Source organism: Streptomyces sp. NPDC053560, from assembly GCF_044544605.1.
Taxonomy (GTDB): domain Bacteria; phylum Actinomycetota; class Actinomycetes; order Streptomycetales; family Streptomycetaceae; genus Streptomyces.
In genome coordinates this window covers 115,343-171,717 of the sequence record NZ_JBITXI010000002.1, presented here as the reverse complement: position 1 = coordinate 171,717, position 56,375 = coordinate 115,343, and the positions used below count along the sequence as shown (strand labels likewise).

The 56,375-nt window shown below is 71.3% G+C and carries 51 protein-coding genes and 1 pseudogene; 23 read left to right on the top strand and 29 right to left on the bottom strand.

The window, feature by feature from the left end; genetic code table 11:
- Positions 1–120: 120 nt before the first annotated feature.
- The 6 genes from ACIGQF_RS03945 (at position 121) to ACIGQF_RS03920 (ending at position 8,306) form a co-directional block, all read left to right on the top strand.
- A complete protein-coding gene (locus ACIGQF_RS03945; RefSeq protein ID WP_399705162.1) occupies positions 121–507 on the top strand; it encodes a DUF6907 domain-containing protein in 387 nt (128 codons plus the stop codon).
- Positions 508–988: 481 nt separating this feature from the next.
- Positions 989–1,207 (top strand): type A2 lantipeptide, encoded by a 219-nt coding sequence (locus ACIGQF_RS03940; protein WP_399705159.1) that lies wholly within the window; start codon positions 989–991, stop codon positions 1,205–1,207.
- Between the two features lie 322 nt (positions 1,208–1,529).
- Positions 1,530–2,333, top strand: coding sequence for an HlyD family efflux transporter periplasmic adaptor subunit (locus ACIGQF_RS03935; RefSeq protein WP_399705156.1), 804 nt, complete (start codon positions 1,530–1,532; stop codon positions 2,331–2,333).
- Positions 2,330–4,609 (top strand): NHLP family bacteriocin export ABC transporter peptidase/permease/ATPase subunit, encoded by a 2,280-nt coding sequence (locus tag ACIGQF_RS03930; RefSeq protein ID WP_399705153.1) that lies wholly within the window; start codon positions 2,330–2,332, stop codon positions 4,607–4,609. The genes ACIGQF_RS03935 and ACIGQF_RS03930 overlap by 4 nt, the downstream gene beginning before the upstream one ends.
- A gap of 1 nt (position 4,610) precedes the next feature.
- Entirely contained in the window at positions 4,611–7,523 is a 2,913-nt protein-coding gene (locus tag ACIGQF_RS03925; protein ID WP_399705151.1) for an NHLP bacteriocin export ABC transporter permease/ATPase subunit, read from the top strand.
- A gap of 87 nt (positions 7,524–7,610) precedes the next feature.
- Positions 7,611–8,306, top strand: coding sequence for a trimeric intracellular cation channel family protein (locus ACIGQF_RS03920; protein ID WP_399705148.1), 696 nt, complete (start codon positions 7,611–7,613; stop codon positions 8,304–8,306).
- 561 nt (positions 8,307–8,867) lie between these two features.
- On the opposite strand, the gene ACIGQF_RS03915 is transcribed toward ACIGQF_RS03920, so the two are convergent.
- Positions 8,868–9,041 (bottom strand): hypothetical protein, encoded by a 174-nt coding sequence (locus ACIGQF_RS03915; protein ID WP_399705146.1) that lies wholly within the window; start codon positions 9,039–9,041, stop codon positions 8,868–8,870.
- A 365-nt stretch (positions 9,042–9,406) separates the two neighbouring features.
- Positions 9,407–10,174, bottom strand: a complete 768-nt coding sequence (locus ACIGQF_RS03910; protein WP_399705143.1) for a hypothetical protein — start codon at positions 10,172–10,174, stop codon at positions 9,407–9,409.
- Between the two features lie 125 nt (positions 10,175–10,299).
- Between ACIGQF_RS03910 and ACIGQF_RS03905 the strand changes: the two genes are divergently transcribed.
- A complete protein-coding gene (locus tag ACIGQF_RS03905; protein WP_399705140.1) occupies positions 10,300–11,700 on the top strand; it encodes an aspartate aminotransferase family protein in 1,401 nt (466 codons plus the stop codon).
- Between the two features lie 3 nt (positions 11,701–11,703).
- Here ACIGQF_RS03905 and ACIGQF_RS03900 read toward each other — a convergent pair whose 3' ends face one another.
- The 4 genes from ACIGQF_RS03900 to ACIGQF_RS03885 all read right to left on the bottom strand — a co-directional run bounded on the left by ACIGQF_RS03900 (position 11,704) and on the right by ACIGQF_RS03885 (position 16,683).
- A complete protein-coding gene (locus ACIGQF_RS03900) occupies positions 11,704–13,512 on the bottom strand; it encodes a bifunctional sugar phosphate isomerase/epimerase/4-hydroxyphenylpyruvate dioxygenase family protein (protein WP_399705137.1) in 1,809 nt (602 codons plus the stop codon).
- 10 nt (positions 13,513–13,522) lie between these two features.
- Positions 13,523–14,392 (bottom strand): shikimate dehydrogenase, encoded by an 870-nt coding sequence (locus ACIGQF_RS03895; protein WP_399705134.1) that lies wholly within the window; start codon positions 14,390–14,392, stop codon positions 13,523–13,525.
- Between the two features lie 103 nt (positions 14,393–14,495).
- Positions 14,496–15,860 (bottom strand): MFS transporter, encoded by a 1,365-nt coding sequence (locus tag ACIGQF_RS03890; RefSeq protein WP_399705131.1) that lies wholly within the window; start codon positions 15,858–15,860, stop codon positions 14,496–14,498.
- A 160-nt stretch (positions 15,861–16,020) separates the two neighbouring features.
- Positions 16,021–16,683, bottom strand: a complete 663-nt coding sequence (locus tag ACIGQF_RS03885) for a TetR/AcrR family transcriptional regulator (RefSeq protein ID WP_399705129.1) — start codon at positions 16,681–16,683, stop codon at positions 16,021–16,023.
- Between the two features lie 156 nt (positions 16,684–16,839).
- On the opposite strand from ACIGQF_RS03885, the gene ACIGQF_RS03880 reads away from it, so the two are divergent.
- Positions 16,840–18,195 (top strand): acyltransferase family protein, encoded by a 1,356-nt coding sequence (locus ACIGQF_RS03880; protein WP_399705126.1) that lies wholly within the window; start codon positions 16,840–16,842, stop codon positions 18,193–18,195.
- A 31-nt stretch (positions 18,196–18,226) separates the two neighbouring features.
- Here ACIGQF_RS03880 and ACIGQF_RS03875 read toward each other — a convergent pair whose 3' ends face one another.
- The 7 genes from ACIGQF_RS03875 to ACIGQF_RS03845 all read right to left on the bottom strand — a co-directional run bounded on the left by ACIGQF_RS03875 (position 18,227) and on the right by ACIGQF_RS03845 (position 23,957).
- Positions 18,227–19,033, bottom strand: coding sequence for an alpha/beta fold hydrolase (locus tag ACIGQF_RS03875; RefSeq protein ID WP_399705123.1), 807 nt, complete (start codon positions 19,031–19,033; stop codon positions 18,227–18,229).
- 252 nt (positions 19,034–19,285) lie between these two features.
- A complete protein-coding gene (locus ACIGQF_RS03870; protein WP_399705120.1) occupies positions 19,286–19,930 on the bottom strand; it encodes a CoA transferase subunit B in 645 nt (214 codons plus the stop codon).
- Positions 19,930–20,718, bottom strand: a complete 789-nt coding sequence (locus ACIGQF_RS03865; RefSeq protein ID WP_399705116.1) for a CoA transferase subunit A — start codon at positions 20,716–20,718, stop codon at positions 19,930–19,932. The genes ACIGQF_RS03870 and ACIGQF_RS03865 overlap by 1 nt, the downstream gene beginning before the upstream one ends.
- Before the next feature lie 11 nt (positions 20,719–20,729).
- A complete protein-coding gene (gene catC, locus ACIGQF_RS03860; protein WP_399705113.1) occupies positions 20,730–21,011 on the bottom strand; it encodes a muconolactone Delta-isomerase in 282 nt (93 codons plus the stop codon).
- Positions 21,012–21,013: 2 nt separating this feature from the next.
- Positions 21,014–21,871 carry a catechol 1,2-dioxygenase gene (gene catA / locus ACIGQF_RS03855; protein ID WP_399705110.1) on the bottom strand — a complete coding sequence of 286 codons (858 nt, stop codon included), beginning with the start codon at positions 21,869–21,871 and terminating at the stop codon, positions 21,014–21,016.
- Positions 21,872–21,919: 48 nt separating this feature from the next.
- Positions 21,920–23,023, bottom strand: a complete 1,104-nt coding sequence (locus tag ACIGQF_RS03850; RefSeq protein ID WP_399705107.1) for a mandelate racemase/muconate lactonizing enzyme family protein — start codon at positions 23,021–23,023, stop codon at positions 21,920–21,922.
- Between the two features lie 22 nt (positions 23,024–23,045).
- The gene (locus ACIGQF_RS03845) at positions 23,046–23,957 is read right to left on the bottom strand and encodes a LysR substrate-binding domain-containing protein (RefSeq protein ID WP_399705104.1); all 912 of its coding nucleotides are present in this window, start codon (positions 23,955–23,957) and stop codon (positions 23,046–23,048) included.
- A 233-nt stretch (positions 23,958–24,190) separates the two neighbouring features.
- Here ACIGQF_RS03845 and benA point away from each other — a divergent pair, with 233 nt between their 5' ends.
- The 8 genes from benA to ACIGQF_RS03805 all read left to right on the top strand — a co-directional run bounded on the left by benA (position 24,191) and on the right by ACIGQF_RS03805 (position 34,497).
- Entirely contained in the window at positions 24,191–25,561 is a 1,371-nt protein-coding gene (gene benA / locus ACIGQF_RS03840; protein ID WP_399705101.1) for a benzoate 1,2-dioxygenase large subunit, read from the top strand.
- Between the two features lie 14 nt (positions 25,562–25,575).
- On the top strand, positions 25,576–26,094 hold the full coding sequence (gene benB / locus ACIGQF_RS03835) for a benzoate 1,2-dioxygenase small subunit (RefSeq protein ID WP_399705098.1): 519 nt from the start codon (positions 25,576–25,578) through the stop codon (positions 26,092–26,094).
- A 65-nt stretch (positions 26,095–26,159) separates the two neighbouring features.
- A complete protein-coding gene (benC, locus tag ACIGQF_RS03830; protein ID WP_399705095.1) occupies positions 26,160–27,167 on the top strand; it encodes a benzoate 1,2-dioxygenase electron transfer component BenC in 1,008 nt (335 codons plus the stop codon).
- A complete protein-coding gene (locus ACIGQF_RS03825; protein WP_399705092.1) occupies positions 27,164–27,961 on the top strand; it encodes a 1,6-dihydroxycyclohexa-2,4-diene-1-carboxylate dehydrogenase in 798 nt (265 codons plus the stop codon). Before benC ends, ACIGQF_RS03825 begins: the two co-directional genes overlap by 4 nt.
- Positions 27,962–28,007: 46 nt before the next feature.
- Positions 28,008–30,854, top strand: coding sequence for an AAA family ATPase (locus ACIGQF_RS03820; RefSeq protein WP_399705089.1), 2,847 nt, complete (start codon positions 28,008–28,010; stop codon positions 30,852–30,854).
- A 48-nt stretch (positions 30,855–30,902) separates the two neighbouring features.
- Complete coding sequence (locus ACIGQF_RS03815) at positions 30,903–31,535, top strand: alpha-ketoglutarate-dependent dioxygenase AlkB (RefSeq protein WP_399705086.1); 633 nt, start codon at positions 30,903–30,905, stop codon at positions 31,533–31,535.
- Between the two features lie 119 nt (positions 31,536–31,654).
- A complete protein-coding gene (locus ACIGQF_RS03810; RefSeq protein WP_399705083.1) occupies positions 31,655–32,449 on the top strand; it encodes a 3-hydroxybutyrate dehydrogenase in 795 nt (264 codons plus the stop codon).
- A 98-nt stretch (positions 32,450–32,547) separates the two neighbouring features.
- Positions 32,548–34,497, top strand: coding sequence for a helix-turn-helix domain-containing protein (locus ACIGQF_RS03805; protein WP_399705080.1), 1,950 nt, complete (start codon positions 32,548–32,550; stop codon positions 34,495–34,497).
- 217 nt (positions 34,498–34,714) lie between these two features.
- On the opposite strand, the gene ACIGQF_RS03800 is transcribed toward ACIGQF_RS03805, so the two are convergent.
- Positions 34,715–36,097, bottom strand: coding sequence for an MFS transporter (locus ACIGQF_RS03800; protein WP_399705077.1), 1,383 nt, complete (start codon positions 36,095–36,097; stop codon positions 34,715–34,717).
- A gap of 315 nt (positions 36,098–36,412) precedes the next feature.
- On the opposite strand from ACIGQF_RS03800, the gene ACIGQF_RS03795 reads away from it, so the two are divergent.
- A complete protein-coding gene (locus ACIGQF_RS03795) occupies positions 36,413–36,796 on the top strand; it encodes a hypothetical protein (RefSeq protein WP_399705074.1) in 384 nt (127 codons plus the stop codon).
- 49 nt (positions 36,797–36,845) lie between these two features.
- On the opposite strand, the gene ACIGQF_RS03790 is transcribed toward ACIGQF_RS03795, so the two are convergent.
- A complete protein-coding gene (locus ACIGQF_RS03790; protein ID WP_399705071.1) occupies positions 36,846–37,358 on the bottom strand; it encodes a MaoC family dehydratase in 513 nt (170 codons plus the stop codon).
- Between the two features lie 28 nt (positions 37,359–37,386).
- On the opposite strand from ACIGQF_RS03790, the gene ACIGQF_RS03785 reads away from it, so the two are divergent.
- The gene (locus ACIGQF_RS03785; protein WP_399705068.1) at positions 37,387–38,565 is read left to right on the top strand and encodes a cytochrome P450; all 1,179 of its coding nucleotides are present in this window, start codon (positions 37,387–37,389) and stop codon (positions 38,563–38,565) included.
- Positions 38,566–38,618: 53 nt separating this feature from the next.
- A complete protein-coding gene (locus tag ACIGQF_RS03780) occupies positions 38,619–39,059 on the top strand; it encodes an ester cyclase (RefSeq protein ID WP_399705065.1) in 441 nt (146 codons plus the stop codon).
- 145 nt (positions 39,060–39,204) lie between these two features.
- Here the strand turns inward: ACIGQF_RS03780 and dhaM are convergent, their stop codons facing one another.
- The 7 genes from dhaM to ACIGQF_RS03745 all read right to left on the bottom strand — a co-directional run bounded on the left by dhaM (position 39,205) and on the right by ACIGQF_RS03745 (position 44,007).
- Positions 39,205–39,615 (bottom strand): dihydroxyacetone kinase phosphoryl donor subunit DhaM, encoded by a 411-nt coding sequence (gene dhaM / locus ACIGQF_RS03775; RefSeq protein ID WP_399705062.1) that lies wholly within the window; start codon positions 39,613–39,615, stop codon positions 39,205–39,207.
- Positions 39,612–40,178, bottom strand: a complete 567-nt coding sequence (gene dhaL, locus ACIGQF_RS03770; protein WP_361567448.1) for a dihydroxyacetone kinase subunit DhaL — start codon at positions 40,176–40,178, stop codon at positions 39,612–39,614. Before dhaL ends, dhaM begins: the two co-directional genes overlap by 4 nt.
- Before the next feature lie 198 nt (positions 40,179–40,376).
- Positions 40,377–41,369, bottom strand: a complete 993-nt coding sequence (gene dhaK, locus ACIGQF_RS03765) for a dihydroxyacetone kinase subunit DhaK (RefSeq protein ID WP_399705059.1) — start codon at positions 41,367–41,369, stop codon at positions 40,377–40,379.
- Positions 41,370–42,117: 748 nt separating this feature from the next.
- On the bottom strand, positions 42,118–42,642 hold the full coding sequence (locus ACIGQF_RS03760) for a hypothetical protein (RefSeq protein ID WP_399705056.1): 525 nt from the start codon (positions 42,640–42,642) through the stop codon (positions 42,118–42,120).
- Positions 42,642–42,908: a hypothetical protein gene (locus ACIGQF_RS03755; protein ID WP_399705053.1), complete on the bottom strand. Its 267-nt coding sequence runs from the start codon at positions 42,906–42,908 to the stop codon at positions 42,642–42,644. The genes ACIGQF_RS03760 and ACIGQF_RS03755 overlap by 1 nt, the downstream gene beginning before the upstream one ends.
- Before the next feature lie 144 nt (positions 42,909–43,052).
- Positions 43,053–43,184, bottom strand: coding sequence for a hypothetical protein (locus tag ACIGQF_RS03750; RefSeq protein ID WP_399705050.1), 132 nt, complete (start codon positions 43,182–43,184; stop codon positions 43,053–43,055).
- Between the two features lie 199 nt (positions 43,185–43,383).
- A complete protein-coding gene (locus ACIGQF_RS03745) occupies positions 43,384–44,007 on the bottom strand; it encodes an ANTAR domain-containing protein (protein WP_399705047.1) in 624 nt (207 codons plus the stop codon).
- 600 nt (positions 44,008–44,607) lie between these two features.
- Between ACIGQF_RS03745 and ACIGQF_RS03740 the strand changes: the two genes are divergently transcribed.
- On the top strand, positions 44,608–45,348 hold the full coding sequence (locus tag ACIGQF_RS03740; RefSeq protein WP_399705044.1) for an ANTAR domain-containing protein: 741 nt from the start codon (positions 44,608–44,610) through the stop codon (positions 45,346–45,348).
- A gap of 793 nt (positions 45,349–46,141) precedes the next feature.
- Entirely contained in the window at positions 46,142–46,855 is a 714-nt protein-coding gene (locus ACIGQF_RS03735) for a hypothetical protein (RefSeq protein WP_399705042.1), read from the top strand.
- A gap of 195 nt (positions 46,856–47,050) precedes the next feature.
- Here ACIGQF_RS03735 and ACIGQF_RS03730 read toward each other — a convergent pair whose 3' ends face one another.
- From ACIGQF_RS03730 to ACIGQF_RS03705, 6 genes and pseudogenes are all read right to left on the bottom strand, one after another.
- Positions 47,051–47,296 (bottom strand): hypothetical protein, encoded by a 246-nt coding sequence (locus tag ACIGQF_RS03730; RefSeq protein ID WP_399705039.1) that lies wholly within the window; start codon positions 47,294–47,296, stop codon positions 47,051–47,053.
- Between the two features lie 411 nt (positions 47,297–47,707).
- A complete protein-coding gene (locus tag ACIGQF_RS03725; protein ID WP_399705036.1) occupies positions 47,708–48,460 on the bottom strand; it encodes a GAF and ANTAR domain-containing protein in 753 nt (250 codons plus the stop codon).
- Positions 48,461–49,041: 581 nt separating this feature from the next.
- Positions 49,042–49,782: an ANTAR domain-containing protein gene (locus ACIGQF_RS03720; protein ID WP_399705034.1), complete on the bottom strand. Its 741-nt coding sequence runs from the start codon at positions 49,780–49,782 to the stop codon at positions 49,042–49,044.
- Complete coding sequence (locus tag ACIGQF_RS03715) at positions 49,779–50,504, bottom strand: GAF and ANTAR domain-containing protein (protein WP_399705031.1); 726 nt, start codon at positions 50,502–50,504, stop codon at positions 49,779–49,781. Before ACIGQF_RS03715 ends, ACIGQF_RS03720 begins: the two co-directional genes overlap by 4 nt.
- 1,840 nt (positions 50,505–52,344) lie before the next feature.
- Positions 52,345–52,710, bottom strand: a pseudogene (locus ACIGQF_RS03710) (transposase family protein); the annotation flags it as partial.
- 306 nt (positions 52,711–53,016) lie between these two features.
- Complete coding sequence (locus ACIGQF_RS03705) at positions 53,017–53,352, bottom strand: helix-turn-helix transcriptional regulator (protein ID WP_009719372.1); 336 nt, start codon at positions 53,350–53,352, stop codon at positions 53,017–53,019.
- A 171-nt stretch (positions 53,353–53,523) separates the two neighbouring features.
- Between ACIGQF_RS03705 and ACIGQF_RS03700 the strand changes: the two genes are divergently transcribed.
- Complete coding sequence (locus ACIGQF_RS03700) at positions 53,524–54,666, top strand: FAD-dependent monooxygenase (RefSeq protein WP_399705027.1); 1,143 nt, start codon at positions 53,524–53,526, stop codon at positions 54,664–54,666.
- A 725-nt stretch (positions 54,667–55,391) separates the two neighbouring features.
- Here the strand turns inward: ACIGQF_RS03700 and ACIGQF_RS03695 are convergent.
- Positions 55,392–55,652 carry a hypothetical protein gene (locus tag ACIGQF_RS03695; RefSeq protein WP_399705024.1) on the bottom strand — a complete coding sequence of 87 codons (261 nt, stop codon included), beginning with the start codon at positions 55,650–55,652 and terminating at the stop codon, positions 55,392–55,394.
- A gap of 248 nt (positions 55,653–55,900) precedes the next feature.
- Here ACIGQF_RS03695 and ACIGQF_RS03690 point away from each other — a divergent pair, with 248 nt between their 5' ends.
- The gene (locus ACIGQF_RS03690) at positions 55,901–56,362 is read left to right on the top strand and encodes a hypothetical protein (protein WP_399706422.1); all 462 of its coding nucleotides are present in this window, start codon (positions 55,901–55,903) and stop codon (positions 56,360–56,362) included.
- Positions 56,363–56,375 lie beyond the last annotated feature (13 nt).

The following is a 56,375-nucleotide window of genomic DNA, read 5'->3' as shown; positions in this document are numbered from 1 at the left end:
TTATTCAATCGCTGAGAATTTCGCTCCTGGGATGTTTGGCGGGCGAGCAGATACCGCACAAGACAGCCGACCGGATGCCGTGCAGGGGCGGCTTCGGGACACCGGCCGGATAATGTGCACATGACGGACGACATGCTGGATGCCGTGACATTGGCGGTACGGCCCGTGGTGTGCCCGACGTGGTGCCACCGTGTGCACACCGCGGCCGAGGCCGGCGGCCACGACGGGATCATGCATCTGGCCGAAGCGGTCAGCTGGAATCTCTCGGCGCAGCCGGAGCGGGGCTTCCCGCAGCTGCTCTTCCACATCATGTGTGAAGAAGGTGCGTCGGGCCGGACGTCGCCGGTGGTCGAGGTGGGCGTCATCGAGGCGGAGGGCCGGCTGCCCTACTCCTTCGACGCGCGGACCGCCGCCGATCTGGACCGGGTCATCGGTGAGCTGCGGCGGGTGCTGGACACGCTCGGGGGCTGGCGCGCGGCGCTGCCCGGCGGGGTCTCGGTGACCTGAGGCGCGGGCCGCGGCCCTGTGCGCGCACTCACGCGGACGCTCCTGGCGGCGCGAGGTTGAGCCGCTCAGGCGGATTTCAAGGAATCTGCACATCGCCCTCGCATCGGTGGCACAGCATGTGCCGCCCGGTGCGGGTCTTCGAGCGCGCGGCCGGGGCTTGACGCGGGTATGTCCGGATGGGACCGGCGTGTGCGCACGGCCGCCGTACCGCGGGTAATCGATCTTGTGAAGGACTCGTCACCAACGCGTGGACGAAACTGCACGCGATCGTTGTGCGACGCGGGAATGTGCCGACTACCCCCTGCAAGCGGGTTGGCCCGGCCGCCAGTTGGCGTGCTTGGATCATTTCGGCGCGGAGGTCGGCCAAATGCCTTCCGGCTTCCGGTCGGTAAATGACCGATTTGGCGGCCGGGTTATGTTCTGCCGCCGACTCCCGTGTTATTCGAGTTTGACCCACAGCAATTGAAGGGAACCGCAAGTCATGGACTTCACCCCCCAGGTCGAGACCGCTGAGATCGCCGACGCCGAGCTCGACAACATCGCCGGTGGCCTCGGCGTCGTCGGCCCCGTCGCCGACCAGGTCGTCGGCACCGTCGACGGCGTGACCGGCGGCACCGTCGGCAACGTGCTCGGCACCGTCACCGGCACCGTGCAGCAGGCCACCGGCGTCAACGTGAACGGCGTCGTCGCCGGTCTCTGAGACCCACGGTCACTGTCGGCAGTATTGCCGCAGGCGTGACTCGACCTATGCGTACATGTCCGTATCCATAGGTTTGCCGTGAGCCCCGGAGCATTTGTTCCGGGGCTCACGGACGTCGGCGACCGATTTACCCTTCTCCCGTCAAGTGCGGGCTTTTCCGCCTGTGTTACGGTCATGCATCGGCGTGCCCGAGCGGCGGGTATTTTCATGCCTCATAGGTGCGCCATGTCGCGCGTGTCCCATTGGGTCGCCTTTTTCTTCGCCGCCCTCTGGCAAGTGCGCCGGCGTCGATCGAGGCAAAAGCAGTCGAGGGAAAAGTTCCGTGCAGTTCCGGCAAAAGGCGCTGGCCAAGCTCCAGTCGCCTGAAGAGCTCGACCTGCCCGTGCGCTACGCCCGGCCGCAGGGCGGCCTCGTCCTCGCCGTCACCGTCGTCGTGATGGCCGTCGCCGCCTTCTGGGCGTTCACCGGGTCCGTGTCCTCCAAGTTGAGCGCGCCCGGCATCCTCACCCACCCGCAGGGCAGCTACGTCCTGCAGAGTCCGGTCGCCGGACAGGTCACCCAGGTCTACGCCAAGGAGGGCGCGACGCTCCGCGCCGGAGCGCCGGTCCTCAAGGTCCGCACCGCACAGGGCGACCGCGCCGTCCGCGCCGTCGCCGCCGGGCGCGTCACCAGCCTGGTCGGCAAGATCGGCTCGGTGGTCACCGTCGGCGCCGACGTCGCGAGCGTCGAGCGCGTCAGCAGCGCGCGCGAACCCGTGGTGGCCATGGCGTACGTCCCCAGCCGCAGCGCCGCCACCGTCCCCGTCGGCGCCACCGTCGACCTCACCGTCCAGTCGGTGCCCACACAGCAGTACGGCGTACTGCGCGGCAAGGTCAAGGCGGTCGGCCGGGCTCCGCAGAGCAGCCGGCAGATCGCCTCCTTCCTCGGCGACCGCGAGCTGGGCGAGCAGTTCAGCGCGCACGGCCAGCCCGTCGCCGTCCTCGTCGAGCTGGACCGCGCGGACACCGAGTCCGGCTACAAGTGGTCCACCGCCGACGGGCCGCCGAACGCGATCGGCTCCATGACGCCCGTCACCGGTGCGATCCACCTCACCGCGCAGCGCCCGATCGATTGGCTCCTCCCGTGACCGCGCAGCCCGAAGCACCGGCGACGCCCCCGCTGCCGCCCGGCGGCCGCGGCCGGCACCGCCCCGAAGCCAAGCCCACCCGGCGCCGCACCGGCCGGAGCGGGCCCGGACCCGCCAAGGGCGCCGGCCGGTCCGTCCGCACCCCCACCGTCCTCCAGATGGAGGCCGTGGAGTGCGGCGCCGCCTCGCTCGCCATGGTCCTCGGCCACTACGGCCGGCACGTCCCGCTGGAGGAACTGCGCATCGCCTGCGGCGTCTCCCGCGACGGCTCCCGCGCCTCCAACCTCCTCAAGGCCGCCCGCTCCTACGGGCTGAAGGCCAAGGGCATGCAGATGGAGCCGGCCGCGCTCGCCGAGGTGCGGGCCCCGGCCATCCTCTTCTGGGAGTTCAACCACTACGTCGTCTTCGACGGCATGGGCCGCCGCTTCGGCCGCAAGGGCGCGTTCATCAACGACCCCGACCGGGGCCGCCGCTTCGTGCCCGCCGAGGACTTCGACACCAGCTTCACCGGCGTCGTGCTGACCTTCGAGCCCGGCGAGGACTTCCGCAAGGGCGGCCGCAAGCCGGGCGTCCTCGGCGCGCTGCCGCCCCGGCTGCGCGGCACCTCCGGCACCATGCTCGCCGCCGTCCTCGCCAGCTTCCTGCTGGTCGTGGTCGGCGCGACCGTGCCCGCACTCAGCCGTACGTACATCGACATGTTCCTGATCGGCGACCAGACGTCGCTGCTCGGGGTGCTCTTCGCGTCGATGGGCACCACCCTCCTCCTCACCGCCGCGCTCACCGCGCTGCAACAGGCGAACCTGCTGCGCGGCCGCATCATCTCCTCCACCCTGAGCAGCGCCCGCTTCCTGCGCCACCTGCTCCGGCTGCCGGTCACCTTCTTCGCCCAGCGCAACCCCGCCGACCTCGTCCAGCGCCTGCAGTCCAACGACACCGTCGCCGAGACCCTGGCCAGGGACATCGCGGCAGCCGCCGTGGACGCGGTCGTCGTCATCCTCTACGCGTTCCTGCTGTGGTCCTACGACCCGCAGCTCACCCTCATCGGCGTGGCCGTCGCGCTGCTCAACGTCGCCGCGATGCGCATCGTCGTACGGATGCGTGCCACGGGTACGCAGAAGCTGCGCGCCGACACCGCGCGGCTGACCAACACCTCCTACAGCGGCCTGCAGCTCATCGAGACGATGAAGGCCACCGGCGGCGAGAACGGCTACTTCCGGCGCTGGGCCGGACAGCACGCCACCACCCTGGACGGGCAGCAGCGGCTCGGCGTCCCCACCTCCTGGCTCGCCGTCGTCGCACCCACCCTCGCCGCCCTCAACAGCGCGCTGATCCTCTACATCGGCGGGCTGCGCGCCGTCGAGGGCCATATGTCGGTGGGCCTGCTCGTCGCCTTCCAGGCGCTGGTCACCAACTTCACCCAGCCCATCACCCGGCTCAACGGCATGGCGGGCCGGATCCAGGACTTCGCGGCCGACGTGGCCCGCCTGAAGGACGTCGAATCCTTCCCCGTCGACTCCCTCTACACCCGCCCCGAGCCGGTCGCGAGCACCCGCCGCCTCAAGGGCCACGTGACGCTCACGGAGATCACCTTCGGCTACAGCCCGCTGGACAAGCCGCTGCTCACCGGCTTCTCGCTGACCGTCGGCCCCGGCCAGCAGGTCGCCCTCGTCGGCGGCTCCGGCAGCGGCAAGTCCACCGTCTCCCGGCTGATCTCCGGCCTGTACCGCCCGTGGGAGGGCACCATCCACATCGACGGGCAGCGGCTGGAGGACATCTCCCGCGGCGCCCTCGCCTCCTCGGTCTCCTTCGTCGACCAGGACGTCTTCCTCTTCGAGGGCACCGTCCGGGACAACGTCGCGCTCTGGGACCCCTCGATCCCCGACGAGGCCGTCATCGAGGCGCTGAAGAACGCCGCCGCCTACGACGTGGTCTCCCGCCGGCCCGGCGGCATCCACAGCCGGGTCGAGCAGGACGGCCGCAACTTCTCCGGCGGCCAGCGGCAGCGCCTGGAGATCGCCCGCGCCCTGGTCCGGCGGCCCTCCATCCTCGTCCTGGACGAGGTCACCTCCGCCCTGGACGCGGAGACCGAACAGATCATCATGGACAACCTGCGGCGCCTGGGCTGCGCCTGCGTCGTCATCGCGCACCGCCTGAGCACCGTGCGCGACAGCGACGAGATCGTGGTCCTGGACCACGGCAAGGTCGTCGAGCGCGGGCGGCACGAGGAACTGGTCGCCGCCCAGGGCGCGTACGCAGAGCTGGTCAAGGAGTCCTGAGGTGACGACCCCTCATCCCGCGGCCGCCGGTACGGCCGCCGACGACAGCGTGCTGCACGCCCTCGGCGGGCTCGGCACCGAGGCCGACCTCACGGGCCTGCGCAACCTCCCGCTCGAAGGCCCGCACGTCCTGTGGCTGGTCACCGCCGGTGCCATGGACCTCTTCGCGGTCGACGCCGCCCAGCAGGGCCACTGGTACTTCCTCGGCCGGCTCGCCCCCGGCACCCTCCTCCTCGGCCCCGTCGAGGGCCCGCAGCACACCCTCGTCGGCCGGCCGCTCCAGGGCTGCGCGGTGCGCCGCATCCCGCTGCGCGAGCTGTTCCGGCCCGAGTACGGCGGCTACGCGGAGTACGACGCGTACGGCCGGTACGTCGGCCAGTCCCCTGCGGCGGACCCGTGGGACACCGGCGAGCTGGGCTACGACGGCGCGCTCAGCCCGCTGGAGGACGCGTTCGCGCGCGGCGTCGGCCGCAGCCAGCGGGTGCTCTTCGAGGCGCCGCTCGACGGTGAGTACGAGACCGCAGAGGCGGACGGGGTCCTCGATCCGCAGGGCACGGCCGACGAGAACATCCTGTGGATGCCGGTCGAGCCCGGCAGCCTCCAGTACGGCGCCCACTACAGCGCCGAGGCCGCCGCCGACCTGCTCATCGACGGCACGATGTGGCAGCGGATGGTCGACCAGCAGTACCGGCTGCTGTCGTCCCTGGACCGCTGGATCGAGCGGCTGGAGCGCGCCCACGAGGACCGCACGGCCGCCGGTATCGAGGCGGGCGAGGCCGCCCGCTCCCAGGCCGACCGGACCCTGCTGTCCTCCATCGGCGCGCCCGGCCGCGGCGGCGCGCGCACGGGCGCCACCGACGACGCCACGCTCGCCGTCTGCCGCAAGGTCGCCGACGCCGCCGGCATCACCCTCTCCTCGCCCAAGGAGGGCGGCACGACCGACGACCGGCTGAGCCCGGTCGAGCGGATCGCCGTCAGCTCCCGCATCCGCACCCGCGTCGTCAAGCTCGACGGCCGGTGGTGGCGAGAGAACAGCGGCCCGCTGATCGGCCACCGCACCGAGACCGGCGAACCGGTCGCGCTGCTGTGGCGCCGCCGCCGCTACGAAGCGGTCGGCGCGAACGGCACGCGTACCCGCCTCGACGCCGAGACCGCCGAGGCGATCGAGCCGCGCGGCGTCATGCTCTACGCGCCGCTGCCGGACCGCCCGATGGGTCCCCTGCGGCTGGCCCGCTTCGCCATGCGCGGCACCCGGCTGGACCTGCGCAACCTCGCCATCGGCGGGCTGGTCGCCGTGGTGCTGGGCGCGCTGGTGCCCATCGCCACCGGCAAGGTGCTGGGCGAGTACGTGCCCAACGCCGAGCGCGGCCTCATCGTCCAGACGACCATCGCGCTGATCGCCACCAGCCTGGTCGCCGCGGTCTTCATGCTGCTGGAGAACACCTCCATCCTGCGTATCGAAGGACGCATCGAGTCCACCCTCCAGCCGGCCGTCTGGGACCGGCTGCTGCGGCTGCCCACCAAATTCTTCAGCGAGCGCTCCACCGGCGAGCTGGCCAGTGCCGCGATGGGCATCAGCGGCATCCGCCGCATCCTGTCCGGCATCGGCTCGATCGCGGTGCAGGCCAGCACGGTCGGCACGATGAACCTCGTCCTGCTGCTGGTCTACAGCCCGAAGCTGGCCGTCGTCGCCATCGCCATGCTGCTCTGCATCGCCGCGGTCTTCCTGCTGCTCGGGCTGTGGCAGCTGCGCTACCAGCGCCGCCTCATCGAGCTGACCAACAAGCTCAACAACCAGGCGTTCCAGACGCTGCGCGGACTGCCGAAGCTGCGCGTCGCCGCCGCCGAGACCTTCGCGTACAGCGCATGGGCCGGGGAGTTCGCGCGCAGCCGGGAACTTCAGCAGAAGGTCGGCCGGATCAAGAACCTCACCACCGTGCTCAACGCGATCTATCTGCCGCTGTGCACCCTCGTGATGTTCATGCTGCTCGCGGGCCCGGCCCGCGGTGTGCTGTCGGCCGGCGCGTTCCTCACCTTCAACACCGCCGTGACCATGATGCTGTCCGCGGTGACCCAGCTGACCGGCGCGTTCCTCCAGGCCGCCGCCGTGCTGCCGATGTTCGAGCAGATCAAGCCGGTGCTCGACGAGCGGCCCGAGGTCCGTGGCGGCTCCACCCGGCCCGGCACCCTCACCGGAGGCCTGGAGGCCCGCGGCCTGTCCTTCCGCTACTCCGACGACGGGCCGCTGGTCCTGGACGACGTGTCCTTCCAGGTACGGCCCGGCGAGTTCGTCGCCGTCGTCGGCGCGAGCGGCTGCGGCAAGTCCACCCTGCTGCGCCTCCTCATCGGCTTCGACCGGCCGGCCGCCGGCAGCGTCCTGTACGACGGCCAGGACCTGGCGGCGTTGGACCAGGCCGCGGTGCGCCGCCAGTGCGGCGTCGTCCTCCAGAACGCGCAGCCCTTCAATGGCTCGATCCTGGACTGCATCTGCGGCGCCGAGATGTTCACGCAGGAGGAGGCGTGGGCGGCAGCGGAGATGGCGGGGCTGGCCGAGGACATCAAGCGGATGCCGATGGGCATGCACACCATGCTCTCCGACGGCGGCGGCTCGATCTCCGGCGGCCAGCGGCAGCGGCTGATGATCGCCCAGGCGCTGATCCGGCGGCCGCGCATCCTCTTCTTCGACGAGGCCACCAGCGCGCTGGACAACGAGACGCAGCGGGTGGTGACCGAGAGTACCCGGCAGCTGAACGCGACCCGCGTCGTCATCGCCCACCGGCTCTCCACGATCATGGATGCCGACCGGGTGATCGTCATGGCGGACGGCCGGGTGGCCCAGCAGGGTGCCCCCGCCGACCTGCTCGCCGACACCGGCGGCCTCTTCCACGAACTGGTCCGCCGCCAGATCAGCTGACCGCCCGGCGGCCGCTTCCGGGAGGCGCGGCCGCCCGCAGTGTGGAACGTCACGCTCCACGACGCCGTCCACACGTAAGAATGCCGTGTGCTCCAGCAACTGTTCACGCCCACCGTCCAGCACACGCTCGAACTCATCGGGATCTTCGTCTTCGCGATCTCCGGTGCGCTGCTCGCCGTACGCAAAAACTTCGACATCTTCGGCATCGCCGTGCTCGCCGAGGTGACCGCGCTGGGCGGTGGACTGTTCCGCGACCTGATCATCGGGGCCGTGCCGCCGGCCGCCTTCACCGACCTCGGCTACTTCCTCACCCCGCTGATCGCCGCGGTCCTCGTCTTCTTTTTGCACCCCCAGGTCCAGCGGATCCAGACCGGGGTGAACGTCTTCGACGCGGCCGGCCTCGGCCTCTTCTGCGTCGCCGGCACCACCAAGGCGTACGAGTACGGGCTCGGCCTCACCGCCTCCGCCACCCTCGGCATGGCCACCGCGGTCGGCGGCGGCGTGCTGCGCGACATCATCGCCAACGAGGTGCCGTCGCTGGTCCGCTGGGACCGCGACCTGTACGCCGTGCCCGCCATCGTCGGCGCTGCCATCGTCGTGCTGTGCATCCGCTTCCAGGCCCTGAACCCCGGCACCAGCGCGCTCGCCGCCGTCGTGGCCTTCGCCGTCCGGCTGCTCGCCCTGCACTACCACTGGCGCGCGCCCCGCGCCTGGAACCGCCGCTCCGACGCGGTGGACGTGGACGAGACGCAGGGACAGCGGCAGGCGATCGGCGGCGGTTGACCTCAAACCGCGGTCGACGTCCGAGCATGGGCGCACCGCGTCACCGGACGCGGCAGTCCCAGGGGAGGCGTGCCGTGAAGGCAGCAGCGATCCGTTCCTTCGGCGGCCCCGAGGTCGTCGACCGGGTGGGGGAGGGCGCGGCGGACTTCCCCGTCGGCAGCGAGGTACTGGGCTGGGCCCTGCTGGTGGCGCACGCCGAGTCCCTGGTCGTCTCCACCGATCAATCGTGCCGAAGCCCGCGGCGATGCCGTGGCCGGTCGCCGGGGCGCTCTCGGCGTCCGGACAGACCGCGCTGGAGCGGCTGGAGGTGGGGGCCGGTGACACGCTGCTGGTGCACGCGGCGGCCGGTGGCGTGGGGACCGTCGCCGTCCAGCTCGCGAGGGCGTACGGCGCCACCGTCCTCGGCACGGCCGGGCCGCGTGACCATGACCTCGCGGAGGCTGCGGAAGCGCATCGCGCGGTCGAGCCCAGCACGTCAGGGGGGGAAGATCGCCCTCGTGGCCGGCTGATCTGGTGGGGTGGTGCCGCTCCGCTCGCCGAGGGCGCGGCACCACTGTGGGGTCAGCTGCCGGCCGAGGGGGAGGAGGCCGGGGCGGGGAAACCGTCCTGGCCGTCGTTGACGGCGTCCGGATCGACGCCGAGGGTGATCGCCGCGCGCACGCCGCGTCCCAGGTGCCGCGGGTCGTACCGCAGCGCGAGCATCCCGTCGGCGGCGGTGTCGCCGGTGTACAGCATGTCCTCGGCGTTGGTGGTGCGCCCGGTGGTGTTGGTGGCGTACGGCTGCTGCCGCGCGACGTCAGCGGGACGCCCGGCTTCCCCTCGGTGACGTCGGAGCGGTACTTGTCGTAGTCGAGGTAGTACGGGCCCTCGATGGACTCCTTCGTGAGGCGGAGGCAGTCCGTGGTGACGGGCTGCTCGGCGGACGCGTTGCCGGACAGGACGGCCCCGCCGAGACCCGCGGTGGCGATGCCGGCGCCGCCCGCGGCCAGGATCCGGCGGCGGCTGAAAAGAGGTGCGCTCTCTTCTGTCATGTGCCGCACGGTACCGAAGGTTTCTAGGAGGAACCTGTGAACTGCCTTAGAAAACACGGCAGTTGAGCGTCATGAGGCCGTCGGGTCCGGTTCCGTGAAGGAGTTCCAGAGGGCGACCAGGGTCGCGCCGAGCAGTTCGGGCAGCGGCGCCCGGGGCGCCGGGCCGTCGGGCAAGGGAGCGCCGGGGTCCACCCGGGCGCGCAGGCAGAAGCCCTCCAGGACGGCGAGCAGGGCGACGACGAAGTCGGTGACGGTGCGTCCGGGGGCCGGCCGACGCCCCTCGCGGGCCAGCAGCCGTTCCAGCGCGGCGGCGTAGCCGAGGCCCAGCTGCCGGTAGCCGTCGCGGGCGGCGGCGCGCACTTCGGGGTGCTCGCCGAGTACGTAGAAGGTCAGGTAGACGTAGGTGAGCGGGTTGGCGCGGGCGCGTTCGAGGTAGCCGGCGGCGACCGTGGCGAGGACGGTCTCGACCGGCGCCGTGGTGTCCGCGAGCGCAAGCAGCTCGGCCACCGCTTCCCGGTCCTCCGCATACGCGTCCGGGCCCAGCAGGTGGAACATCAGGTCCACCTGGTAGTCGGCCTGGGTGGGCCACAAGGGGTAGATGGCGCCGGTGGTGATCGGCTGGGCCGGGCCGACGCCCGGCTGCCGGCCCGCGGCGATCTCGGTGGCGAGCCGCGCCACATCGGTGAGCCTGATGTGCGCCAGGGGGCCGGCGAGCGCCCGGTCGGAGGTGTCGGCGGCGTGCCGGCGCACCAGCTCCACGCCCGCCTCCAGCATCAGGGCCCGGGTCTCGGCCGGTGAACGGCGGCTCCGCCGCGTCTTCCTGGTGACTCCCGGCATCGCGCTGCCGCCCCTCCGTCGGTGCCGCCACTTTCGTAGAAAAGCTACCGTAACTTTTCTCTCTACCGTAACTTCGCTACGGAGCTTGGTCGTTGCACGCCCTTGAGCGCAAGGAGACCGGCACGATGACGCAGCAGTTCCCGCTGGACGCGGCCCGCGCCCACGCCCTGGACCAGCTGATCGAGGAGCAGGAGAAGATCCTCACCGACCGCACCGCAGGCTCCGTCCGCCTGCGCGAAGAGGCGCAGGAGACGCTGGCCGGCGGGGTCGCCTCCGCCTGGCAGGACTCCCGGCCGTGCGCCGTCTGGATCGAGGACGGGCATGGCGCGCACGTCCGTGACGTGGACGGCACCGACTACGTCGACCTGCACGGCGGCTTCGGCGTCGGCCTCGCGGGCCACGCCCACCCGGCGATCGTCGCCGCGGTCGGCGAACAGGTCCGGCACGGCACGCACTTCGCGCAGCCCACTCGCGGCCTGATCCCGGTGACCCGGCTGCTCGTCGAGCGCTTCGGGCAGCCGTGCTGGCGCTTCACCAACTCCGGTACGGAAGCGACGATGGCCGCCGTCCATCTGATGCGGGCCGCGACCGGGCGCAAGAAGATCCTCAAGGTCGAGGGCAGCTACCACGGCCACCACGACGCGGTGCAGGTCTCCGGCTACGCCCGCGTCGCCGACGACATCGGCCCCGACGACCGGCCGCGCTCCGTGCCGTACGGCCCCGCCTATCCCACGGAGATCACCGATCTCACCCTCGTCGTGCCGTTCGGCGACCTCGGCGCGGTGGAACGGACGCTGGCCGAACACCCGGGGGAGATCGCCGGGATGATCATTGAGCCGATCATGATGAACATCGGCCTGATCATCCCGCCGGACGGCTACCACGCCGGACTGAAGGCCCTGCTCCACCGGCACGGCGCCCACCTCGCGTACGACGAGGTCAAGACCGGCTTCGCGGTCGCACCCGGCGGCGCCACCGAACTCTTCGGCACCACCCCCGACATCGTGTGCCTCGCCAAGTCCATGGCCGGCGGCATCCCGTGCGGCGCGATCGGCGCCACCCGGGAGCTGATGGACCGCATCGCCGACCACACCTACGAGCAGGTCGGCACCTTCAACGGCAACCCGCTGATGCTCGCGGCCGTCCGCGCGATGCTCACGGAGGTGCTGACCGAGGACGCCTACCGCGGCTTCGCCGCGCTGCGGGGGACGATGACCGGCGGTGTGGAGGCCGCGCTGCGCCGGCACGGCCTGCCGGGGTACGTGGCCGCGCGCGGCGCCAAGGGCTCGGTGATCTTCACCGAACGGCTGCGCCACTTCCGGGACTTCCTCGCCTACGACGACCGCTGGGGCCATCTGCACTGGCTGTACCAGCACAACGGCGGCGTCTTCCTGCCGCCCTGGGGCAAGACCGAACAGTGGACGCTGTCCGTGCAGCACACCGCCGAGGACGCCGGCCGGTTCGTCGCCAACTTCGAACGGTTCGCCGCGGCGGCGGACACCGCCCTCACCGCCGCGGCCGCCTGACCCCTAGCGCACCGGCCGGCTGCCCGCGTCGGCCGTGTGCTGCGCCGCCAGCCGCACCGTGGCGTTGGCCGCGCCGTACCCCTGGTAGCCGCCCCTCCGTTCCACCAACTCGAAGAAGACCCGGCCGACGGTGACGGTGTAGCAGTGCAGGAACTCCCCGCCCTCCGCGTCCTGTTCGTAGAGGATGCCCAGTTCGCGGAAGGCCGCCAGGGTCTCGGGATCGAGTTGGTACCGCGCGTCGAGGTCGTCGTAGTAGTTCTCCGGGACGGGCAGCAGCCCGGCGCCGTTCTCCCGCACCCGGCGCACGGTGGCGAGGAGGTCGTCGGTGGCCAGCGCGATGTGCTGCGGCCTGCTCCCCTGCTCGCCCGGTACGGGCGCGACGTTCAGGGCGACCCGCAGCGAGCCGGCGGCGTTGGCGACGGCACGGCTGCGGAAGAGGCCGTAGGGGTCGGCGAGGTCCAGGCTCTCGTTCGGACGCAGACCCAGCACGCTCGCGTAGAAGAGGGCCGCCTCGTCGAAGTGGTGCCAGGGCTGGGTGAGCGCGACATGGTCGATACGGGTGACCCCGGCCGCGCTGCCCGGCGCAGCGGGGGACCCGAAGTCCGCCGTCCAGCTGGGGTGGTCGTCCCGGTCGGTGCGGCAGAAGAACAGCTCCGTGTCGTCCGGTGCGGCCACCGCGTCCAGCGGTACGTCCCCGGGCCCGCGGCGGCGGGGCACGACCGGCGCCCGCAGCGACTCGGCACGGCGCACCGCCGCGGCCGGCTCCGGGCTCTCCAGCCCGAGCGCGACCAGGCCCGGACCCTCCCGGCGGGCGCCGCTCACGGTGTTGAGCAGCACCCGGGCGTCGCCCTGCTGCCACAGCTCCACCGGCTTGCCGCCGGTGTGCCGGCCGGTGCGGGCGAAGCCGAGCGCGCCGAGCAGGGAGCGCAGCGGTTCGGTGTCGGCGGCGGCCAGCTCGGCGAAGGCGAACCCGTCCGGGACGACCGGCGCGGGCAGGCTGCTGAGCCCGGTCGCCTCCTCCAGGGCGATCAGCGAGCGCATCGCGTCGACCGCCGTGCGGCCCGCGTCCGCCTGCCGGAAGACATCGTTGAAGATCTCCAGCGAGAGCGGTCCGGAGTAGCCGGCGCGCAGCACGTGGCCGAGCAGCCCGGCGAGGTCGAAGCCGCCCTGGCCGGGGAAGCAGCGGTAGTGCCGACTCCACTGCAGGACGTCCATCGCCAGCTTGGGCGCGTCGGCCAGCTGGAGAAAGAAGATCTTCTCGCCGGGGATGTCCTCGATGCCCTTGGGATCGGAGCCGCGGGAGAGGATGTGGAAGCTGTCCAGGCAGGTGCCGAGCGCCGGATGGCCGGCCTGCTCGACGATGCGCCAGGCGTGGTCGTAGGTGTTGACGTGCCGGCCCCAGGCCAGTGCCTCGTACGCGAGCCGGATGCCGTGGTCGGCGGCGCGTTCGGCGAGGGCACGCAGCTGGCGCGCCGCGAGCGCGTCGTCGTCGACCGCGTCCGGCGAGACGCTGGAGCACACCAGCATCATGTCGGCGCCCAGCCGTTCCATGACGGCGAACTTCCGCTCCGCGCGCCGCAGGTTGCGCGCGAAGACCTCGTCCGGCACCGCCTCGGCGTCCCGGAACGGCTGGTAGAGGTCGATGGACAGGCCGAGGTCGGCGGCGCGCAGCCGGACCTCCTCGGGGCTGAGCGGACCGGCCACCAGGTCGTTCTCGAAGATCTCGACGCCGTCGAACCCGGCTGCTGCGACGGCGCTGAGCTTCTCCGAGAGCGAGCCGCTCAGCGACACCGTGGCGATGGATTTGCGCATGGGGGCCTCCTCAGACCGCGGCGGCGCCGACCAGGTCGGCGAGGTCGGCGAGCATCTCTTCGGCGTGCGGTTCCCGGCCGGTGAAGAGCCGGAAGGCGTCGGCGGCCTGGAAGACGGCCATGCCGCCGCCGTCCAGCGTCCGGCAGCCCAGCTCCCGCGCGGTACGCAGCAGTTCGGTGTCCAGTGGGCGGTACACCACCTCGGCGACCCACAGGTCGGCGCGGAGCAGCTCGGCGGGGAGCGGCAGGCCCGGGTGGGCGGCCATGCCGGTGGGTGTGGCGTGCACCAGCCCGTCGGCGCCGGACAGGACGGCGGGCAGCCGGTCGGGGGTGGTGGCGGCGGCGCGCCCGGTCCCGAAGCGGGCGTTGAGCGCGTCGGCGAGCGCTCCGGCCCGTACCGCGTCGGTGTCCACGAGGGTGAGCAGGTCGGTGCCGAGCGAGAGCATGGCGTGCGCGACGGCGGCGCCCGCGCCGCCCGCGCCGATCTGGACGACCCGCCGGGTCGCGGCGCCGGGCAGGCCGCGCGCGAAGGACTGGGTGAAGCCGGTGACGTCGGTGTTGTGGCCGGTCGCCCGGCCGCCCCGGAAGACGACGGTGTTGACCGCGCCCAGCTCGGCGGCGCCCGGCGACAGCTCGTCCAGGTGCGGGATCACCAGCTGCTTGCAGGGGTGGGTGATGTTGAGTCCATCGAAGCCGAGCGTACGGGCGGCGGCGATCAGATCGCCGACGGACTCGGCGGGCACGCCCAGGGTGTCCAGGTCGAGTGTCCGGTAGAGCAGTCGCAGGCCGTGCCGGTCGGCCTCCCGCTCGTGCAGGGCCGGGCTCAGCGAGGGACCGATGCCGGAGCCGATGAGGCCGGTGAGATACGAGGGCGTGGACAACGCGACTCCCTGGTGGTGCGCAATGTACGAACTGGTTAGTTAATTATGGCGGCAGAGGTCCGCGGACGGAAGGGAGACCCGGGACCTCCGCCGCCGGCGGCGCTCAGGCGGAGGTCGCGCCCGCCAGGTCGCCGCGGTCGCGGGCCGCGCCCGGCTTCTCGCCGAGCAGCAGCGTCGGTACCCGGTACGTCTCCCGGCCGGTCAGCACGGCGAGCGAGCAGATCACGCAGGTGCCGGCGGTGAAGGCGGCGACGCCCAGCCAGTTGTCGCCGCCCGGGCCCGCGATCCGCTCGGCGATGCTCACGGCGAAGCCCGCCACCGCGAAGCCGATCTGGGTGCCGATCGCCATGCCGGACAGTCGGACCCGGGTCGGGAACATCTCGCCGTAGAAGGACGGCCAGATGCCGTTGGCGGCGCTGTAGACGACGCCGAAGAAGAGGATGCCCGTGGCGAAGACCAGCGGGTAGCTGCCGGTCGTGATCGCCCACAGGTAGACGAAGATCAGCACGGCGGAGCCCAGTGAGCCGATCAGGAAGACCGGCTTGCGGCCGATGCGGTCCGAGAGCTTCGCCCACAGCGGGATGGCGGCCAGCGCCACCACATTGGCCAGCGCGCCCACCCAGAGCATCGCCGACTTGTCCAGGCCGACCGCGTCGCCGGTGGCGAACGCAAGTGCCCAGACCGAGAAGATCGTGGAGACCGTGGCGATCAGGGCCGCCGCGATCACCCGCAGCACGTCAGCCCAGTGGTGCCGCAGCAGGTCGGCCAGCGGCAGCCGGGCCACCGCGTCCTCCGCCGCGGCCTGCTCGAAGACGGGGGTCTCCGACAGTTTTCGGCGGATGACGTAGCCGGCGACCGTGACGGCCACGCTGAGCAGGAACGGCACCCGCCAGCCCCAGGTGTAGAGCTGCTCGTCGGGGAGCGCGGCCACCGGGATGAAGATCAGGGTGGCGAGGATCTGGCCGGCCTGGGTGCCGTTCAGCGCGAAGCTCGTGTAGTACCCGCGCCGGTCCGCGGGCGCGTGCTCCAGCGTCATCGAATTGGCGCTGGCCTGCTCGCCGGCGGCGGAGAGGCCCTGCAGGATGCGCATCAGCACCAGCAGGACCGGTGCGGCCGTGCCGACCTGCGCGTACGTGGGCAGACAGCCGATCAGGAAGGTCGACAGACCCATCAGCATCAGGGTGAAGACCATGATCTTGCGGCGGCCGAGCCGGTCGCCGTAGTGGCCGAGGAAGAGCGCGCCGATCGGGCGCGCCGCGTAGGCGACACCGAACGTCGCCAGCGAGATCAGCGTCGCGGTCGCCGGGTCGGACGGGTCGAAGAAGACCTTGGGGAAGACCAGCGCGGCGGCGCTGCCGTAGATGAAGAAGTCGTAGTACTCCAGCGCGCTGCCGATCCAGGCGGCGACAGCGGCCTTGCGGGGCCGGGCGGGGGGCGGGGCCCCGGCCTCGGACGAGAGAGCGGACATGCCTGCTCCACGGGGGGAGGGCCACCGGCGTGAGGGGCGGGTGGCGGCGAGTTAACGTACTAGATAGTTAGTTGTGGGGGGTGCAGCGATCGTGAACCGCCCGCAGGTCACTGTCAAGACATCTCGGGGAAACAATTCCGCCCGTGGGCGGCCGCGCGGCTCAGCTCGCCGAGGACCCCGTCAGATAGCCGAGGACCATGTCGCCGAGCATCGTGCGGTAGTGGTCCCGGCGGTCCGCCGCCGTCAGGTCCCGCGCGAAGAGCGCGCCGAAGGTGTGCCGGTTGGAGACCCGGAAAAAGCAGAACGAACTGATCATCGCGTGCAGGTCGACCGCGTCCACGTCCGCCGTGAACACGCCCTGTGCGCGGCCCTCTTCGAGGATCCGGCCGATCACCTCGATGGCCGGGGAGTTGAGCCGGCCGATCGTCTCCGAAGCGGCGATGTGCTCCGCCTCGTGAATGTTCTCGATGCTCACCAGACGGACGAAGTCCGGGTGCGCCTCGTGGTGGTCGAAGGTCAGCTCGGCCAGCCGCCGGATGGCCGCCGCGGGATCCAGGTGCTCGACGTCCAGCCGCTGTTCCTGCTGCCTGATGCCCGCGTACGCGTGCTCCAGCACGGCCGTGAACAGCTGCTCCTTGCTGCCGAAGTAGTAATAGATCATCCGCTTGGTGGTGTGGATGCGGGCCGCGATCTCGTCCACCCGGGCGCCCGTGTACCCCTGCCGCGCGAACTCCTCCGTCGCGACCTTCAGGATCTCCGCCCGGGTCCGCGCCGCGTCGCGCTGCCGGCCCGCGGTACGGGCCGACGGGTGAACGGCGGTCATACGGCTGACTCCTCGGCTGCGGTCCACTGGTCGGCCCAGTGTAGGCAGGCTCGTCCGGCGCGCGACGAGTGGCCCGGACGGCCGCCGGTGACCCGTACGACTGATGCGACGTCAGTCCGACATGCGGCAACTACGCCACGTACGTACGGTGTGACGATGAGTGATGCGGTGTGGTTGATGTCGACCCGGGCGTCACGCCCGGCGCACGTGCCCGACCTGCCGGGCGCCGGCGACGGGCCGGGGCCCGACCGCCGGCTGGCCTGGCTGGACGCGCTGCGGGGGATCGGGGCGCTGATGGTCGCCCTGCACCATGCGGGACCGCGCTACCTCCCGGAGCTGTCCGCCACCGTGCTGCGCTGGTTCAACCCCGGCACGTACGGCGTCATCGTTTTTTTCCTGGTCAGCGGCTACATCATCCCGGCCTCGCTGGAGCGGCGCGGCTCGCTGCGCCGGTTCTGGGTCGGCCGGGTCTGCCGCCTCTACCCGCTGCTGATCGTGGCGCTCGCGGCCACGGCGCTGCTCGCCCGGTGGGGTCCGGGACAGCTGCGCGAAGGGCTGGGGGAGCACGACCCGCTGAGCGCCCTGCTCGCGCACGGGACGATGCTGCAGGACCTCCTCGGCGTGCCCAACGCCCTCAACGTGCTGTGGACCCTCTCCTACGAGATGGTCTTCTACTTCCTCGTCGCGGCGCTCTTCGCACTGCGGCAGCACCGCCGCTCCGCGCCCGCGGCCCTCGGCGTGGCCGCGCTCGGCGTCGCGGCCGGCGGACTGCTGCCGGCCGCCGCGCTGACCCGGGGCCTGGGCGGCGCGCCGGTGATCGCGGCGACCGCGCTCGGGGCGGCCGTCGCGCTGTGCGCCGTGGCCTCGGGCCGGGCCTCGTGGTGCCGGGCCGGGGCGCTGATCGGCGGCGGGCTGGCGGCCGTCCTCGTCCTCTGCAACGGCCGCATCCCGCCCTGGCAGGGGCTCGCGCTGCTGTCCCTGATGTTCACCGGGACCGTGCTGTACCGCATGGAGCGCGGGCAGCTGAGCAGGGCAGCGGGGACGACCGTCGCGGGCATGGTGCTCGCCGCCTGCGTCCTGTCGGCGGCGCTGCACATCGGCACCCGCGGCGACGCGGTCACCGGCGGCGCCGCACCGCAGGCCGCCGTGCGGATCTGGGCGCTCACGGTCGGGCTCGCGCTGCTCACGTTCGGCGTGGCGATGGCCCTGCGGCGGCACCGCGTACCGCGCTGGCTCGCCTTCTGCGGCGTGATCAGCTACTCGCTCTACCTCCTGCACCCGCTCGTCCTGGAGGTCTGCGACCTGGCCGTGCCCTGGCAGCAGCACGACACACCGCTGCTGGTGGCCGCCTACCTCGCGCTGCTGCTGCCGCTGAGCATGCTCGCGCACCGGCTGGTCGAGCTGCCGGGACAGCGCCTGGGGAAGGTCCTGGCGGGCCCGCCCGGCGGCCTTCCGGTACCCCGGCAGGAACCGGCGCGGCCGCCCGCGCCGGCCCGCGGCGAAACCGTCTGACGGCAGCACGCCGCGCCGGCGTACGGCGGGTTCAGCGGCCCGCCGTCGCCGCGTCCAGATGCACCCGCAGCGCCGCGTTCACCGCGTCCGGCCGCTCCACGCCCGCCAGATGGGCGGCGCCCGTGACCTCCACGAGGGCCGCGCCCGGCACCCCGTCGGCGATCTCCCGGGCGAGCGCGGGCGGCGTCGCCGGGTCCTGGCGCCCGGCGATCACGAGCGTGCGGGCCGTGACCGACCACAGCGCGGACCGCACGTCGTAGCCGGCCAGCGCATCGCAGCAGGCCGCGTACCCGGCCGGGGCGGCGGCGGAGAGATCACCGAGCAGTGCCGTACCGCGCGGGCCGGCGGCGGTCCCGGGATCGGCGAACCAGCGGCCCGGCGTCGCCTGCAGCACCGCCGCCGTGCCGTGCGCGCGCACCGCGGCGGCCCGCTCCCGCCAGCCGGCCGGTTCGCCGAAGCGGGCGGCGGAACAGACCATCGCGAGCGAGGCGAGCCGGTCGGCGTGGTCCACCGCCAGCCGGGCACCGATCGCCCCGCCGAGCGAGATCCCGGCGTAGTGGAAGGTGCTCCAGCCGTGGTGATCGGCCAGATCCAGGACGAGCCGGGCGAGGTCCGCGACGGTGGTGGCGCCGGGCGTGGGGCCGGGGAGTACGCCGACGGGGGTGGAGCCGTGGCCGGGCAGGTCGAACCGGAGCACCCGGTGGGTGCGGGCCAGTTCGGCCAGCTGCGGTTCCCACACGGCGAGCGAGGTGCCCAGCGACGGGCCGAGCACGAGAGGCGGCGCGTCCTCGGGGCCGTCGAGGCGGTGGTGGAGCAGCGGGGGAGCGGTGCGGGTCACGGGGTCTCCTGCGGAACGTACGGGGGTGGCGGCGGGGCGCGGGCAGGACGGAGCGGCCTGCCCGCGCTCCGCCGCCGGGCGTCCGACGGATCCGGACGCCCACGGCCGGCGCGGGGCCCCGGACGCGCGCCGCATGAGTCGGGCACCTGGCGGAGCGCGTACGGGACCGGGTGCCCGCACCGGCCGGGTTCGGCCCCCGCCGGCCGGACGGCTGTCCGGGAGTCCGGCCGGCGGGGCGGCGGAGGCGGCGGGTCAGCCGTGCGCGGCGGGGACCCGCACGGGCGCTGCGGTGCGCGCGAGAAGGTCCTCGGCGGACACGCCGGGCGCGGTCTCCACCAGGACGAGCCCGTCCTCGGTGACGTCCAGGACGCCGAGGTCGGTGATGATCCGGTGGACGCAGGCCCGGCCGGTCAGCGGCAGCGAGCAGCTCTCGACGATCTTCGGGCTGCCGTCCTTGGCGGTGTGGTCCATCACCACGACCACCCGGCGGGCGCCGTGCACGAGGTCCATCGCGCCGCCCATGCCCTTGACCATCTTCCCCGGGATCATCCAGTTCGCCAGGTCACCGCCCGCGGAGACCTGCATGGCGCCGAGGATCGCGGTGTCGATGTGCCCGCCGCGGATCATGCCGAACGAGAGCGCGGAGTCGAAGAAGGCCGCGCCCGGCAGCACCGTGACGGTCTCCTTGCCCGCATTGATCAGGTCGGGGTCGACCTCGTCCTCCGCGGGGTACGGGCCGACGCCCAGCAGCCCGTTCTCGGACTGCAGCACCACGTCCACGCCCTCGGGCAGATAGCTGGGCACGAGCGTGGGGAGCCCGATGCCGAGGTTCACGTAGTCGCCGTCGCGCAGCTCGCCCGCGGCACGCGCGGCCATCTCTTCCCTGGTCCAGGCCATCAGGCGCGCACCGTCCCTTCGCCGTCCGGCGGCGCGGCGACCGTGCGCCGCTCCACCTTCTTGTCCGCGGCCTGCTCCGGCGTCAGCGCCAGCACCCGCTGGACGAACACGCCGGGCAGATGCACCTCGTCGGGGTCCAGCTCGCCCGGCTCGACCAGCTCCTCCACCTCGGCGACGGTGATCCGGCCGGCCATCGCCGCGAGCGGATTGAAGTTGCGCGCCGCCCTGTTGAAGACGAGGTTGCCGTGCCGGTCGCCCTTCGCCGCCCGGACCAGCGCGAAGTCGGTGGTGATGCCGCGCTCCATGACGTAACTCTCGCCGTCGAACTCGCGCACTTCCTTGGGCGGCGACGCCTTGGCGACCTCGCCTCCCCCAGCCCCGTACCGGAGCACCATGCCGCCGTCGGCGACGTCCGTGCCGACCCCGGCCGGGGTGTAGAACGCCGGGATGCCGCAGCCGCCGGCCCGCAGCCGCTCGGCGAGCGTGCCCTGCGGGGTCAGCTCCAGCTCCAGTTCGCCGGCGAGGTACTGCCGCGCGAACTCCTTGTTGGCGCCGACGTAGGAGCCGGTGACATGGGCGATCCGGCCCGCGCCGAGCCAGATGCCCAGGCCGCCGCCGTCCACGCCGCAGTTGTTGGAGACCACGCGCAGGCTGCTCGCGCCGGTCTCGTACACGGCCTGGATCAGCACGTCGGGGACGCCGCTGAGCCCGAAGCCGCCCACGGCGAACGAGGCGCCGTCCGTTACGTCCGCCACCGCTTCGGCGGCGGACGCCACGACCTTGTCCATGCTCCCCTCCGTCAGGCGTTGATGTCGGAGGGATGCACCGCCAGCGGCGTCACCTCGATGGACATGTACGGGAAGAGCGGCAGGCCCCACAGGATGTCGTGCAGCTCGTCGTTGGACTCCACGTCGAAGACGCTGAGGTTGGAGTACTGGCCGACGCACCGCCAGATGTGCGGCCACTTCCCGGCCTTCTGCAGCTCCTGGGAGTACGCCTTCTCGCGGGCGATGATGTCGGCCTTGGCCTCGGGGTCCAGGCCGGTGGGGAGGTCCACGTCCATCTTCACGGCGAACAGCATGCTCAGGCCTCCGTCCGGTCCATCACGAAGTCGTACGTGACCTCGTTGCCCCTGCCGTCGGCCGCGGGCTTCGGGGCGAGGACCAGCTCCGGCTTCACGGCCGAGGCGATGTCGTCCTCGACGTGGCTGCCGCCCTCGAAGTACAGCTGCGTGGTGATCAGCTGGTGGCCGGGCGCCGACACCTTCAGGTGCAGGTGCGCGGGGCGCCAGGCGTGCCAGCCGGCCGCGGCGATCAGCTTGCCGCAGGAGCCGTCGGTGGGGATCTGGTACGGCGCGGGCCGAATCGTGTGGATCTTGAAATTGCCCTGCTCGTCGGCGACGACGGTGCCGCGCAGGTTCCACTCCGGCAGGTTCGGCGCGTACTGCGAGTACAGGCCGTCGTCGTCGGCGTGCCACATCTCCACGTGCGCGCCCGCCAGCGGCTCGCCGTCCACGCCCCGGACCTGGCCCTGGAAGAGCAGCGGCGTGCCGGCCTCGTTCTCGCGCATCGGCAGGGTGGTCTCGGCCTCGTGCTTCGGCGACTCCGGGACGTAGTACGGGCCCTCGATGGTGCCCTTGCTGCCCTGCCGGTTCTCGTTGGCGACCTCCTCGACGACGTGCTCGATCCACACGTCGAGGAAGAGCGGCCACTCGCCGTCCTGGCCCACGCCGATCAGCCACGCCTTCAGCGCGTCGTACTCGGCGTACGTCACCTTGTGGCGGCGGATGACGTCGTGCACCGCGGTGATGACCTCGGTGGCCAGCGTGTCGACGCGCTCCTTGCCGGCGACGGCCTCGGACCGCTGCTTGGCGCGAAAGGCCTCGGTGGCCGAGGCACCGGACGCGGCGGCGGTGGCCTGCTCCTGGACGTTCTCGCTCATGGTCGTGCTCCTGTCCTGACGGGGGAGAGGGGGGAAGAAGGGGGCGGTTCAGATGTCCTGGCGGTAGCGGGCCAGCTTTTCGGGGTCGAGGACGAGGCCGAGGCCGGCGCCCTCGCGGACGCGCAGCGTGCCGTCCTCGATGGCCAGCGGCTCGGCGAGCAGGTCGTCGCTCATGTCGAGGAAGTTGGACAACTCGCCTGCCCGTCGGGCGGTCAGTTCGTAGGCGGATCCGAAGGCCGCGGTGCACAACGTGCCTATCTGGCCGTCGATCTGATTGCCCATCACGACCTCCACGCCCAGGCCCTCGCAGAGGTGGTGGACGCGCTGGGAGTACGTGAAGCCCGTACGGGCCGTCTTGATGCTGATGGCGGTCGCGGAACCGCCCAGCAGCTCGCGGGTCACCTCGCCGGGGCGGGTGGCGCTCTCGTCGGCGACGAACGGGATGTTCGTGTGCGAGACCAGCCGGCGGCGGCCCATGACGTCGTCGGCCGGGCACAGCTCCTCGGCCAGTGTCAGGTCCAGCCCGTCCATCGCGCGCAGCGCGCGGGCCGACTCCGACGCGGTCCAGCCGCGGTTGCCGTCGATGTACAGCTCCACCTCGTCGCCCAGTCCCTCGCGCAGTGCGCGGCAGGCCTCGACGTCGAGCTGGAAGGGGCGGCGGCCGACCTTCACCTTGAAGTTGGTGATGCCGTAGGTGTCCCGGATGCGCTGCGCCTCGGCGACCATCTGCTCCGGCGGCGCGAAGCCCACCATGTGCGCGACCCGCATCCGGTCGGTGAAGCCGCCGAGCAGTTCGGTGACCGGCAGCCCGACGGACTGCCCGATGACGTCCCACAGGGCCATGTCCACGGCGGACTTGGCGGTGGGGTTGCCGACCGTACGGTTCAGGCGGGTGTGCACGGCTTCGCGCGCGGTGGGGGCCAGGCCGGTGAGCTGCGGTGCGAAGATCTTGTCGATCACCGCGACGATGGATTCCTGGGTCTCGCCGTAGGTGAAGGGGCGTGGCGGTGCCTCGGCGACGCCCACGAGGCCGTCGTCGGTGTGGACGCGTACGAGGACGTGTTCTGCCGTGCGGACCTCGCCGCTGGCGAACTTCAGCGGCTTCTTGTACGGGATGGCGAACGGAATCGCCTCGATGGCGGTGATCTTCATCGGTCCTCGTTTGCGGTGGTCTTCATCGGTCCCCGGGGGCGGGGTCCGGGACGAATACGCCGTGTGTCTCCAGGACGCCGATCAGCGTCTCCAGCAGGGGCGAGGCGTCGTTCTCGCGCCAGGCGAGGGCGAGTCCGACGGTCTCCGCGTCCCGGAGGGGCTTGAAGACGACGCCGTCGCGGGAGACCGAGCGGACGGAGTCGGGGAGCAGGGCGATTCCCAGGCCGGCGGCGACGAGCGCCAGCGCGGTCGAGGTCTCGGTGACATCGTGTGCGCAGTGCGGGTAGTAGCCCGCCGCGAGGCAGCTCCGGGTGACCGCGTCGTTGACGACGGAGCGGGAGTTGACCGCGTACATGATGAAGTTCTCGTGGCGCAGCTGGCCGACCTCCGCGGCCTCCGCGTCGCTCAGCCAGTGGTCCTCGGGTACCGCCAGTACCAGCGGTTCCCGGGCGACCTCCCGGCAGACGATGCCCTCCTGCCGGACCGGCGGCCGGAGCATGCCCACGTCGAGGCGGTTCTCGCTGAGGGCCAGCTCCTGGGCCGGGGTCAGCAGCTCGGTGTGGATCTCCAGCGCCACCCCCGGCATCTCCTCCTTGACCAGCCGGGCGATCTCCGGGAGCTGCTTGTAGCAGGCGGTCCCGGTGAGTCCCAGCCGGAGGATGCCTTCGGCGCCCTTGGCGAAGCGGCGCACGCGGGTGGTCGCCTCGTCGACCGACTGCAGGATCCGTACCGCGTCGGTACGGAAGACCTCGCCGGCCCCGGTCAGGGCCACCTGGCGGGTGGTCCGGGTGAACAGTTCGACCCCGAGGTCGGCCTCCAGCTGCCGGATCGCCTGGGACAGCGGGGGCTGTGCCATGTGCAGGTTCTCCGCGGCGCGGCCGAAGTGCCGGGTCTCGGCGACGGCGACGAAATAGCGCAGGTGGCGCAGTTCCATGGGGCCTCCTTGGCTTCCTTGCCGCCGGATGCGGCTCATCGTAGGCAGCGGTTTCCAGACGAGAGAAATACTCTTTTGCCGCCGATTGATATGCAAGGAATCTGAATTGGGCCCTGGGTCAACCCTGGGGAAATGCCCGGGGTGGCGTCGTCACCCCGCTGCCATGGTGCTGAAAAGCGGCCGTGAGGCCCCCGACGGGACGACGGGGCACCGGGCGCAGGTTTGGAGGGACCATGACGCAGACGTCGGTCACCGCCCGGGCGATCCTGGACGACGCCCTGGTGGAGGACGAGGAGAACGGCATCCACCGGGCCCGGCGGAAGATCTTCACCGACGAGGAGATCTTCGAGCTGGAGATGAAGCACATCTTCGAGGGCAACTGGGTCTATCTCGCCCACGAGACGCAGATCCCCAAGATCGGCGACTACTTCACGACGTACATCGGGCGCCAGCCCGTAGTGATCTCGCGGAGCAAGGACGGCGAGCTGCACGCGCTGATCAACGCGTGCAGCCACCGCGGCGCGATGCTCTGCCGCCGCAAGACGGACAACCGCACCACCTTCACCTGTCCGTTCCACGGCTGGACGTTCAACAACTCCGGCAAGCTGCTGAAAGTCAAGGACGGCCGCGGCGCCGGCTACCCGGAGCAGTTCAACAAGGACGGCTCGCACGACCTGACGAAGGTCGCCCGCTTCGAGAACTACCGCGGCTTCCTCTTCGGCAGCCTCAACCCGGACGTGAAGCCGCTCACCGAGCACCTCGGCGAGGCCACCAAGATCATCGACATGATCGTGGACCAGTCACCCGAGGGCCTGGAGGTGCTGCGCGGCTCCTCCACCTACACCTACGACGGCAACTGGAAGGTCCAGGCGGAGAACGGCGCCGACGGCTACCACGTCTCCGCGACCCACTGGAACTACGCCGCCACCACCGCGCGCCGCACCTCCGGCGAGTCCGCCAACGACACCAGGAACATGGACGCCGGCAGCTGGGCCCGCCAGAAGGGCGGCTACTACTCCTTCGAACACGGCCACCTGCTGCTGTGGACCCGGTGGGAGGACCCCTCCAACCGCTCCCTGAACGAGCGCCGGGACGAGCTGGTCGCCGAGTTCGGCGAGGTCAAGGCCGACTGGATGATCGAGTACTCACGCAATCTCTGCCTGTACCCGAACGTCTACCTGATGGACCAGTTCAGCTCCCAGATCCGGCACTTCCGCCCGATCTCGGTGGACAGGACAGAGGTCACCATCTACTGCATCGCCCCCAAGGGCGAGAGCGCCGAGGCCCGCGCCAACCGCATCCGCCAGTACGAGGACTTCTTCAATGCCTCCGGCATGGCCACCCCGGACGACCTGGAGGAATTCCGCTCCTGCCAGAAGACCTACCTGGCCGGCGCGGCCCCTTGGAACGACCTCAGCCGCGGCGTCGCCCACCGGATCACCGGGCCCGACGAGGACGCCGAGAAGCTCGGCATCCACCCCATCGCGAGCGGCGCCCGCACCGAGGACGAGACCCTCTACCCGATCCAGCACGGCTACTGGCTGGACACCATGCGCAGGGCCGTGGCCGCCGAGGACGCCGCCACCCCCGGCCAGGACCGGTAAGGACGGAGCGAGACATGACCGTGAGCACCGAGACGGCCACCGCGGCCGTCACCGTGGAGGACATCCGCCAGTTCCTCTACCGCGAGGCCCGCTACCTCGACGACCGCGAGTTCGAGAAGTGGCTGGAGTGCTACCACCCGGACGTCGAGTTCTGGATGCCGGCCTGGGCCGACGACGACGAGCTGACGCGCGACCCGGGGACCGAGATCTCCCTGATCTACTACGCCAACCGCGGCGGCCTGGAGGACCGGGTCTTCCGCATCCGCACGGACCGCTCCAGCGCCACCAGCCTCCCCGAACCGCGCACCGGCCACCACATCGCCAACGTCGAGGTCGTGGAGCGCCGCGGCGCCGAGATCGACGTCCGCTTCAACTGGCACACGCTGTACTACCGCTACCAGAACATCGACCCGTACTTCGGGACGTCGTTCTACACCATCGACTTCTCGGGCGGGACCCCGCTGATCACGAAGAAGAAGGTCGTTCTGAAGAACGACTGCATCCACCACGTGGTCGACATCTACCACATCTGAGGCCCCCAGTCCGAGGCCCCCACCCCGGCCTCCGAGTCCCGCCCTTCCCCCGAATCGAGTTCACCATGAGCTACCAGGTCGCCCTGACCTTCGAGGACGGCATCACCCGGTTCGTCACCTGCGGACCGAACGAAACCGTCGCCGACGCGTCCTACAAGGCACGCATCAACATCCCCCTGGATTGCCGGGACGGTGCCTGCGGCACCTGCAAGTCCCGCTGCGAGAGCGGCCGTTACGACGGCGGCGACTACATCGACGAGGCGCTGACCGACGAGGAGGCCGCGCAGGGGTACGCGCTGCCCTGCCAGATGACCCCGCAGAGCGACCTGGTGCTCCGCATCCCCACCACCTCCGACGCCGCCAAGACCGCCGCCGCCACCCACACCTCGACCCTCGTCGCGCTGGAGAAGCTGTCGGAGACCACCGTCGCCTTCACCCTGGAGCCCGACGACCGCGCCGCGCTCGCCTTCCTCCCCGGCCAGTACGTCAACGTCGCCGTGCCCGGCACCGACGTCACCCGCTCCTACTCCTTCAGCTCCGGCCCCGCCGAGGGCCAGGTCTCCTTCCTCGTCCGCCTCACCGAGGACGGCGCCATGTCCGGCTACCTGCGCGACCGTGCCCAGGTGGGCGACCGCATCGGCTTCACCGGGCCGATGGGCAGCTTCTACCTCCGCGGGATCGAGCGGCCCGCACTGCTGCTGGCCGGCGGCACCGGCCTCGCGCCACTCCTCTCCATGCTGGAGAAGCTCGCCACCGAGCCCCCGGCCCACCCCGTCCACCTGGTCTACGGCGTCTCCGCCGACCGCGACCTGGTACGCCTCGAAGCGCTCGCCGACTACGCCGCCGTCATCCCCGGCTTCACCTACGACCACTGCGTCAAGGAATACGTCACCGGCCGCCTGGAGCCGCGCCACCTCAACGACGGCGACGTGGACATCTACGTCTGCGGCCCGCCGCCCATGGTCGAGGCGGTCCGTACGCATCTGGCCGAACAGGGTGTGGTTCCGGCCCACTTCCACACCGAGAAGTTCGCGCCGACCGGCACCGCGCAGCTCGCGGGGGCCGCCCGGTGAGCGCCGCGCACTTCCCCGGCCGGTTCGCCGGCAGGAAGGCCGTGATCACCGGCGCGGCACAGGGCATCGGCGAGTGCGTCGCCCGCCGGATGGCCGCCGAGGGCGCCGAGGCCGTCCTCGTCGACCGCTCCGAACTGATCCTGGAACTGGCCGCCGAACTGGGCAAGGACGGCGCCGCCGCGCACGCCGTCACCGCCGACCTCGAACGGTACGAGGGCGCCGAGCGGGCCGTGACCGAGGCGCACCGTGCGCTCGGCGGCCGCATCGACATCCTGGTCAACAACGTCGGCGGCACCATCTGGGCCAAGCCCTACGAGCACTACACCCCCGAGCAGATCCAGGCCGAGGTGCAGCGCTCCCTCTTCCCGACGCTGTGGACCTGCCGCGCGGCCCTCCCGCACCTGATCGCACAGCGCTCCGGCACGATCGTGAACGTCTCCTCGGTGGCCACCCGCGGCGTCAACCGTGTCCCGTACGCCGCGGCCAAGGGCGGCATCAACGGCATCACCTCCGCGCTGGCCCTGGAGGCCGCCCCGTACGGCATCCGCGTCGTGGCCACCGCGCCCGGCGGCACCGACGCACCGCCCCGCCGGGTCGCCCGCGGCCCGGCCGCCGCCGACGCGCGGGAACGCGCCTGGTACCAGCAGATCGTCGACCAGACGGTCGACTCCTCCCTGCTCAAGCGGTACGGGAAGCTCGACGAGCAGGCCGCCGCGATCTGCTTCCTGGCCTCCGACGAGGCCTCCTACATCACCGCCTCCGTCCTGCCCGTCGCCGGCGGTGACCAGGGATGAGCGGCCCGCGTGAGCGGTCGCCCGCGCGCGGCTAATGTGAAGCGCGATGGACGATCACGACGGCGCGAACGGCTCCCCGGAAGATGCCGGCGAGACCGGCCGGCAGGGCCCCGCCGGCCGGCAGGCGGAGCTGGCCGCCCTGCACCGCCTGCTGGCCGCTGCCCGCACCGGACACCCCTCGATCGTCCTGGTCGAGGGGGCCTCAGGCATGGGCAAGACCGCCCTGATCGAGTACTTCTTGAGCGAACAGCACGGCCTGGATGAACAGCAGGGCTCTCCGCAGGAACAGCACGGCCCCCGCGAACAGTACGGCCGCCCGGGCGAGCACGCCGTCCGCGTGTACCGCGCGAGCGGCGTGCGCTGGGAGAACGAGCTGGACCTGGGCGTCGCCGACCAGCTCGCCAAGGCCGCGGGCGCCGCCCTCTTCCCGGACGGGGACGCGCCCGCGGAGCCGCCGGCCCCGCTCGCCGCAGGCCGCCGGCTGCACGGCATATGGAGCGCACCCGGCGAGGACACCACCACCGTCGTCGTCATCGACGACGCCCACTGGGCGGACGCCGCCTCGCTGCGCGCCGTCGCCTCCGCCGTCCGCCGGATGTCCACCGAGCAGGTGCTCGTCGTGCTGGCCGCCGCCGACGACGCACTGCACCGGCTGCCGGTCGACGTGCTGGACTTCCTGGCCGCGTACCGCGACGGGGCGCTGCGGCTGGGCCCGCTCACCCCCGAGGACGTGCAGCAGCTGGCCTGGAGCGCGGGCCGCGTCGACCTCACGCTCCCCGCCGCGCGCATCCTCTGCCGCCATACCCGCGGCAACCCCCTCCACATCACCGACCTGCTCCAGGAAGTGCCCGCCGGCATCTGGCGGGACTGGCAGCCCGCACTGCCCGCGCCCCGCCGGTACGCCTCCGCGGTCCACCGCCGCCTCGACGCCTGCGGAGCGCAGGCCCGCACCCTCATCGAGGCCTGCTCGGCGCTCGGCGAGTCGGTGCCGTTCGCCGAGGCCGCCGAGCTGTCCGGCGTCGCGGACCCGCTCGCGGCCGTCGACGAGGCCCGCCGGGCCGGCCTGCTCACCACGGCCGACGGCCCCGGACTGACCCTCCTCACCTTCCCGCACCCGCTCGTACGGGCCGCCGTGCACGGCGCACTCGGCCTCGTCGAACGCGGCGACCTGCACCGCCGCGCCGCGGAGATCGTCGAGGACCACGGCCGCCGCCTGATGCACCGGGTCGCCGCCACCCCCGCCGCCGACGCCGAGCTCGCCGACGACCTGGACCGGTTCGCCGCCGACCGGGCCGCCGAGGGCGCCTGGTCCCAGGTGGCCGGCGCGCTGGTCGCCGCCAGCCGGCTCACCCCGGCCCGCGCCACCCGCCGTGACCGGCTGCTGCGGGCCGTCGACGCCCTGGTCGGCGCGGGGGACAGGCCGCAGGCCGAAACCTTCGCCGCGGAGTTGGAGAGCTACCCGCCCGGCGCGCTGCGCGACTCCGTCCTCGGCTACCTCGCGATCACCCGCGGGCGCCCCGAAGAGGCCGAGGTACGGCTCACGCACGCCTGGGAGCGCTGCGATCCGGCCCGCCGGCCCGAGCTGGCCGCCGCGATCTGCCACCGCCGGGTACTGCACTCGCTCGGCCGCTGCCGCGCCGCCGACCTCGTCCACTGGGCCCGCAAGGCCGTCGACCTGGTCGGCCCGATGGAGCCCTCGGCGGTGGAGTCGGAGGCGATCCTCGGGCTCGGCCTCGCCGCCATGGGCCGCGCCGAGGAGGCCGCGCACGCCTACGACGACGTACTGGCCCGGATCTCCAGCGGCGCCCAGTCCCAGCGCGTACAGATGGGCCGGGGCTGGATGGACCTGGCGATGGACGAGCCCGAGGCCGCGCGGCGCGAGCTGGAGGGCGCCGTACCGACCGGCTTCCGCATGGGCTCCACCCGGATCTCCCTCTGGGCGCAGGCCTGGCTGGCCCGCACCCAGTTCGCGCTGGGCGCCTGGCAGGACGCGGTGCGCACGGTCGACCGGGCCGCGGCCCAGCTCGCCGAGGTCCGGATGGAGCTGCTGCGCCCCCTGGTGCACTGGACGGGTGCGCAGATCCACGCGCTGCGCGGCGACTGGGCGGCCGCCCACCACCACGCCCGGCGGGCCTCCGCCGACATGCAGCACTACGAGGCGATGGTGGTGCCCGCCTGCCTGGCCCGCGCCCAGGTCGCCGAGGCCCGCGGCCAGTACGAGCGGGTGACCGCGGCGCTGGAGCCCGTCCTGCGGCTGCGGCAGCGCGAGGGCATCGACGAACCCGGCTTCTGGCCCTGGCAGGACGTCTACGCCAACGCGCTGGTGATGACCAACCGGGTGCCCGAGGCCGACACCTTCCTGAAGCCCTTCGAGGAGCTGGCCGCCGACCGCGGCCACCGCTCCACGATGGCCCGGCTCGGCTACGTACGCGGCCGGATCGCCGGCTCCGAGGGTGACCTCGACACGGCCCGTGCCCACTTCGAAGGCGCGCTGGCCCACCTGGAGCACCTGCCGCTGCCGTACGACCGGGCACGGGTGAGCTACGCGTACGGCCAGACGCTCCGCCGCGCGGGCAAGCGCCGGGAGGCGGACGCGCTGCTCCAGAACGCCCGGGACGCGTACGTCCTGCTCGGCGCCCGCACGTACGTCGAACGCTGCGAGCGGGAGCTGCAGGCCGGCGGCCTGAAACGGGGCGGCGCCGAGGATTTCTCCCGGCTCACCGCACAGGAGCGGGCCGTGGCCCGGCTGGTCGCGCGCGGGATGAGCAATGCGCAGGTCGCGTCGGAGCTGTTCCTGTCGGTGAAGACCGTGCAGTACCACCTCACGCACGTGTACGCGAAGTTCGGCGTGCGCTCGCGGGGAGAGCTGGCGGCCGTGTTCCGCGACTCCTGACCCGTACGGCATTCGCACAAAAATTCGAACACGGCGTACGCTGGCCCCATGGCCACCACGCATTTGCAGAGCTCGCTCTTCGACGGGGTCGACGACATCGGTCTGCGGCCTTTGGCAGGGGTCGAACGCACGACCCTGGGCCTCGGCGCCTGGATCGACGTGCTGCCCGGCTGGCTGACCGGAGCCGACGAGCTGTTCCAGGAGCTGGTGGCGGCCGTCCCCTGGCACGCCGAGCGGCGGCAGATGTACGAGCGGATGGTCGATGTGCCGCGGCTGCTGTGCCACTACGCCGAGGGCGTGGAGCTGCCGCATCCGGCGCTCGACGAGGCGCGGGAAGAACTCGGCGCGTACTACGCCGAAGAGCTCGGCGAACCGTTCCGCACGGCCGGGCTGTGCTACTACCGCGACGGCGAGGACAGCGTCGCCTGGCACGGCGACCGCATCGGCCGTAGCCGCACCCAGGACACCATGGTCGCGATCCTCTCCGTCGGCGAGCCCAGAGCGCTCGTCCTGCGCCCCCGCGACGGCGGCGGACCGACCGTCCGCCGCTCCCTCGGCCACGGCGACCTGATCGTCATGGGCGGCTCCTGCCAACGCACCTGGGACCACGCCATCCCCAAGACCACTCGCCCGGTCGGCCCCCGCATCAGCATCCAGTTCCGGCCTCGGGGGGTGCGCTGAGGGGGCGGCCGCTTCCGGTCGCGAGGCGTGCGCTGAGGGCTCCCGCCACATGACCGGACCGCGGCTTGTGGGTGCCTCCCACATCGGTGCGGGGCCTTGTGCTGCTTAGGGTGACGCCCATGAGCGCCACCTCCACATCAGGTACCGCCCCCGCGTCCGGACTCGCCGGCCGTACGGCACTCGTCACCGGCGCGGCCGGGGGCATCGGCGCGGCCTGCGCGCTGCGGCTGGCCGCCGACGGCGCCACCGTCCGCGCGGTCGACCGGGACGGCGACGGGCTCGCCCGGCTCGCGGAACGGGCCGACGGCCTGCCCGGCGCGCTCCGGCCCGTCTCCCTCGACCTCACCGACCTGGACGCCGCCGAGGAGAGCGCCGCCGGCGCCGACATCCTCGTCAACAACGCCGGCATCCAGCTCGTCCGGCCCATCGAGGAGTTCCCGCCCGACGTCTTCGCGACCGTACTGAAGGTCATGCTGGAGGCACCCTTCCGCCTCCTGCGCGGCGCACTGCCCCACATGTACGCCCAGGGCTGGGGCCGCGTCATCAACATCTCCTCCGTGCACGGCCTGCGCGCCTCGCCGTACAAATCCGCCTACGTCGCCGCCAAGCACGGCCTGGAGGGCCTCTCCAAGGTCGCGGCCCTGGAGGGCGCCGAGCACGGCGTCACCTCCAACTGCGTCAACCCCGGCTACGTCCGCACCCCGCTGGTCGAGAAGCAGCTCGCCGACCAGGCCGAGGCGCACGGCATCCCCGCCGAGCGCGTGCTGACCGAGATCCTGCTCGCCGACTCCGCCGTGAAAAGGCTGGTCGAGCCGGACGAGGTCGCCGAAGCCGTCGCCTACCTCTGCGGCCCCCGGTCGTCCTTCATCACCGGCACCTCGCTGTCCATGGACGGCGGATGGACAGCGCACTGACCTCGGGGAACGCCGGCTCCGGCGCAGGGGAGCCGGCCGCGGGCCCACCCGGCGCCCAGGGTGGCGCGCCGCGGCGTACCGGAGGTATCCCTAGGTCCATGCCACCCCAGCAGTCCGCCGAGCCGTCCGCCGCACCGGCCGAGACCCCCTTCCTCGACCTGCTCGCCACCGGCGCGCCCGCCGAGGACTTCGAACGCGCCGTACTGCGCGCCCGGGCCGACGGCGCCTCCGCCGAACGGCTCGCCGCCCTGGAACGCGCCAAGCTCCTCGCACTGCGGGTCCGCACCGAGCTGGAGGGGCGGCGCCGCCGCGAGGCCGAGCTGTCCGCGCTGTACGAAACCGCGCACGACTTGGCCGGGCTGCGCGACCTGGACGCGGTGCTGCGGGCCATCGTGCAGCGCGCCCGCTCCCTGCTCGGCACCGAGACCGCGTACATGACCCTCAACGATCCCGTCGCGGGCGACACGTACATGCGGGTCACCGACGGCTCGGTCTCCGCCCGCTTCCAGCAGCTGCGCCTGGGCATGGGGGAGGGGCTCGGCGGCCTCGTCGCGCAGACCGCCCGCCCCTACGTCACCGACAGCTACTTCGACGACCCGCGCTTCCAGCACACCCGCACGATCGACACGGGGGTGCGGGACGAGGGACTGGTCGCCATCCTCGGGGTGCCGCTGAAGCTCGGCAGCGGCGTCATCGGCGTACTCTTCGCCGCCGACCGCCGGGCCCGCGTCTTCGACCACGCCGAGATCGCCCTGCTCTCCGCGCACGCCGCCCACGCGGCCGTCGCCATCGACACCGCCAACCTCCTCGCCGAGACCCGCAAGGCGATGACCGAGCTGGAGACCGCCAACGAGATCATCCGCGACCGCAGCGGCGTCATCGAGCGTGCCTCCGACATTCACGACCGCCTCGCCGAGCTGGTGCTGCGCGGCGGCGGCGTACAGGATGTGGCCGCTGCGGTGGCCGAAGTCCTCGACGGCACCGTGGAGTTCACCGACGCCGAACGCGTGCCCGCCGAGGCCCTGGACCGCTCACGCGCCGCCGACGGCCACGCGGTACGCGACGGCGACGACTGGGTGGCCGCCGTCCGCTCCGGCAGCGAGGTGCTCGGCGCGCTCGTCCTGCGCGGCCACCCCCACCTGGACCCCGTCGACCAGCGCACCCTGGAACGGGCCGCGATGGTGACCTCCCTGCTGCTGCTCGCCCGGCGCACCGCCGGCGAAGCCGAACAGCGCGTACGCGGCGAACTCCTCGACGACCTGCTGGACGCCCCCGACCGCGATCCGCGGCTGCTGCGCGAGCGCGCCGCCCGGGTCGCCGCCGACCTGGACGCGCCACACGTCGTCCTCGCCGCGCGCATCGAGGACCCGGCGGGAGACGGCGCCGCCCCGGCCGCCACCGGCCCCGACGGCGCCGGGGCCACCGGCCGGCAGCGGCTCTGGTCCGCCGCCTCCCACCTCGCCGCCACCCGTCAGGGACTGGCCGCGGCGCGGGACGCCGGCGTCGTCCTGCTGCTCCCGCTGGGCCGGGACGACGACCCGGGAGAGGCGGCCAGGAAGGCCGCCCGCCAGCTCGGCGCCGCCGTCCACGCGCCGGTCACCGTCGGCGCCTCCGCGCCCGTACCCGCGCCTGCCGCCACGCCCGCCGCCGTCGCCACGGCCTACGCGCAGGCCCGGCGCTGCCGCGAGGCGCTGCGCGTGCTCGGCCGCTGCGGCCAGGGCGCCGCCGCCGAGGACTTCGGCTTCCTCGGCCTGCTGCTGGCCGACGGCCGTGACGTGGACGGCTTCGTACGCCGCACCCTCGGCGAGGTCGTGGACTACGACACGCGCCGCGGCACGGACCTGCTGCGCACCCTGAACGCGTACTTCGAGAGCGGCATGAGCCCGGCCCGTACGAAGGACGCGCTCCACGTGCACGTCAACACGGTCGCCCAGCGCCTGGACCGGATCGGCCGCCTCCTCGGCCCGGGCTGGCAGTCCCCGTCCCGGGCGCTGGAGCTGCAACTGGCGCTGCGGCTGCATCAGCTGTCGGCGGCGCTGGGGGACTAGCTTCCCTGGCTGGGCCCTCCCATTCCCTGGCAGGGTGACTAGCTTCCCTGGCAGGGCCCCTCCCTCTCCCCAACCGACGGGAGAGCCGCCCGACCCTCGCGGCAAGGCCCCTCCCCCACCTCCACCGCGCATGAGCCGAAGGTAGCGCTCCCCACCGGCAGCCGGGGCTGCCTGTGGACAACGCCACCTTCGCCGTGCGCAGCCGCTGGGAGGCCCCTCAGCCCGTCCCCGCCTCCGCCGCCCGTGCGCTCCCCTTCGCCGGCGCGGATTCCGGCTCGACCGCCGCCAGGTCCCGGTTGCGGGTCTCCTTGGCCGCGTACAGGGCGATCAGGGTCAGCACCGCCGCGGCGATGACGTACAGCGCGATCGGCGTCGGGCTGCCGTAGTCCGCCAGCAGCGCGGTCGCGATCAGCGGTGCCGGCGCGCCGGCCGCGACCGAGGAGAACTGGGCGCCGATCGACGCGCCCGAGTACCGCATCCGCGTCGCGAACATCTCCGCGAAGAACGCGGCCTGCGGCGCGTACATCGCCCCGTGGAACACCAGCCCGACGGTCACCGCGAGCAGCAGCAGCCCGAAGTTCCCGCTGTCGACCAGCGCGAAGAAGGGAAATGCCCAGGCCGCGACCCCCAGTGCGCCGACGAGGTACACCGGCCGCCGGCCCACGCGGTCCGATAGCGCGCCCCATGCCGGGATCACCGCGAAGTGCAGCGCGGAGGCGATGAGTACGGCGTTCAGCGCGATCTGCTGGGACAGTCCGCTGTGCTCGGTGGCGTAGACGAGGACGAACGCCGTGAGCACGTAGTACGAGATGTTCTCGGCCATCCGCGCGCCCATCGCGATCAGCACGTCCCGCCAGTGGTGCCGCAGCACCGCGACGAGCGGCAGCCGCTCCGCAGCCGACTCCGTGCCCTTGCGCGCCGCCGCCTGTGCCAGCGCCGCCTTGAACACCGGCGACTCGTCCACCGACAGCCGGATCCACAGCCCGAGAATCACCAGCACGCCGGAGAGCAGGAACGGTATGCGCCAGCCCCACGACACGAACGCCGCCTCCGGCAGCAGCGCGGTCAGCGCCGCGAGCACCCCGGTCGCCAGCAGCTGCCCGGCCGGTGCGCCGGTCTGCGGCCAGGACGCCCAGAAGCCGCGCCGCCGCGCGTCGCCGTGCTCGCTCACCAGCAGCACGGCGCCGCCCCACTCGCCGCCCAGCGCGAACCCCTGGACGAGCCGCAGCAGCGTCAGCAGCAGCGGCGCGGCCGAGCCGACCGTGGCGTGCGTGGGCAGCAGCCCGATGGCGAATGTCGCGCCGCCCATCATCAGCAGGCTCAGCACCAGCAGTTTCTTACGGCCGAGCCGGTCGCCGTAGTGCCCGAAGACCAGCGCGCCGACGGGCCGGGCCGCGAACCCGACCGCGTACGTCAGGAACGACAGCAGCGTGCCCACCAGGGGGTCGGAGTCCGGGAAGAACAGCTTGTTGAAGACCAGCGCGGCGGCCGATCCGTAGAGGAAGAAGTCGTACCACTCGACGGTGGTGCCGATCAGGCTCGCGGCGACGATGCGCCGCAGACCGGCGGGGGATGGCGGGACGTGCGCGGTGGCGGCCATGGGCTCACTCCGGAACCGGAAGGGGGACGTTGCGATGTCGCCACACGGTAGGAAGCCGGGGACGGACCGCGTATGTGGCCGCGCACCACACTTCCCGGGGAGGGTGTGCGGGCGGCGGCCATGCCACCCGTGACGGCTCACCCACCGGGCACCGGTTTCCGGACCGGCCCGCACGGGCACCCGGCTGATCTCACTCGTACCGCTGGGCGAGTGACAATGCGCGGACACCCGCTCCTCCCGGTCGCCCACGCGATCCCGCGGGGTGAGCCTGGACGGGGACGGTATCCGCGTACGGCTCGACAGGAAGGTTGCACAGTGGACAGCGCGCACCAGGAGACGCAGGCGGGGCACGCGGCGGAGGTCACGGTCGAGTGCAGCGGATGCAGGCCGGAGGATGCGCAGGCCATCTTCACCGCGCTGCAGACGTCTTTCGCGTCCGACCGCGACGCGGACGACGCGCCCCGCGAGACGGCAGGCGGGGGACCGAGCGTGTGGACCGCGACCTTCGACGTCAATCAGGGTCGCGACAAGCCCGGGCCCACTCAGCTCTCGGCCCCCTGCACGGTCACCCTGCAGGGCGGCTATCAGGCGGTCGACCAGCTGCGGAAGGCGCTGCTGCCCGCCTTCGTGGTCTCCGTCGTCGGCACGGCGGCGGGCGACCAGGAGGAAGAGGTCCAGCTGCGCCTGGAAGGCCGCTAGGACCGGGGCCGTTGCCGAACGCCGGTGCCGGGTGGCCGTGAAAGAACCGCTAGGACCGGTGGTCCGGCCTGCGGGCGAAGAAGTTCAGGGCCGTCAGGGCCAGCACCGATTCGTTCCGCTGGTTGAGCACCTCGATCCCGGTGCGCACGATGCCCCGGTCCGGCTTGGACCGGGAGACCCGCGCGTCCAGGACCGTCGTACGGATCGACAGTGTGTCGCCCGGCCGGACGGGCCGTACCCAGCGCAGTTCGTCCACGCCGGGTGACGCCAGGCTCGCCACCTTGCTGACGTAATGGTCGGCGTAGAGCCGCATCATGACCGCGCTCGTGTGCCAGCCGCTCGCGATCAGTCCCTTGAACGGCCCGTCCGCCGCCGCCACCGGGTCGGTGTGGAAGCTCTGCGGGTCGAACCGCCGCGCGAAATCGAGGATCTCCTCCTCGGTGAGCGTGATGCTGCCGTAGGTGTACACCGCTCCCGGTACGTAGTCCTCGAAGTACCGCGCAGTGATGGGCGTCGCGAAGTCCGTGGCGTCCATGGGGGCGTCCGATGGCGTCGTCGTCATGCGGGCACGGTATTACGGTACTGACACCATGAGCGCGCATCTCTACGGTCCGGACTTCTTCCGGGACCCCTACGCCACCTACGCCCAACTGCGGTCCGCGGCCCCCGTGCACCCCCTCCCGCCGCGCGGCGACGGCCCGCCGTCCTTCCTCGTCACCGGCTACGCCGCCGCCCGTGCCGCGCTCGCCGACCCCCGGCTGTCCAAGGACACCGCCCGCTACTTCGCCGACCGGCCCAGCAACCGCCGGCTGCACCCCGCGCTCGGCCACACCATGCTCGCCACCGACCCGCCGGACCACACCCGGCTGCGCCGGCTGGTGGCCCCCGCCTTCACCACGGGCGCCGCGGCCCGGCTCCGCCCGTACCTCGACGGGCTGACCGCCGAACTGACCAGGGACTGGCGGCAGGGGGACACCGTCGACCTCGTCGCCGGGCTCGCCGTACCGCTCCCGGTCACCGTCATCTGCCACCTCCTCGGCGTGCCCGAGGTGGACCGCGCACAGCTGCGGGCCTGGTCGGACCAGCTGTTCGAGGCGGGTGCGCCGGACCGCATCGACGCGGCGTCGCACGAGGTGGCCGAGTATTTCGGCCGACTGGTCGCGGCCAAGCGCGCGACGCCCGACGACGGCCTGCTGTCCGCACTGATCGCCGCGCGCGACGGCACCGACCGGCTCGGCGAGGACGAACTGGTCTCGCTCGCCGTCCTGATCCTGGTCGCCGGGCACGAGACCACCACGAACCTCATCGGCAACGCGGTGCTCGCCCTGCTCGCCCATCCGGACGCCGCCGCCCGGCTGCGCGACCGCCCCGACCTGGTCGCCGCGGCCCTCGATGAACTGCTGCGGTACGACTCCCCGGTGGGCGTCGCGACGTTCCGGTACGCCACAGAGCCGCTGACGCTGGCCGGGACGGACGTACCGGCCGGAGCGCCCGTGCTGGTCTCGCCCGGCGCTGCCAACCGCGATCCGGCGCGGTACGCCGACCCGGACGCGCTCGACCTCGACCGCGACGCGGCCGGCCATCTCGCCTTCGGCCACGGCATTCACCGCTGCCTGGGGGCCCCGCTCGCCCGCGCCGAAGCGACGACGGCGCTCACCACTCTCCTCACCCGCTTCCCCCGCCTCCGCCTGGCCGTCCCCGCCACCGAACTGCGGTACCGCCACACCCGGTTGATGCGGGGGCCGGAGGCTCTGCCGGTAGTGCTGTGAGCCGACGGTCCGATCACCCCGTCCCTCCGCGCACGCGCAGGCACACTGGAGGCATGGCTCACACGGACCACACCGAGACGACCATGGACCCTCTGGAGGCGCTCTACCGGCGCTGGCTCATCGACCTGTGGCACGGTGACTTCGCCGTGGCCGAGGAGATCCTCGCCCCCGGCTTCGTCGGCCACTGGCCCACCTTCGACGTGCACGGACCGCAGGAGACCGCCGAGCAGATCCGCCAGTCGTACGAGTACTTCGACGACATCAAGGTCACGCTCGACGCGGGCCCGGTGGTCGGCGACGGCATGGTGGCCGCGCGCTGGACGTTCCACGGTGCCTACCGCGGCGGCATCCCCGGCACCACCGCGCCGCCCGGCACGCGGGTCGCCTTCGCGGGCCAGGACCTCTTCCGGGCCGCCGACGGCCGCTTCACCGAGTACTGGGTCGTGTCCGACGGCCTCGGCATGATGACGGCGCTGGGGGCGGTCGGCGCGTAGACGGCGGCGGGTGCGGGGGCGCGATGCGGGCGTCCCCGCACCCGCGACGCGGCCGGGCCGGTACGTCACCGGGCCCGGTCCGGTGCGGCACCCGAGGCGCAGGCGCCCACACCGGCCGACCCCGCCCCGCCCGGCCGTGCCTCGCTCACTCCTTGCGGTAGGAGTACGCCTCCGCGGCAGCCGTGGCCACCGCGTCCAGGTCAGCGCCGGCCGACGCCGTGACCGCGGCGGCCACCGCGCCCTCCAGGAACGGCGCGTCCACCAGCCGCGTGCCCTCCGGCAGTTCGTCGCCCTCGGCGAGCAGCGCCTTCACCGTCAGGACGGCGCTGCCCAGGTCCACCAGGACGGCCACGCCCGCGCCGCGGTCGACCGTACGGGCCGCCTCGGTGACCAGCTCGGCGCTCGTCCCGAGCCCGCCGTCGGGCGTGCCGCCCGCCGCCGCGACCGGCGCCTTCGCGTCGCCGCCCGCCAGCCCGGTGGCCAGCTCCGCGACCGACTCGGCCACCGCGCGGCTGTGCGAGACCAGCACGATGCCGACCGGTGTGTCCGCGCTCATCCGGTCACCTCCGCGAGTGCGGCGAACAACAACGCCGACGACGTGGCCCCCGGGTCCTGGTGCCCGATGCTGCGCTCGCCCAGGTAGCTGGCCCGGCCCTTGCGTGCCTGGAGCGGCGTGGTGTCGACCGCGCCCTTCTCAGCGGCCTCGGCAGCGGCTGCGAACGAGGTGCCCAGTGCCTCGACCGCCGGGTCCAGCGCGTCGAGCATCGTCTTGTCGCCCACCGCCGAGCCGCCGAGCTGAGCGACCGCGTCGACCCCGCCGCGAAGCGCCGCCCGCAGCTCCTCGGCGGTCACGCCCGGCGCGTCGCCCAGGGCCTTGCCCGCACGGCGCAGCAGCGTCCCGTACAGCGGTCCCGAGGCGCCGCCCACGGTCGAGATCAACTGCCGTCCGGCGGTGGTCAGTACGGCACCGGGCGTCGCCGGCGGTTCCGACTCCAGCACCTTGGCGACGGCGGTGAAGCCGCGCTGCAGGTTGCTGCCGTGGTCGGCGTCGCCGATGGGGGAGTCCAGCTCGGTGAGGCGCTCGGCCTCCTGGTTCACCCGGGCGGCGGCAGCCTGCATCCAGCGGATGAAGAGCGCGGCGTCGAGGGCCGTTTCGGTCACGTGCTGCTCCTGAGGTCTGCGGTACGCGTAGGGATACGAGTACGGGACGAACTGGGGACAGGTACGGGGACAGGTACGAGTACGGGTGCGGAGACGATTACGGGGAGGGGGTACGGGGGTCCGGGCACTCGCGGGCGGGCAGTCGATCCTGGCAGGTCAGCGACCCCACCGTAGCCCGGGCGTCTGCACCGGCGCGTCCCACAGGCGGAGCATCTCTTCGTCCGCCTGGCACAGCGTCACCGAGCAGCCCGCCATGTCGAGGGAGGTGACGTAGTTGCCGACGAGCGTACGGGCCACGGGCACGCCGTGCTCGCCGAGCACCCGCTGCACCTCCGCGTTGAAGCCGTACAGCTCCAGCAGTGGCGTCGCGCCCATTCCGTTGACCAGCGCCAACACCGGTCCGCGCGGCTGCCAGTCCTGCAGGATCGCGCCCACCGAGGCGTCGGCGATCTCGCCCGAGGTCATCATCGGCCGCCGCTCCCTGCCGGGCTCACCGTGGATGCCCACACCGAACTCCAGTTCCCCGGCGGGCAGGTCGAACGACGGGGTTCCCTTCGACGGCGTCGTACAGGAGCTGAGCGCCACACCGAAGCTCCGCGAGGACTCCACGACCTGGCGGGCGAGCGCCTCGACACGCTCCAGCGGCTGGCCCTCCTCGGCCGCGGCGCCGGCCACCTTCTCCACGAAGAGCGTCGCACCCGTGCCGCGCCGCCCCGCCGTGAAGGTGGAGTCCTCCACCGCCACGTCGTCGTTGACGAGCACGCTGGCGACCTGTACGCCCTCGTCCTCCGCCAGCTCCGCCGCCATCTGGAAGTTCAGCACGTCACCGGTGTAGTTCTTCACGATGAACAGCACGCCCTTGCCGCTGTCCACGGCGGCCGCGGCGCGCACCATCTGGTCCGGTACCGGCGAGGTGAAGACCTCGCCCGGGCACGCCGCGTCCAGCATGCCGGGCCCGACGAATCCCCCGTGCAGCGGCTCGTGCCCACTGCCGCCGCCCGACACCAGCGCGACCTTCCCGGACACCGGCGCGTCCCGCCGCACCACGACGCGCCCCTCGACATCCACGACCAGCTCCGGATGCGCCGCCGCCATCCCCCGCAACGCGTCCGCAACCACACTCTCCGGCACATTCATCAGCATCTTCACGGGTACCTCCTGGTGAGATTAGCAGCCTGGCCTCTGAGCAGTGTTTCCGCAGGTGGCGGTAGGTATGCCCAGCTCTCGATCTTGGCGGTCCATGTCGCTCCGAAGCGGCTCCCGGCGGGTCTGATGCTGATTCGATGCTGACTTACCTGACGGGTTGTCAGTCGCAATCGGAGCCCTGCGCCATCACCTACCGGAGCCGTTCAGCCCCAGTATCGACTCCATGGCGATCGAGGTCACGGATCACGCTGGAAGGCTTGGCGCGCGACGCGGACGCCATCGGTGAGCGCGGTGTCTCCGGTGCTCCCGTGTGGGGTGGCGGCCATCCGCGAGGTGAAATTGCATATGACAGAAGTCGTGTCAGGGGCTTCTCAGGCCTCTGTGAGCCTGCGAGCATCCTGTTGGGGTTGGCATACCTGTGGGGGTGTTGCATGACGTCTGTCCAGAGCAACGATCAGCGGCTGCTCGACCGCATCCTGGATGACCAGCGTCGGCGGCTGGCGCCGGAGCAGGGACGGGACGACTTCTTCACCTACCCTTCACGGGTCGACGGCAGTGCTGCGGGGCGTTCTGCAGGTCGTGCTCTCACTCGCTCAGGTCCTGGAGCGGGCGCCCAGACGCCCGAGGCTCACCCATCGCTTCTGCTGTGGCGTGATCCAAGCGGAGCTCTGTCCGCTGCGGCCGAATCACGAGTGCTCGGCCGCAGCGCCAGCGGTGCTGCCAGCCGCCCATGAGGCCAACTGTGACAGCTCTAACTCGTCATCTCTGCATGAGCCCCGGTGGTGCGCACTACATCCCCTTCGATGTAGGCCGTCTCGCCGGTGGCGAGGGCCTGAAGTCCAACCAAGGCCCGTAGCCGGCCCTTCGGCGTCAGCTTGTCGATGACTTGCAGGGTGGGAAGCACGCGCACCTCAGCCCGTGGGTCGCGGTAGGTGAGCTGCTCGACGTCCTTGCGGGGCATCGACTCGGTCGCCAGCACATGGGTGATGACCTTCCTCCGGCGCATCTGCACCCAGGCCAGCACGACGCGCCGCACCAAAGGGAGGCCGCCCGGGGCGCCATGGAGCACGTTCTGAGTTGCCTGCTCCAGGGATTGGCCGCCATACACGGTTCCGGTGGGCAGCATGGTGCAGCCGAGGAGGCCGACGACGAGTGCGCCCGCACCCACCGGGACGAGTAAGGACACGCCGATGATCGGTGGCCGCCAGTTCTCGTACGGGGCTGCCTTTCGGACTGGCGTCGGGGCGGCGGGAGCTGGCGCCGTGATGGTGGGCATCAAGCTTCGCCTGCCACAGCGGCGACGATCTGTTCGAGGTGCTGCGGGCGGCTCGTACTCGGGATGGGGGCGGTGTGATCACCCCGGTCGAGCAGCCAGCGCAGCGGCGCGTGGATTCCCGCTGCACGGGCCAGGGATCCGGCGTCGAGCGGGGCAATCAGCACGTGATCCGGGTAGGGGTAGAGCGCGTCGCGATTCAGGTGCTCGGCGGTGTGGGGGCCGTAGGCGTCGGCGGTGTCGATGTGGGTGATGCCGTAGGTGTGCACGGCTTGGCGGAGCACACTGAGCGCGGTGTCCCGGTCCTCGGGGTCTCCCCCAGGTGCCGGGGCCCGTCAGGCGCATGGTGCCGAACCCGAGTCGGGACACCGACTTGTCGGCGATGGTGATGGTGCCCGCGGGCGGTGTGGCGGTCATGCGGCCGCCTCTTGGAGGAAGAGGCGCAGCGCCTGCTGAACGGCATCCGCTTTGCTCGCGAGGGCGCTGGTGACGCGGGTGTGCGGGACCGGGTCGTCGGCGAGGAGGCCGTGGACGTGGCGGTCCACCAGCTGGCGATAGTGGGGGTCGTAGGCGTGGCTCTGGTCGACGGGGATGCCCGGGGCGTCTTGCCGGTGGAGTGGGTGCCGAGCACGCCGATGCGGATGGGTGTGTTCACCACAGGGTCGGTTCCTCTTCTGGGTACCCACATCCACCCGGATGGCACCGTCCCGTTGGCACGGTCGTTGCCTGCCGCGTTCACCTCGATCAGCCCTCTTCGGGGAGGGGCAGGCCGTCATGGACGACGGCGTGGGCTAGGGCACTGAGGTCGATGTCGCGACTGTGGGCGTGGGCGCGCAACAGGCCCAGCGCTTGGTCGACGGAGAGGATATGACGGTGGCTGATGATGCCGATTGCCTGGTGGATGGCTGCCAGGTCCGGTGGGAGGCGGATAAGTGGGGGCGCGTTGTCGGGGGCTTCGGCGCCGACGGTCCGGAGGAGGAGTTGGGCGGCGTCCAGGTGGATTCCGGCGGTGCGCCGGTCTGCCGGGGACAGCGGGCCGGGCCGTCCGCGGTAGAGGGCAAGGACAATGCCGGCCCGTGCTGCGGACCAGGGGTGGGGTGCAGTGGGGAGTGCTAAAACGGCGCGGATGCCGTGGGTCGGCGCTTCGATGGCGTAGAGGGGCCACGGCCGCGTGATCTCGGGGTCGGTCAGGTCAACGGCGCGGATGGAGGCCCGCTGTTGCAGGGCCTGCACACACGGCCCCTCTCCCAGGTTGACCTCCAGGGTCTCGCCCGCCTCGGCCAGCGGGCCGTCGCAGCACAGCGATATCCGGCTGGCCGAGGCGGCGTCCGCCGCCAGTGTCAGCCCCACCGAGCACGGCGCTTGCATCGCTTCCCTGCATACGGTGGCGATGGCTTCCGGTCCCTCGTGACGACGGGCCAGACGGTCTGCCAACTGTACGGCCGCCGACCGCGCGGCCGTCACAGGAGGCTCGGCATGAAGCGCAGGGCGGTGGGGGCCCATAGGGTGCCCATCAACACGGATCCACCTCCGGTATCCGCCGCCGATGCTGCCCTGATCGGAAGCCGATGTAGGTGTTGCCCAGCGGAGTTGTTTCCCATAGTGCTCGGGCAGTCTGCTCCCACCGTACGCTTCCTCCTCTTCACGTGGGGCTCGTGGGGCGCAGGGCACAAGGCCGCCACCGCCGTGAGTGGAGTGAGAGGCCCGGACGAGCCGGCTCGGGCAATCTCGCCCCGATGCGCCCATCGTGGTAGGCGTGTTGGGCTGGAGCTGAATCGACCATGCTTCATGGCGTAGCCTGGGGGCAAGCCAGTGCTGGTTCTTTCCGGGTGGTCTCCACCCAGCCCCCGTGCATGATGCTTCCGGTCCGGTCGCTGGTACCTACGATCGGATGCCGTTGTGCCCCTTCCGCCCGTGCCTGCCGCAGGCCCACCTACCCCACCGGACGAACCCTCACCCTCGCGTGAGATGCGGGTGGCTGCCGCGCTGATCGACCTGGCCGACACCCTGGTCGCCGACTTCGATCCCGCCGACTTCCTGTACCGCGTCGCCGAACACTGCATGGATCTCCTGGACATCGGGGATGCGGGGGTGATGCTGGCCCTCCCGGGCGCCGGCCCGCTGCGTCTGGTCTCCGCCACCTCCGAACGGGTGCGCCTGGTGGAGCTCTTCGAACTCGACGCCCGCGAAGGCCCCTGCTTCACCGCCTACCACGACGCCGTCCCCATCGATCACACGGTCCTGGCCGTCTCCTCCCGCTGGCCGAACTTCAGCGCCCGCGCCCGCAGCGCCGGTTACCTATCCGTGCATGCCAGCCCGATCCGGCTGCGGAAGGAGACCATCGGCGTACTGAACCTTTTCCGCCGCGTCCCCGGCCCCCTGCCCGAAACCGACCGGCAACTCGCCCGGGCCGTGGCCGATGCCACCGCCATCTCCCTGCTCCAGCAGGCCACCCTGGACGACCACCGGCTCCTGAGCACACAGCTCCAGGGAGCCTTGAAAACCCGCAGCATCATCGAGCAGGCGAAGGGATACCTGACCTCCCACCACGCCATCGACCCCGACACCGCCTTCCAGCGCCTGCGCTCCCACGCTCGTCATCATCAGATGCGCATCGCCGACCTGGCCCTCCAAGTCATCGACGGCACCGTCAGCCTCCCTTTTCAGCCCGGTACCGATGGGGACCCGCACGAAGAAACCAGCCGCTGACCTGTATGTTGCTCACCTCGTCGGCGGGCGCGGCCGGACCGCGACTTCCTGCCGGCCCGGGAGCCGCACCTACGGCCATCGGGTGAGCCGTCACAACCTGGGATGCGCGCCTATCACCACGGTGAAGGGCACGTCGGCCGCACGCTGAGGAGGAACAGGACTACGCCCGTGGCTCGCCGAGCGCGTACCGAAAGCCGTCGAGGAAGTCGACACTGTCGCCGCGGGTGACACACTGCCATGCAAAAGCATGCTGGTGTCTGCCAATCGAACGGCTCTGTCGCACTCTGCCCTGCCACACTTCTGCCGCTTGATCATCTTGGCCTTGGGTGAGGCCGTTGAGGAAGGGCTCCCTCTTGGGCAGCGAGGCCTCGCGTACCTGCTTGATCCAGGTGGCGAGGCCCAAGCCGCATCAGTTCTGTCGGTCAGGCTCTCGGGGCGGGCAGTGAGGCGGGGAGGGGGTGATCCGGCGGAGAGCAAAGTCGTCGACGCCCCACGCGGCGTCCGCGGGCCGGGAAAGCATCCGCAGCAGGGCACGCAGAGTGGCAGAGTGTTTGGCTCGACGAACGGATGGCCAGAGCCGATACCAGGCCGCACCTCGCCCGCCCCGCCAACCTTTCACGGCGCCGCCCTGCGTGCCGTCGATTCCCGAACCGCGCTGAACGTACATCCTTTCCCGGGCGACGATGCCGGTTCAGCAGGCGGTGGGGTGTTCCCAGAACGAATCGCGTCGCATTGCCCGGCCATCGGTAAGTCCGTGGAGGCTTCCAGCAAGGAAGCGGCCATACTGAGAGGTGTGAACATTGGGCCGGCATCCGAACCGCCTGAGCAACCAACCACGCGTGAGCAGACTGCCCGAGATCGTCTGGACGACGACGGCACCGATGAACGTGCGCGCCTCAACGATGAACGTGAACGCCTGGTGCACTGGCGGGAGCGTCTGGCGGATGTGCGAGAGGACGCCGCGGACACCCGGGAGCGCCTGGCGGACGAGCGACAAGAGGCTGCGGACAAGCGCGAGGCTCGTCTTGTCGAGTTCGAGCACCGGCTGGACAGGCGGTCCCGCCGTACGGGAGGGGCCGCCGACGGTCCCCGGCAGCGGGCCCATGAAGCGCTGGGAAGGGCGCGAGAGCAGCTGGATGCCGGCTCGGCGCGACTGGACCGGGATGAGCAGGCGCTGCAGCGCTCGACGGCGCGGGATGAGTGGGAGCAGCGGATGATCGAGCGGGAGCAGGTGGCCACGCTGCGTGCGGCCGCGTCGAGCGACCCGGTACCTGCGCAGGAAGGGACCGATGAGCGGGTGCGGCAGTTGCGCGCGCGACTCCTCACCGCAGCGCTCGACCTGGCCCACGCGCAGGACGAGGCGGCCCTGCGGCACGAGCAGTTGGTGTGGGACGAGCCGGACGAGGAGGCGGAAAGCCACCGGCAGCGAGCGGCACAGGCTCGCCAAGAGGCGCGGTGGGCGCGTGCACTCGCGCAGCAGGCTCCCTTTCACCAGCAGCCCGGCTGACTGGCCCGCAGGATCGACAGCGGCGGGGCCGGCCGGCTGCCGGTGCGTGCCGGGGCAGGCTCTCCTCCCGTAGGGCGCGGTAGCGATGTGAGTCATGCCAACCGCGCCGGCCCGCCCATCATCAGCTCCCTTCCCGCCTACGACCACTGAGCCGCCTCGGAATCACTTGTCCAGAACGCGTCAGCACCTACCGGCTCAGGTGCAGCGGCAGCGGGAATCACCGTGAGGGGCTATCAGCACACAGAGAAGCTGTGCCGTGCAGCGAGTGACGCCGGACAGGTCCACGTAGACGAACGTGTCGGATTCGTTCGCTCGCCCGATGAGCCGTTCACGCAGCTCCGAAGCGGCGGAGAAGTCCAGTGCCCCGCTGACGAAGACGGGTGCGGGGAGCCGCATCGGCAGCGGAGGGTTGCGGTCGGAGTGCAGGTATCCGATGGTCATCGCGGGCCTGGTCCCGGCGCAGTGCGTATGCGCTCGATGCCGTGGTTCTTCGAGAACGAGGCCGGCACGGGCGCCGGTGTCGAGCCCCTCTGCCGTTCCCGTATGCTCCTGCACTTGCCAGGTATGTGAAAGCGGCTCGTGCCCATTCTTGTGGTCGCGTACGCGACGTCACTGTTGCGCTCTGCGTGACACCGGCTCAGGACGGACGCCCGAAGACCGTCCGGCCGAGGCAGCCAGCGGTCGGCCTTGTCCTGAGCCGCACCGCGGCGCATCGACCGGCCGCATCGGCAACTCCGTAACCGTTGCCGGACAGGAGGGACCACACCGGGGCGCGAGTCGCGCGTCGGAGATCGAACCGTCTGAGCAGCCAACCGCACGTGAGCCGGCTGTCCGGGCCGCTGAGGTGTGCTTTCAGCGGGCTGGATCCGGAGGGTCCTGCGTCGAGTCCTTCGTGAGTGGTGTGTCTTCCGTGGTGCTGGGCGGGAGGGCGACGGTGCCGTCGATGACGTCGCGGGCCAGGTCGGCGAGGCGGATCCGGTGGCTGCGGGCGTAGGCGCGCAGGCGGTGGAAGGCGGTGTCGGGGTCGATGGAGTGGTGGGAGGTGAGGTAGCCCTTGGCCTGCTCGATGACGGTGCGGGTGTTCAGGGCCTGCTGGAGCTGCATGTTCAGGGTGCGGTGATGGTCCAGGGTGGTCTGTTGGAGCAGGGAGATGGCGGTGGCATCGGCCAGGGCCCGGGCGAGGTGCTGGTCGGCGTCGGGCAGGGGGCCGGGGACGCGGCGGAAGAGGTTCAGTGCCCCGATGGTGTCCTCACGCAGTCGGATCGGGCTGGCGTGCACGGAGCGGTAGCCGGCGAGGTGGGCGCGGGCGCTGAAGTCCGGCCAGCGGGAGGAGGGGACCACCATCGTGTGGTCGACGGGGGCGGCCTCGTGGTAGGCGGTGAAGCAGGGGCCTTCGCGGGCGTCGGGTTCGAAAAGTTCCACCAGACGTACCTGTTCGGAGGTGGCGGCGACCAGGCGCAGGGGGCCATCGGCAGCGGCGAGCATCACCCCGGCGTCCCCGATGTCCAGGAGGTCCATGCAGTGTTCGGTGACGCGGTACAGGAAGTCGGCGGGGTCGAAGTCGGCGACCAGGGTGTCGGCCAGATCGATCAGTGCGGCGGTCACCCTCCTCTCACGCGACTCAGAGGGCTCGCCCGCTGTGGGCGGGCCTGCCGCAGGCGGGGGCGGAAGGGGCACAGCAGCCTCCGATCATCGGTGTCAGCGACCGGACCGGAAGCATCAGACACGGGGGCTGGGTGGTGACCACCCGGAATCTACCTGCGCTGACCTGCCGCCAGATTACGCCGCGGAGCATGGTCCTTCCAGCACTCGCCGAACATTCCGCAGGGCATAGGCGTAGGAGGGTGGGGAAGGATGCCGCCTCGACCGGTACACCGGCGGTCCGGCCGGAGAGGGCCCTGAGCGTGCGTTCCGCACAACCACCAACGCGCGGCGGAAGACGAAGCCGGCCTCGTCGACATCTCCCGCGTCGTACTCCACTCCGCAAACGTGGGGGCGAACAAGGGAGCGCACACAAGCAAGATCCCCACTGCGGCCGGTATCCCATGGCCCGGCGGCTTCACGCGGGCAGGAGTGCTACAAGCGCCTCGTCCGCCTCGCTGTCTGAGACAGGGGCCAAGCCTGCGCTGGAGGCTGCCGGCGTATGCGGGCTGGGCAGTTCCACCGTCTACCCGCAGCGTGCGGGCCTATGTGTCTTTGGGGGGCCAGGTGTGGGTGCGCATGACTTCGCGGGCGATGTCGTGCAGCCTTGCGCTGTGTGAGCGGGCGTGGTCGCGCAGGATGGTAAACGCGGCGTCGCAGTCGATGTCCAGGTGCCCGGCGAGGAAGCCCTTGGCCTGCTCGATGATCAGGCGAGTGGTGAAGGCATGTTGCAGCTGGTCGACCAGGATCTTCTGGTCGGCGACGGTCTGGTGGGCGATCAGGGCGATGGCGGCGGTGTCTGCCAGAGCTTGGGCGTAGGTGCAGTCGGTGGCCGTGAAGGGGCTGGCGTCGCTGCGATAGAAGACCAGCACACCGCGGATGGTGAGGCCCTGGCGCATCGGGGCTGCGTACAGGGCGTGGAAGCCGGCGTCGGTGGCAGGCGAGCGCTGCTGGGGCCAGGCGGAGGCAGCAGCGGACAGGTCGGTCACGGAGACGGCGTCTCCGCTGGTGTAAGCGGCGGTGCTGGGCCCGCTGGCGTGGGCGGGGTGCGCGGCGAAGGAGGCAGCGGCGGCCGAGGAAGCGGCCACGGTCTCCAAGGCCCCGTCGGCGTCGGGCATTTCTATACTCAGCGCGCTGCCGGGTACCACGGAAACGGCGTGCCGCAGTACCAGAGCGGCGTGCGAATCCAAATCGAACGGCACGTCGCTGTAACTGGTCAGCGCCAGCAGGGCGGCGACCAGGGCCTGCTGCCGTGGTTCGCCCGGTGCGGGGGAACCAGAGGTCATGGCAGTTCCTCCGCGGGGAGCCGCCGCTGGAGAAGGTCGTCGGCCACCTCGGCCAGCGGGCGCTGTGCGACGAAGGCGTGCGCACGTAGCCGGGCCAGCGCCTGATCCGCATCCAGGCCCAGGCGGGCGATGAGGAAGCCGACGGCCTGAGGAATCACTGCGAGCGACGGCGGGAGGAGCGCAACTTCCTCCTCGTCCTGATCGGAGGCGATCAGAGTGGGGGTGTCATGCAGCAACAGTACCGCTGCCGCTACCGCGTAGGCTGCCGCCATGCGCTCCCCGTCTGTCGACAGCGCACCGGGGGTTGCGCGGTAGAGCGAGAGCACCGCCACCACCTGATCGTGCAGCAGGACAGGGAAGGCGAACACCGCCCGGATACCTGCCTCGCACGCCTGCCTGGCGAACACTGGCCAGTGCCGCGCGGTCCCGTCCGCCTCCAGGTCCTCCGCCAGTACCACCCGCCGCTTTGCATGCGATTCGATACAAGGGCCCTCGCCCAAGTCGAGCTGCAGGGCTTCGCCTGGTTCGGCGAGCCGGCCGTGCGTGCTGACGGTCAGCCGAGCCGCGGTCGTTGGCTGCATCGCCATGGTCAGCCCTACGGCATCGATGTCCGGCACCACACCCTGGCAGTGCTCGGATATCTCGGCCAGACCTTTCCCTGCTGTCAGCATGGCCACCAACACGGCCACCAGCTCCGTATTCGACGACGGTGCCCCGCTCACGGGGTGTCCGGCCCATGCGGATGGTGCGAGCACGTTCCTCTTGCCGGGTGCATCGCATGCTCCCGATCTCCTGAACGCCCACTACCAGCCGTGCAGCCGAAAGCGCCCGCCCGGGCTACCACAGGACTCAGACAGCGCCCCGGCTGGGCCGCAACCGTCCCGCCCCCTCATGGTAGGGGTGAGCGTTGCCAGGTGTGGCGTCCTTCGCCCTAGTTGTCGTAAGTCATCTGATGTGCTCAGAGCCCATCCGCCACCGGGCCGACGGCTGGGCCCAGATGCCGAAGAAGGTCGCGCGCTGGGCGTATGCGTGCGTGCACCGTTCAGGGACCGGGGCCGCGCGAGCAACACTCACCCCCCGAAGTTCACGCCCTCACCCCACCCGACGTTGGCGGCGATGAGCTCGCGGAAGGCTCCGGTCCAACGTTCCGGCGAAACCGCGTCGCCCGGAAAATGCCAGGGGCATGTGGACATACGGCTTGCCCAGGACTGCAGCGATTCCTTCGCGACGCTCGAATTACCCGAGGTGGACGCCCGTTCAGCATCGTAGGTCATTGCTTGGCCTCTCATATCAGGCAGCACGCCGGCGCTGCCTCGCCGCCCGACGCAGCTTCGGGGACTGCCCTCCTGACCTGTGTGACGCGGGGCCGACCCGCAGCGGTCAGGACGCTGGTGGGGCTCAGGGGGGTACGTGATGTGGAGGTCGACGGCTGCCAGCAGGGCATGCAGTGTCAGAAAGCTGTCCATGAACATGAAGAAAGGAATCCGAACGTATTCGTGAGCTCTTCGAGGTTACTGATGTCACGCAGCTTCTCGGCGGTTACGGGACATCCACGATGCGGAAGCTGGGGATGTCTCTTCGGCGTGGTTGTCGTACGCCCAGGTAGTTGGCTCCCCCGAAGAATTTGGCCATGGCGACAATGTCCCAGAGCGGCTCGTGCAAGGTTCTTCGCTCACGTGTGGTGACGACTGGCATGTTGCAACTCAGGGCGCCGAACGGCAAGCAATGACGTCTTTCGGTGTTCTTGGGTAGACGCGCAAGACGGTCGGGGGTGGTGCGACGCGCACGCCGGAAGCCAGCAGGGATCCAGCACGACGCACCCGAACGGACCGGAACGGGCGGCAGGGAAGTCAGCACGGAGCCAGCACGGACAGGCGTGGGCTTACTCGCTTCGGAGTGAGCCCAAGCCGCTGACCTGTATTTTGTCAGTCGTGGGGGCATCCGTTAACGGAGGGGGCGCGCAGATCATGGACATCCGCTTCCTCTGACGCGTCACGGGCGGCGAGGCGCGCCACCCTACTCCGAGGGACTCATCGTCATTAACGGAGGCCTTCGCGCTGCCTCCGTCCGAAGCGTCGAAGCGCGGATGTTTATGAAGCCGGGTACACAGTCGAAGCACTCGACGACGCTAAACCCTCGGGTTGTGGCGGCGGCCGGCGAGTTTCTCTTAGACGTGGTCCGGAGCACGCTGCAGCTCGATCAGATCAAGCATGCAGTGCGGGCCAAGGGCCTACAGGAATGACCTAATCCTCAAGGAGTGTTAACGGGGCAGTCGGTCCAGCAAGCGGAGCTCGGTACGTGATACCGCATGTACCCGGTCACGCCAAATCGCGCTCACGGTGAAAACTTATCTGTGGTCCGTAGGGTGCGGGCCACTGAAGTGATAATGGGGTGACTGGTCGTGGCCACTGAATTCATGAGCGTTAAAGAGACAGCGGAATACCTGAACATGTCGGTGACATGGGTGTACCGAGAAGCGCCAAAGTTGGGTATGGCGCCCTACAAGTTCGGGCGCGGTCGCAACGCCAAGGTTCAGTTCAAGCTTTCCGAAGGGAAATATGTTTCCCCAGGGGAGAAGGGTCCGTCGGCGGCGATCCGGTCGATCGGCAACAGCGTGCCGTCCAGGATCACGAACGCCTTGCCGGAGGCTGTCCTCACCGCCTCGGCGAGGGTTGGCGCCAGAGCGGCCAGGATGTCGACGGCCTTGGCGATGTACCGGTAGGCGGTGGTGGTGCCCACACCGAATCCGGCGGTGAGCTGGGCGTAGGTATGGCCGCATCGTAGATGAGCCAGCACGAGCAGTGCCTGCCGTCCGGCGGTCGGCCGGCGCCATCGTGTCCCTTGCGCAGGACGACGTGCGGTCAACTCACGGGCGAGGAAGCGCAGAGCGGAGGTGGACAGATCGACCCCGACCGGGTAGACGAACATGCGGAAGCTCCTGGCAGGATGGCTTGGACTCGACACGCACCCCTCTACCAGGAGCTTCTCCACGCCCGGACCCCACCCTCACCCCCCAGTGGCCCTGCTCCGCACGCAGGTTGAGGAATCTCAGTGGGTGTGGGCGTGAGGGAGTGTGCGGAAGAGTTCGGCGCCGATCACGAGCGCGGGACGGTGGTCGAAGCGACACCGATCCCATTCGTGCCCGCGTCGTGCTCGGCTACCTGCGAGCCGCGCGCGAGCTGGATTCGGTAGGGCTCGCGGCTCAGGGCCGACTCGGACTCCCCTCCGGTGTGCTCAGCGAGGAGCAGTACCGCCCGGGGACTCTGCGCCCAGGAGCGTGAGCAGCCCGGGGAATCTCTTCTCGATGTCCGCGCGTCGTAGTCGGATGCCCTTGCGGTTGCCGTAGTCGATCTCGTCAATGAGACCTGCCTCGCGCAGGACCCGGAAGTGGTGGGTCTGGGTCTGCTTCGAGATCGGAAGATCGAACGAGTTGCAGCCCCGCTCGCTGTCGCTGCGGTCGGCGGCCAACTCCGTCAACACCGAACGACGGTGCTCGTCGGCGAGGGCACGAAACACCGCACCCAGATCGAGCGCATCGGCCTCCGGGCCGACCAGGTTCCTCCCGGCCACGCCGCACCTCCTTCAAGTACGACTTGCATCGTACCTGAAGGGCGTGCTCCACTTAGGTACGAAATTTTTCGTACCTTGCCAGGGTGGCGCTGCCCCATGCCGCCGCGCCCTGAGCCCCGGCCCCGGCACTCACCGGGGACCTGGTCATCGACACTCCGAGAGGTCATCGTCATGAAGAAACCCGAGGTGCTGATAGTCGGTGCCGGAATCGCAGGGCCCGCACTCGCCTACTGGCTCTCCCGGAATGGATACCGGCCAACGGTCGTCGAACACGCCCGGCAGCTGCGCTCCGGTGGTAGCGCGATCGTCGTGAAGGGACCCGCGATCCCGGTCGCCGACCGCATGGGCATCCTCCCGCAGCTCCACGGGCTCGCCACCCGCAATCGGTCGCTGTCCCTGCTCGACCCCGGCGGCAGGCGAATCCTGCAACTCCCGCTCACCTCGGACAAGACTCCGACGGTCGAAGTGACCCGAGCCGACCTGTCCGAGGTGCTCCACCGGTCGGCGCAGACCGAGGCCGAGTTCTTGTTCGACGACACGGTCACCGCTCTCGACCAGGATGAAGGCGGGGTGGACGTCACCTTCCGGCGGTCCGCGCCACGGCGCTTCGACTTGGTAGTCGGTGCCGACGGGATGCACTCCACCGTACGGCGCCTGGTCTTCGGCCCCGAGCGGCAGTTCGCGAGCGACCTGGGCCTGTACGGCGCGACCGTCCCGCTGGAACCCGACGCCATCGAGGACCCGACCGAGATGACGATGCTGACCGTGCCGAACCGGATGCTGGTCCTCCACCCCTCGCGGACCACTCCGCTCGCGATCTTCACCTTCCGGGCCGCACAGCTAGCGCCCCACGACCGCAAGAACATCGCCCTTCACAAGCAGACCGTGGCCGACGCCTACGCCGACGTGCGGTGGCGGGCACCGGAACTCGTGGCGGCGTTCCTCGACCACCCGGCTCCGTTCTTCGACCCCCTGACCACCGTCCGGGTGCCCTCGTGGTCCCGCGGACGGGTCGTACTGCTCGGGGACGCGGCGGCGGCGACAGCCCTACTGGGCGACGGGTCCAGCATGGCGATGGCGGGCGCGTACGCCCTCGCAGAAGAGCTCGCCGCCCATCCCGGTGATCACGCCCGCGCCTTCGCCGCCTACGAGTCGCGGCTCCGCCGTGAGGTAGGCCCGCGGCAGCGACGCGTCGGCCTGCTCTCCAGGCTCATGGTGCCCCGCACCCAGCCGGGCCTCACGGTGCGCAACGCCGTGGGCCGCGCGGTCGGTCGCACGAACCGGATCGCCTCTCGCGAAGCCGCGAACCGGTAGACCGAGCCCGCACCGACCGGTCACCGGTCGGTGCGCAGCTCCCCTGTAACTCCCAACCGGGTCGGCGCCGCCCTGTCCGACGAGCCCGGCGTGGCAGGCCATCGCCGATGCGGCAGGTCGACTGCTGTCGGCCTCACCCACCGTTCCCGGCGCTCGCCACGACATGGGTGCTGCCGGTGACTACGCCCCCGCGACGCGGAGGTGAAGTGCTGCACGGACAAGGCATATCGAGGCGCCGGCGGCACCACCCGGGCGCCCGTCCGCGGTCGGCGTCTCAAGCTGCGGCAACGTCGGCACAACAGCGCCCAGGCCGGGCTCCGTTGCCTCGGCGAGCAAGCCATGGCCGCCCTGAAGGGCCGGCGCCTCCCGCGGAAACTCCGCTGTAGCACCAACCGAGTCACCGCCATCGTGAAGACCATCCCCGCCCGTCGTCACGCCTCAACCTGAGGTTGGAAAGGGCTCAGTGCCACCACGGAGTCAGCCACGCCGCTAGGCCGTTTCTGATGGCTCTTGTCGGGCGGGGTGGACCAAGCTCCGCTGCGGGCACGCGTCGGGCATGGTGCGGCGACATGAATTGACCGACGCGCAGTGGCGGAAGCCGGCGATTGAGGTCACGGATCACGTCGAAGGGCGTTCCGGGTCAGGAACGAAGCCGGTGCCTCGGGTGAGGTTCCTGAGGTACCGGCTTCGGTGTGGCGGAGACGCGCTTCGGACGGGCGAGGGGGTCAGGCGAAAGGGTCGCCCGCCACCCCGCTGAGGCGGACCAGCCCGGGCCTGCCCTCGTCGGTGACGCGCACGTACAGCGTGTAGGCCGAGCCGGTCTCCGCCGCCTTGGCGCGTGCCCAGGCCAGGACTTCGTCGACGTCGGCGCCGGTCACCTCGTAGTCGTCCGCCGCTTTCGCCGACCTGTCCCAGAAGCACGCCCGATAGGTGGCGTCGTCCTGTTCCCAGGTGGTGTCCCGCGGATCCACTTCTCGTACGTGCATGGGGCGATCGTAACGGCCCGGCCCTGCCGACAGGCGGTCCGCCGATATCGCGTCGGCGGACCGGGAACGTCTCCCGCCATTTCCTTCATTATGCGGTGACGGGTGGTGTTCGAGGTGTGCCGGAACCGGGAATGCCATTGATCGTCTACTGCCCCTCTGCGTAGTCTCCGTTCCGGACGTGCATGCAGGGCCGTGGCCCGTATGCAGGGCCGTGACCTGGCCCACCGTGATGCGATGCAGGGGGAAGTATGCGTAACTCACTCAGGGCGATCGCCGTTTTCGCCACGAGCCTCACCATGGCCGGCGGTCTGAGCGCCGGCCCCGCGATGGCCAGTGGTCACCACGCGGCCGATGCGCGCAAGTTCGTTTGCAAGGCGTCCGCCGACAGGCCGCACTGGTCCAAGGGGGCCAAGAGCGTCATCTACAAGACACGCGTCGAGTGCGCCGGCAGCGAGCCGACCGTCACGGTCCATTGCAAGGGCCAGTTGATCTATTCCGCCGGTGGTTCTCCGGCGACGGCCGCGTCGTCGAGTGAGACGCGCTCGGTCAAGACGGACGGCACGAAGACGACCTTCTATACGCCTGAGGCGGGTGGCAAGAAGGTGGACTGGTCGGGCAAATTCCAGGGCGCGACACACTGCACCAGCCCGGGTACCAGCGTCGAAATCGGCGACGCCACGACACCTGTGGTCTCGGTAAAGGTTCCGTAGGGAATTCCTGACG

Excerpts from the sequence above, each read along its gene's own strand:
- ACIGQF_RS03945 (WP_399705162.1), top strand. The coding sequence starts at position 121 with ATGACGGACGACATGCTGGATGCCGTGACATTGGCGGTACGGCCCGTG.
- ACIGQF_RS03940 (WP_399705159.1), top strand. The coding sequence starts at position 989 with ATGGACTTCACCCCCCAGGTCGAGACCGCTGAGATCGCCGACGCCGAG.
- ACIGQF_RS03915 (WP_399705146.1), bottom strand. The coding sequence starts at position 9,041 with ATGCTGTACACCGGCGACACCGCCGCCGACGGGATGCTCGCGCTGCGG.
- ACIGQF_RS03910 (WP_399705143.1), bottom strand. The coding sequence starts at position 10,174 with ATGCCGGGAGTCACCAGGAAGACGCGGCGGAGCCGCCGTTCACCGGCC.
- ACIGQF_RS03905 (WP_399705140.1), top strand. The coding sequence starts at position 10,300 with ATGACGCAGCAGTTCCCGCTGGACGCGGCCCGCGCCCACGCCCTGGAC.
- ACIGQF_RS03900 (WP_399705137.1), bottom strand. The coding sequence starts at position 13,512 with ATGCGCAAATCCATCGCCACGGTGTCGCTGAGCGGCTCGCTCTCGGAG.
- ACIGQF_RS03890 (WP_399705131.1), bottom strand. The coding sequence starts at position 15,860 with ATGTCCGCTCTCTCGTCCGAGGCCGGGGCCCCGCCCCCCGCCCGGCCC.
- ACIGQF_RS03885 (WP_399705129.1), bottom strand. The coding sequence starts at position 16,683 with ATGACCGCCGTTCACCCGTCGGCCCGTACCGCGGGCCGGCAGCGCGAC.
- ACIGQF_RS03880 (WP_399705126.1), top strand. The coding sequence starts at position 16,840 with ATGAGTGATGCGGTGTGGTTGATGTCGACCCGGGCGTCACGCCCGGCG.
- ACIGQF_RS03870 (WP_399705120.1), bottom strand. The coding sequence starts at position 19,930 with ATGGCCTGGACCAGGGAAGAGATGGCCGCGCGTGCCGCGGGCGAGCTG.
- ACIGQF_RS03865 (WP_399705116.1), bottom strand. The coding sequence starts at position 20,718 with ATGGACAAGGTCGTGGCGTCCGCCGCCGAAGCGGTGGCGGACGTAACG.
- catC (WP_399705113.1), bottom strand. The coding sequence starts at position 21,011 with ATGCTGTTCGCCGTGAAGATGGACGTGGACCTCCCCACCGGCCTGGAC.
- catA (WP_399705110.1), bottom strand. The coding sequence starts at position 21,871 with ATGAGCGAGAACGTCCAGGAGCAGGCCACCGCCGCCGCGTCCGGTGCC.
- ACIGQF_RS03850 (WP_399705107.1), bottom strand. The coding sequence starts at position 23,023 with ATGAAGATCACCGCCATCGAGGCGATTCCGTTCGCCATCCCGTACAAG.
- ACIGQF_RS03845 (WP_399705104.1), bottom strand. The coding sequence starts at position 23,957 with ATGGAACTGCGCCACCTGCGCTATTTCGTCGCCGTCGCCGAGACCCGG.
- benA (WP_399705101.1), top strand. The coding sequence starts at position 24,191 with ATGACGCAGACGTCGGTCACCGCCCGGGCGATCCTGGACGACGCCCTG.
- benB (WP_399705098.1), top strand. The coding sequence starts at position 25,576 with ATGACCGTGAGCACCGAGACGGCCACCGCGGCCGTCACCGTGGAGGAC.
- benC (WP_399705095.1), top strand. The coding sequence starts at position 26,160 with ATGAGCTACCAGGTCGCCCTGACCTTCGAGGACGGCATCACCCGGTTC.
- ACIGQF_RS03820 (WP_399705089.1), top strand. The coding sequence starts at position 28,008 with ATGGACGATCACGACGGCGCGAACGGCTCCCCGGAAGATGCCGGCGAG.
- ACIGQF_RS03815 (WP_399705086.1), top strand. The coding sequence starts at position 30,903 with ATGGCCACCACGCATTTGCAGAGCTCGCTCTTCGACGGGGTCGACGAC.
- ACIGQF_RS03810 (WP_399705083.1), top strand. The coding sequence starts at position 31,655 with ATGAGCGCCACCTCCACATCAGGTACCGCCCCCGCGTCCGGACTCGCC.
- ACIGQF_RS03805 (WP_399705080.1), top strand. The coding sequence starts at position 32,548 with ATGCCACCCCAGCAGTCCGCCGAGCCGTCCGCCGCACCGGCCGAGACC.
- ACIGQF_RS03800 (WP_399705077.1), bottom strand. The coding sequence starts at position 36,097 with ATGGCCGCCACCGCGCACGTCCCGCCATCCCCCGCCGGTCTGCGGCGC.
- ACIGQF_RS03790 (WP_399705071.1), bottom strand. The coding sequence starts at position 37,358 with ATGACGACGACGCCATCGGACGCCCCCATGGACGCCACGGACTTCGCG.
- ACIGQF_RS03785 (WP_399705068.1), top strand. The coding sequence starts at position 37,387 with ATGAGCGCGCATCTCTACGGTCCGGACTTCTTCCGGGACCCCTACGCC.
- ACIGQF_RS03780 (WP_399705065.1), top strand. The coding sequence starts at position 38,619 with ATGGCTCACACGGACCACACCGAGACGACCATGGACCCTCTGGAGGCG.
- dhaM (WP_399705062.1), bottom strand. The coding sequence starts at position 39,615 with ATGAGCGCGGACACACCGGTCGGCATCGTGCTGGTCTCGCACAGCCGC.
- dhaL (WP_361567448.1), bottom strand. The coding sequence starts at position 40,178 with ATGCAGGCTGCCGCCGCCCGGGTGAACCAGGAGGCCGAGCGCCTCACC.
- ACIGQF_RS03760 (WP_399705056.1), bottom strand. The coding sequence starts at position 42,642 with ATGCCCACCATCACGGCGCCAGCTCCCGCCGCCCCGACGCCAGTCCGA.
- ACIGQF_RS03745 (WP_399705047.1), bottom strand. The coding sequence starts at position 44,007 with ATGCAAGCGCCGTGCTCGGTGGGGCTGACACTGGCGGCGGACGCCGCC.
- ACIGQF_RS03740 (WP_399705044.1), top strand. The coding sequence starts at position 44,608 with ATGCGGGTGGCTGCCGCGCTGATCGACCTGGCCGACACCCTGGTCGCC.
- ACIGQF_RS03730 (WP_399705039.1), bottom strand. The coding sequence starts at position 47,296 with ATGACCATCGGATACCTGCACTCCGACCGCAACCCTCCGCTGCCGATG.
- ACIGQF_RS03720 (WP_399705034.1), bottom strand. The coding sequence starts at position 49,782 with ATGACCTCTGGTTCCCCCGCACCGGGCGAACCACGGCAGCAGGCCCTG.
- ACIGQF_RS03700 (WP_399705027.1), top strand. The coding sequence starts at position 53,524 with ATGAAGAAACCCGAGGTGCTGATAGTCGGTGCCGGAATCGCAGGGCCC.
- ACIGQF_RS03695 (WP_399705024.1), bottom strand. The coding sequence starts at position 55,652 with ATGCACGTACGAGAAGTGGATCCGCGGGACACCACCTGGGAACAGGAC.
- ACIGQF_RS03690 (WP_399706422.1), top strand. The coding sequence starts at position 55,901 with ATGCGTAACTCACTCAGGGCGATCGCCGTTTTCGCCACGAGCCTCACC.